This is a genomic window from Rahnella inusitata (assembly GCF_965118895.1).
Taxonomy (GTDB): domain Bacteria; phylum Pseudomonadota; class Gammaproteobacteria; order Enterobacterales; family Enterobacteriaceae; genus Rahnella; species Rahnella inusitata_A.
This window is the reverse complement of record NZ_CBCPJJ010000024.1, coordinates 1-57,671: the sequence shown is the minus strand read 5'-3', so window position 1 is coordinate 57,671 and position 57,671 is coordinate 1. Positions and strand designations below refer to the sequence as shown.

General features: G+C 51.2%; 49 protein-coding genes and 2 pseudogenes (1 of these 51 running past the window's edge). 11 read left to right on the top strand and 40 right to left on the bottom strand.

The genetic code is table 11. The features are described from left to right. The 3 genes in view from ACMHLI_RS20000 to ACMHLI_RS19990 are tightly spaced (at most 24 nt apart) and all read right to left on the bottom strand, a layout consistent with a single transcriptional unit that may run on beyond the window. A protein-coding gene (locus ACMHLI_RS20000) for a DnaJ domain-containing protein (RefSeq protein ID WP_413530986.1) crosses the window boundary here: on the bottom strand, nt 1-2,343 show its 5' portion. Its footprint begins 321 nt before the window's first position; the window shows 2,343 of its 2,664 coding nt (coding positions 1-2,343); it begins with the start codon at nt 2,341-2,343; its stop codon lies beyond the left edge, outside the window. Beyond that, nucleotides 2,340-3,047, bottom strand: coding sequence for a DUF1266 domain-containing protein (locus tag ACMHLI_RS19995; protein WP_413530985.1), 708 nt, complete (start codon nt 3,045-3,047; stop codon nt 2,340-2,342). The genes ACMHLI_RS20000 and ACMHLI_RS19995 overlap by 4 nt, the downstream gene beginning before the upstream one ends. 24 nt (nt 3,048-3,071) lie before the next feature. Then, the gene (locus tag ACMHLI_RS19990; RefSeq protein ID WP_413530984.1) at nt 3,072-5,099 is read right to left on the bottom strand and encodes a hypothetical protein; all 2,028 of its coding nucleotides are present in this window, start codon (nt 5,097-5,099) and stop codon (nt 3,072-3,074) included. A 320-nt stretch (nt 5,100-5,419) separates the two neighbouring features. Between ACMHLI_RS19990 and ACMHLI_RS19985 the strand changes: the two genes are divergently transcribed. After that, nucleotides 5,420-5,737: a putative quinol monooxygenase gene (locus ACMHLI_RS19985; protein ID WP_413530983.1), complete on the top strand. Its 318-nt coding sequence runs from the start codon at nt 5,420-5,422 to the stop codon at nt 5,735-5,737. A 267-nt stretch (nt 5,738-6,004) separates the two neighbouring features. Here ACMHLI_RS19985 and ACMHLI_RS19980 read toward each other — a convergent pair whose 3' ends face one another. The 4 genes from ACMHLI_RS19980 to ACMHLI_RS19965 all read right to left on the bottom strand — a co-directional run bounded on the left by ACMHLI_RS19980 (nt 6,005) and on the right by ACMHLI_RS19965 (nt 9,831). Beyond that, nucleotides 6,005-7,351 carry an ISNCY family transposase gene (locus ACMHLI_RS19980; RefSeq protein ID WP_413531059.1) on the bottom strand — a complete coding sequence of 449 codons (1,347 nt, stop codon included), beginning with the start codon at nt 7,349-7,351 and terminating at the stop codon, nt 6,005-6,007. Between the two features lie 279 nt (nt 7,352-7,630). Continuing rightward, a complete protein-coding gene (locus ACMHLI_RS19975) occupies nt 7,631-8,269 on the bottom strand; it encodes an RpiB/LacA/LacB family sugar-phosphate isomerase (protein WP_056773844.1) in 639 nt (212 codons plus the stop codon). 72 nt (nt 8,270-8,341) lie between these two features. Further along, nucleotides 8,342-9,103: a 2-dehydro-3-deoxy-D-gluconate 5-dehydrogenase KduD gene (kduD, locus tag ACMHLI_RS19970; protein ID WP_413530982.1), complete on the bottom strand. Its 762-nt coding sequence runs from the start codon at nt 9,101-9,103 to the stop codon at nt 8,342-8,344. 371 nt (nt 9,104-9,474) lie between these two features. Then, the gene (locus tag ACMHLI_RS19965) at nt 9,475-9,831 is read right to left on the bottom strand and encodes a helix-turn-helix domain-containing protein (RefSeq protein WP_112164069.1); all 357 of its coding nucleotides are present in this window, start codon (nt 9,829-9,831) and stop codon (nt 9,475-9,477) included. A 441-nt stretch (nt 9,832-10,272) separates the two neighbouring features. On the opposite strand from ACMHLI_RS19965, the gene ACMHLI_RS19960 reads away from it, so the two are divergent. Together ACMHLI_RS19960 and oqxB are read left to right on the top strand one after the other, a co-directional pair. Then, nucleotides 10,273-11,409, top strand: a complete 1,137-nt coding sequence (locus ACMHLI_RS19960; RefSeq protein WP_413531058.1) for an efflux RND transporter periplasmic adaptor subunit — start codon at nt 10,273-10,275, stop codon at nt 11,407-11,409. A 16-nt stretch (nt 11,410-11,425) separates the two neighbouring features. Then, nucleotides 11,426-14,578 (top strand): multidrug efflux RND transporter permease subunit OqxB, encoded by a 3,153-nt coding sequence (gene oqxB / locus ACMHLI_RS19955; RefSeq protein WP_413530981.1) that lies wholly within the window; start codon nt 11,426-11,428, stop codon nt 14,576-14,578. 85 nt (nt 14,579-14,663) lie between these two features. Here the strand turns inward: oqxB and ACMHLI_RS19950 are convergent, their stop codons facing one another. The 4 genes and pseudogenes from ACMHLI_RS19950 to ACMHLI_RS19935 form a co-directional block, all read right to left on the bottom strand. Next, a complete protein-coding gene (locus tag ACMHLI_RS19950) occupies nt 14,664-15,149 on the bottom strand; it encodes an RrF2 family transcriptional regulator (RefSeq protein ID WP_413530980.1) in 486 nt (161 codons plus the stop codon). A gap of 210 nt (nt 15,150-15,359) precedes the next feature. Beyond that, nucleotides 15,360-16,489: pseudogene (gene ompC, locus ACMHLI_RS19945) on the bottom strand (porin OmpC). Between the two features lie 620 nt (nt 16,490-17,109). Further along, the gene (locus ACMHLI_RS19940; RefSeq protein WP_413530979.1) at nt 17,110-17,292 is read right to left on the bottom strand and encodes a hypothetical protein; all 183 of its coding nucleotides are present in this window, start codon (nt 17,290-17,292) and stop codon (nt 17,110-17,112) included. 139 nt (nt 17,293-17,431) lie between these two features. After that, the gene (locus ACMHLI_RS19935) at nt 17,432-17,872 is read right to left on the bottom strand and encodes a hypothetical protein (RefSeq protein WP_413530978.1); all 441 of its coding nucleotides are present in this window, start codon (nt 17,870-17,872) and stop codon (nt 17,432-17,434) included. 213 nt (nt 17,873-18,085) lie between these two features. On the opposite strand from ACMHLI_RS19935, the gene ACMHLI_RS19930 reads away from it, so the two are divergent. Next, on the top strand, nt 18,086-18,865 hold the full coding sequence (locus ACMHLI_RS19930) for a (S)-acetoin forming diacetyl reductase (RefSeq protein ID WP_413530977.1): 780 nt from the start codon (nt 18,086-18,088) through the stop codon (nt 18,863-18,865). 73 nt (nt 18,866-18,938) lie between these two features. Here ACMHLI_RS19930 and ACMHLI_RS19925 read toward each other — a convergent pair whose 3' ends face one another. From ACMHLI_RS19925 to ACMHLI_RS19895, 7 genes are all read right to left on the bottom strand, one after another. After that, nucleotides 18,939-19,544, bottom strand: a complete 606-nt coding sequence (locus ACMHLI_RS19925) for a TetR/AcrR family transcriptional regulator (RefSeq protein ID WP_413530976.1) — start codon at nt 19,542-19,544, stop codon at nt 18,939-18,941. Between the two features lie 132 nt (nt 19,545-19,676). Continuing rightward, the gene (locus ACMHLI_RS19920; protein ID WP_413530975.1) at nt 19,677-20,354 is read right to left on the bottom strand and encodes a type 1 glutamine amidotransferase domain-containing protein; all 678 of its coding nucleotides are present in this window, start codon (nt 20,352-20,354) and stop codon (nt 19,677-19,679) included. 281 nt (nt 20,355-20,635) lie between these two features. Further along, nucleotides 20,636-21,499: a helix-turn-helix domain-containing protein gene (locus tag ACMHLI_RS19915; RefSeq protein ID WP_413530974.1), complete on the bottom strand. Its 864-nt coding sequence runs from the start codon at nt 21,497-21,499 to the stop codon at nt 20,636-20,638. A gap of 34 nt (nt 21,500-21,533) precedes the next feature. Further along, nucleotides 21,534-21,869, bottom strand: coding sequence for an SMR family transporter (locus tag ACMHLI_RS19910; protein WP_056773809.1), 336 nt, complete (start codon nt 21,867-21,869; stop codon nt 21,534-21,536). After that, nucleotides 21,862-22,527: a TetR family transcriptional regulator gene (locus tag ACMHLI_RS19905; protein WP_413530973.1), complete on the bottom strand. Its 666-nt coding sequence runs from the start codon at nt 22,525-22,527 to the stop codon at nt 21,862-21,864. The genes ACMHLI_RS19910 and ACMHLI_RS19905 overlap by 8 nt, the downstream gene beginning before the upstream one ends. Before the next feature lie 120 nt (nt 22,528-22,647). Further along, on the bottom strand, nt 22,648-24,246 hold the full coding sequence (locus ACMHLI_RS19900) for a tannase/feruloyl esterase family alpha/beta hydrolase (protein WP_413530972.1): 1,599 nt from the start codon (nt 24,244-24,246) through the stop codon (nt 22,648-22,650). 451 nt (nt 24,247-24,697) lie between these two features. Beyond that, nucleotides 24,698-25,471, bottom strand: a complete 774-nt coding sequence (locus tag ACMHLI_RS19895) for an SDR family NAD(P)-dependent oxidoreductase (RefSeq protein ID WP_413530971.1) — start codon at nt 25,469-25,471, stop codon at nt 24,698-24,700. Between the two features lie 156 nt (nt 25,472-25,627). Here ACMHLI_RS19895 and ACMHLI_RS19890 point away from each other — a divergent pair, with 156 nt between their 5' ends. Continuing rightward, nucleotides 25,628-26,536 carry a LysR substrate-binding domain-containing protein gene (locus tag ACMHLI_RS19890; RefSeq protein ID WP_413530970.1) on the top strand — a complete coding sequence of 303 codons (909 nt, stop codon included), beginning with the start codon at nt 25,628-25,630 and terminating at the stop codon, nt 26,534-26,536. Nucleotides 26,537-26,730: 194 nt separating this feature from the next. On the opposite strand, the gene ovoA is transcribed toward ACMHLI_RS19890, so the two are convergent. From ovoA to ACMHLI_RS19830, 12 genes are all read right to left on the bottom strand, one after another. Continuing rightward, nucleotides 26,731-28,872, bottom strand: a complete 2,142-nt coding sequence (gene ovoA / locus ACMHLI_RS19885) for a 5-histidylcysteine sulfoxide synthase (RefSeq protein ID WP_413530969.1) — start codon at nt 28,870-28,872, stop codon at nt 26,731-26,733. Between the two features lie 156 nt (nt 28,873-29,028). Continuing rightward, nucleotides 29,029-30,147, bottom strand: coding sequence for a tyrosine-type recombinase/integrase (locus ACMHLI_RS19880; protein ID WP_413530968.1), 1,119 nt, complete (start codon nt 30,145-30,147; stop codon nt 29,029-29,031). Nucleotides 30,148-30,981: 834 nt separating this feature from the next. Then, the gene (fabG, locus tag ACMHLI_RS19875) at nt 30,982-31,716 is read right to left on the bottom strand and encodes a 3-oxoacyl-ACP reductase FabG (RefSeq protein WP_413530967.1); all 735 of its coding nucleotides are present in this window, start codon (nt 31,714-31,716) and stop codon (nt 30,982-30,984) included. A gap of 3 nt (nt 31,717-31,719) precedes the next feature. Continuing rightward, the gene (locus tag ACMHLI_RS19870) at nt 31,720-31,962 is read right to left on the bottom strand and encodes an acyl carrier protein (RefSeq protein ID WP_413530966.1); all 243 of its coding nucleotides are present in this window, start codon (nt 31,960-31,962) and stop codon (nt 31,720-31,722) included. Between the two features lie 15 nt (nt 31,963-31,977). Next, on the bottom strand, nt 31,978-32,745 hold the full coding sequence (locus tag ACMHLI_RS19865) for a MaoC/PaaZ C-terminal domain-containing protein (protein ID WP_413530965.1): 768 nt from the start codon (nt 32,743-32,745) through the stop codon (nt 31,978-31,980). After that, nucleotides 32,742-33,998, bottom strand: coding sequence for a beta-ketoacyl-[acyl-carrier-protein] synthase family protein (locus ACMHLI_RS19860; protein WP_413530964.1), 1,257 nt, complete (start codon nt 33,996-33,998; stop codon nt 32,742-32,744). Before ACMHLI_RS19860 ends, ACMHLI_RS19865 begins: the two co-directional genes overlap by 4 nt. Next, complete coding sequence (locus ACMHLI_RS19855; RefSeq protein WP_413530963.1) at nt 33,998-35,392, bottom strand: TolC family protein; 1,395 nt, start codon at nt 35,390-35,392, stop codon at nt 33,998-34,000. Before ACMHLI_RS19855 ends, ACMHLI_RS19860 begins: the two co-directional genes overlap by 1 nt. Further along, nucleotides 35,389-37,341 (bottom strand): ABC transporter permease, encoded by a 1,953-nt coding sequence (locus ACMHLI_RS19850; RefSeq protein ID WP_413530962.1) that lies wholly within the window; start codon nt 37,339-37,341, stop codon nt 35,389-35,391. Before ACMHLI_RS19850 ends, ACMHLI_RS19855 begins: the two co-directional genes overlap by 4 nt. Continuing rightward, entirely contained in the window at nt 37,334-38,491 is a 1,158-nt protein-coding gene (locus ACMHLI_RS19845) for an efflux RND transporter periplasmic adaptor subunit (RefSeq protein WP_413531057.1), read from the bottom strand. The genes ACMHLI_RS19850 and ACMHLI_RS19845 overlap by 8 nt, the downstream gene beginning before the upstream one ends. Next, the gene (locus ACMHLI_RS19840; protein ID WP_413531056.1) at nt 38,491-40,611 is read right to left on the bottom strand and encodes a peptidase domain-containing ABC transporter; all 2,121 of its coding nucleotides are present in this window, start codon (nt 40,609-40,611) and stop codon (nt 38,491-38,493) included. The genes ACMHLI_RS19845 and ACMHLI_RS19840 overlap by 1 nt, the downstream gene beginning before the upstream one ends. A 13-nt stretch (nt 40,612-40,624) precedes the next feature. Further along, nucleotides 40,625-41,566, bottom strand: coding sequence for an ABC transporter (locus ACMHLI_RS19835; RefSeq protein ID WP_413530961.1), 942 nt, complete (start codon nt 41,564-41,566; stop codon nt 40,625-40,627). A 144-nt stretch (nt 41,567-41,710) separates the two neighbouring features. After that, a complete protein-coding gene (locus tag ACMHLI_RS19830; protein WP_413530960.1) occupies nt 41,711-41,890 on the bottom strand; it encodes a hypothetical protein in 180 nt (59 codons plus the stop codon). Between the two features lie 834 nt (nt 41,891-42,724). Here ACMHLI_RS19830 and ACMHLI_RS19825 point away from each other — a divergent pair. From ACMHLI_RS19825 to ACMHLI_RS19810, 4 genes and pseudogenes are all read left to right on the top strand, one after another. Further along, complete coding sequence (locus tag ACMHLI_RS19825; protein ID WP_413530959.1) at nt 42,725-44,149, top strand: cytochrome ubiquinol oxidase subunit I; 1,425 nt, start codon at nt 42,725-42,727, stop codon at nt 44,147-44,149. Between the two features lie 2 nt (nt 44,150-44,151). Next, the gene (gene cydB, locus ACMHLI_RS19820; protein WP_413530958.1) at nt 44,152-45,159 is read left to right on the top strand and encodes a cytochrome d ubiquinol oxidase subunit II; all 1,008 of its coding nucleotides are present in this window, start codon (nt 44,152-44,154) and stop codon (nt 45,157-45,159) included. An 11-nt stretch (nt 45,160-45,170) separates the two neighbouring features. Then, on the top strand, nt 45,171-45,335 hold the full coding sequence (locus ACMHLI_RS19815; RefSeq protein ID WP_413530957.1) for a DUF2474 domain-containing protein: 165 nt from the start codon (nt 45,171-45,173) through the stop codon (nt 45,333-45,335). A gap of 454 nt (nt 45,336-45,789) precedes the next feature. After that, a pseudogene (locus ACMHLI_RS19810) lies at nt 45,790-46,268 on the top strand (Hcp family type VI secretion system effector). A gap of 24 nt (nt 46,269-46,292) precedes the next feature. Here the strand turns inward: ACMHLI_RS19810 and ACMHLI_RS19805 are convergent. The 10 genes from ACMHLI_RS19805 to ACMHLI_RS19760 form a co-directional block, all read right to left on the bottom strand. Further along, nucleotides 46,293-46,661: a DUF2645 family protein gene (locus tag ACMHLI_RS19805; RefSeq protein ID WP_413530956.1), complete on the bottom strand. Its 369-nt coding sequence runs from the start codon at nt 46,659-46,661 to the stop codon at nt 46,293-46,295. Further along, nucleotides 46,658-47,374, bottom strand: a complete 717-nt coding sequence (locus tag ACMHLI_RS19800) for a hypothetical protein (RefSeq protein WP_413530955.1) — start codon at nt 47,372-47,374, stop codon at nt 46,658-46,660. Before ACMHLI_RS19800 ends, ACMHLI_RS19805 begins: the two co-directional genes overlap by 4 nt. 38 nt (nt 47,375-47,412) lie before the next feature. After that, nucleotides 47,413-47,616 carry a hypothetical protein gene (locus ACMHLI_RS19795; RefSeq protein WP_413530954.1) on the bottom strand — a complete coding sequence of 68 codons (204 nt, stop codon included), beginning with the start codon at nt 47,614-47,616 and terminating at the stop codon, nt 47,413-47,415. Between the two features lie 245 nt (nt 47,617-47,861). Further along, nucleotides 47,862-48,440: a TetR/AcrR family transcriptional regulator gene (locus ACMHLI_RS19790; RefSeq protein WP_413531055.1), complete on the bottom strand. Its 579-nt coding sequence runs from the start codon at nt 48,438-48,440 to the stop codon at nt 47,862-47,864. 47 nt (nt 48,441-48,487) lie between these two features. After that, nucleotides 48,488-49,984 (bottom strand): MFS transporter, encoded by a 1,497-nt coding sequence (locus ACMHLI_RS19785; protein ID WP_413530953.1) that lies wholly within the window; start codon nt 49,982-49,984, stop codon nt 48,488-48,490. 219 nt (nt 49,985-50,203) lie between these two features. Then, on the bottom strand, nt 50,204-51,718 hold the full coding sequence (locus ACMHLI_RS19780; RefSeq protein ID WP_413530952.1) for an ABC transporter substrate-binding protein: 1,515 nt from the start codon (nt 51,716-51,718) through the stop codon (nt 50,204-50,206). Nucleotide 51,719: 1 nt separating this feature from the next. Further along, entirely contained in the window at nt 51,720-52,751 is a 1,032-nt protein-coding gene (locus tag ACMHLI_RS19775) for an ABC transporter ATP-binding protein (RefSeq protein ID WP_413530951.1), read from the bottom strand. Beyond that, entirely contained in the window at nt 52,735-53,721 is a 987-nt protein-coding gene (locus ACMHLI_RS19770; RefSeq protein WP_413530950.1) for an ABC transporter ATP-binding protein, read from the bottom strand. Before ACMHLI_RS19770 ends, ACMHLI_RS19775 begins: the two co-directional genes overlap by 17 nt. Beyond that, complete coding sequence (locus ACMHLI_RS19765; protein WP_413531054.1) at nt 53,718-54,578, bottom strand: ABC transporter permease; 861 nt, start codon at nt 54,576-54,578, stop codon at nt 53,718-53,720. The genes ACMHLI_RS19770 and ACMHLI_RS19765 overlap by 4 nt, the downstream gene beginning before the upstream one ends. A gap of 2 nt (nt 54,579-54,580) precedes the next feature. Then, nucleotides 54,581-55,519: an ABC transporter permease gene (locus tag ACMHLI_RS19760; RefSeq protein ID WP_413530949.1), complete on the bottom strand. Its 939-nt coding sequence runs from the start codon at nt 55,517-55,519 to the stop codon at nt 54,581-54,583. Nucleotides 55,520-55,746: 227 nt separating this feature from the next. Here ACMHLI_RS19760 and ACMHLI_RS19755 point away from each other — a divergent pair, with 227 nt between their 5' ends. Both ACMHLI_RS19755 and ACMHLI_RS19750 read left to right on the top strand, forming a co-directional pair. Beyond that, nucleotides 55,747-56,502: a LuxR family transcriptional regulator gene (locus ACMHLI_RS19755; protein WP_413530948.1), complete on the top strand. Its 756-nt coding sequence runs from the start codon at nt 55,747-55,749 to the stop codon at nt 56,500-56,502. A gap of 89 nt (nt 56,503-56,591) precedes the next feature. Next, nucleotides 56,592-57,494, top strand: a complete 903-nt coding sequence (locus ACMHLI_RS19750; protein ID WP_413530947.1) for a proline iminopeptidase-family hydrolase — start codon at nt 56,592-56,594, stop codon at nt 57,492-57,494. The last annotated feature ends 177 nt before the right edge of the window (nt 57,495-57,671 follow it).

The following is a 57,671-nucleotide window of genomic DNA, read 5'->3' as shown; positions in this document are numbered from 1 at the left end:
TTGCCAGAAATAACTGCGGCGCTGCGGGTACTGCGTGAACTCATTCTGACGGGTGCTGTTGATTTGCAGCATCGTCGCTGCCGCTAATCTCAACGCAATATCTATTTGCGGATCGTCAGCACCGGCCTGAGCGGCGGCACTGAGTCTGGCATCCAGCAAATATTCCGGATTAGTGCTGAGCTGAGTGATCCCCTGAGCGACCGCTGATGCGATGAGAGCCCCGCGGGCAAGATTTTCGTCCGACGGAAATATCGGTAACTGGCGCGCCAGCAATTGCTGTCTGAACGCCATTTCTTCCGGCGAGCTGGCGGTGAGCGCCTCAAGTTCCGCCAGATTGTCCTGTGCGCAACGCGCATTGTAATGCGACAAAAATACCGCGTGGTACAGGGCCTGATAAGGGAAGGGGGATTGTCCCAGCCGTTCCTGCCACTCTGGCTGATAACGGTAGAAATAGTGGGCCGAGCTGGAGGAGCTCTCATCACGCCGGGCAATGTACTCTTCGATACTGACCGGCAGCCGGGTCCAGCAGTTGAAATGCAACGAGTTGTCCAGAACCAGATGGCTTTTTAGCTGGCCAACTTCATCGCCCTGAACCGGGTCAATTTGGGTAAACACCTCATACATCGACCAGAAGGGATGCTGCTCATCCAGCGGAAAATCTTCCAGATTGCTGAGCCGGGAGATGTTGTCGACTTTCAGATCGAGCATTGTTTCCAGCAACATCACCTGACGCAGGGCGTCACGCGGCGACGTCTGACTGTCTTCCGGCAGGGCTATATCCACGTTCTCAATGAGATAGCATAGCCAGCTGGTGTGCGCCGGCAAAACGCTCTCACCATACGCCGGATGTTGTGCAAGTTTGCCCAGGCTGTGAGGGGGAAGCGGCCGCCAGTGCCACAGCCACGCGATGCTCTGCTCCCAGGCGGCACAATCGCTGTCGGCGAACATCTCAGGCAACGGCGTCTCTTCGGCCGCATGCAGCCATGTGATGAACTCCGCCAGCACCGCTGAACCCTGAAGCCACGCCAGACGCTGCGCAGCCTGTCGTTGCAGGCCGCGTAAGATTGTCGCCTGCAACGGTATTGTGGGAAGAGGCTGGTCAAGGATCGCTTGTAATAAGGTTTCATTCCCCATCGTCAGCATGCTGGCCTGCCAGTAAAGGTGCAGGAGGTCATCGGTGCCATCTTCCTGCATAAGATGCGGGAACATGATCTGCGGGCGATACCGGCCCGATTTCCAGCTGATAAAGTCAGCGGCCAGCGGGGAAACGTCGACCTGTGTCGCTTCGGCCCAGCGCATCAGCGTTTGAGGCGACTGTGCCTGCGGCCGGTACGCGTTTTCCTCGTCGCCGGTAGCGCTTTCCACTGGCGGAATATCCGGGCGGTCAAAAGCCTGGATCAGCAGTGGCAGATAATCTGCATCATTCCTGACACACCACGCCAGCAGCCACTGTTCGGCTTCGGCATGCTGATGATTTTCATGCAACCTTAGCCACAGCGGAAACGCACGTTCATCATCGCCCATTATGCTGCAATGACTGGCGCTCAGATAAAGCCACTCCGGATCATCCGGATTGAGTTCGAGCTGTTGCAGGCAGTGGTCACGCAGTTGCGCGTCAGACAATGCCGCTAAATTAAACCAGCGTGCCATCTGGTTCATCAAACGCGGGCATGATGGCCAGAATATCACGCGCGGTTCTTCCAGCAGGTATCGCAACCAGCCGGTCGGTTGTTCCCAGTAAAAATGCCGGACCTGATGGAAATAGCCCAGCGTGTCGTCTTGTGCGGCCAGAGTGAGAGGGGCGAGCGTGGAGAGATCGAAAATATCGCCGCCTTCGGCAAAGTTCAGCAAGTCGTCGGCCCGCTGCGCCATTTCCGTCCCAATTTCTGGTAAACGCATTCGCCATTGCAGGCGGTTAGCCAGCAGGATAAGACAGTCGGCGGAAACAAAATTCACCTGCAAGACAGCTTCCAGCAACGGCCAGCGAAGCTTATCGACAGTGGTGACGGGGTGATCGTCGAGTTGACTGATAAACCGCAGCCAGCGCACCGGCAAATATCGCTCCGCAGGAGAATTGATCAGTGCGCTGAAGGCGTCGAGCAGCCCGGTGGGATCGGTGGCTGGCACTTCTGGCGGCGGAGCCGGTGGCTCAAGTGGCATCAGAGTTACGGGTTCATCCACACCTTTTCGCGCCTGTTCATAGGCCTCACGCAGGCGCTTAAAACCTTCCGGATCATTTTCCGGGTGATACGTGGGCAGCAGATCGCGGTAGGCCTGGCGGATCATCTGCTGATCCTGCGTGGGTGAAATGCCCAATATTTCCCAACAAGGCTGGCTGCTCATAGATCCATCTCCGGCAAGGATGCGGGTTTATCTATCTCATTCATCGCGATGTACCACGGAAGTTGAGATATCGGGCTCTCCGGATGCGTATAGAGCTGGCGCATTAATTCAATGTTGGTGGTACCACCTGCGTCGATGCTAAAAGCATAACGTCGGGCATCGGCTTCGGACGTACTCAGTGACTGCCAGTAGAGTCTTCCGATGATAAAACCAGCGTTATAGCGCTGCCAGCTGGTGTAATAATAACGGGCGCGTACCGCCAGACGGCTGTGCAGCCAGAGGTTTTCTTCCGACGTTATCCAGCCGTTAAGCAGCCCGATACGGCAAAGAAAGCCCATCCTTGCTAAATCCCAGGCGCGGATCCCGCCGTCACCGCACATGACGGCGCTGTCAGACACCAGTGCCAGCAGGACCTGTACGTCAGACGTTTGATGCGCCGCATAATTCTGCCACTCTGTCAGGCTCAGACGGTGCCACAGCCTGAAGTAATGGGCCAGATCCTCCGCATGGCCGTTGTCGATCATTCTTAAAATCATCTCAAACAGCTGCTCACGGGAATCGATGCCCCAGCTCTCGCTCAGGTCAACGCTGGTATCAAACGGATAAAATTTATCGCAGTCGTAGGCGGCACCCGGTCCGGCATTTATTGCCACCATCGGGGCTGAAAGCGCGAGCAACCAGCGGCGTGCAGAATCATCAATCACTGAGAATTTCTCCTGTGGGGTAAATCAGCTTTCATACTGCCATTTGGGTATTACGCAGCCTTTAGGGCCGGGCGCGGTCTGTTTACCGTTCTCATCGAAACGTGTTTCACAGGCTGTAGTCAGTCTGCCGTCTTTCCAGACTCCGCTGCTTTTGACTTTGCCATCAGGGTAATAACAGGTGCTTTCACCCTGACGCAGCGCGCCCTGATAATCTTTGTACTCCTTGCCGTCGACCACTAAACGGCTAAATCCCTTAGCGCGACTAATGCACTTCATCTGATCGTTTGGGTAATAGCTGATTTGGGTATAGCTGTCGTCGGGGCCGATGCGTGTTTCGTCCTGGCGCTGACCATTGGCATACCAGCTGTTATTGGTTTGCTGTCGGTTAAAGAGATAGTCAGCCTCGGTGAGCGGCGTGCCGTCAGGGTTGAAGGTTTGCTGTTTGCCGCAATAGCCGCGACCGCTTAGTGACAGAGGGCAGTAGTTGCGCTCGGTGATTTTGACGCCGGCAGCGGTAAATTCCTGCATCAGCCCGACTTCATAACCATGGTCAAGGGTGGACACCGACTTCGGTTTTCCGTCGGGGAAATTGTAGACATTCAGGCCGTCGAGTTCGCCATTGCGGTAGCCTCGGTCGGCGCGCACAGTGGTGCCATCGTCGTAATATTCGATTTCACGGCCGTCCAGTTTGCCCATCACATAATCAGCCTGATAAACCCTTATTCCGGCAGCATTAAATTTCTGATACAGGCCGTCAGCAAGATTATCTTTGTAATGAATGATTTGCGTCAGTTTACCGTTTTTATCACTCCAGCGCAGTTCACCCTGTTTTACGCCCGCCACCAGTTCGACCTGCTGAGTCTCGCCGTCACCCGTCTTGAGCTTCCACATACCGTTTGCCACGCCTTTCACGAACGGGCCTTCGCCGTTTTCAGTGATCCACATGCCTTCGGGCTGGTCATCGACATAATTGCCTTTCGAGCGCAGAACGCCCGCCAGACGGCGCTCGCTCGGGCCCTGGCGCTGACCATTCTGGTAAGTATCGAAACCGCTCAGCTCGGGTGTTTCGCCATCCATGCCGTCGGTTATCTCCCAGCGGCCTTCGCGCTCATCGTTTTTCATCAAGCCAGTCGACGTTTCTTGCTGATCACTGAGGGTCCACTGGCCTTGCTGATGTCCCGCGATATAGTTGCCGGAGCTGGCAAAGTTCTCGCCGACGGTCACCCATTTCCCGCTGGGAATGCCTTTTTGGAAAAAGCCTTTCACTAAACCATATTGTTTTGAGTAATAGACATAGGGTCCATTCTCGCTGCCGCTGAATTTACTCGGATCGGCTTGCCAGCTGATGGCGGTAACACGAAATTCTGGTTTGTCGCTGTCTTCCTCACGCCGGTAAGTCGCGGTGAGAAATAAGCCCTCTTTTTCGGCAAAGGTTTTTTTATAAGCGTAGACGTTGTCTGCCGGTTGTTTCGCCGCATGGGAAGGCGTGCCATCGTCAAGATACCAGCCGACAACTTTGCCCTGAGTAAAGTCGATATTATCGAAATCGGGATTGCCGAATTCAGGGTATTCCACGCTGTAGTCATAAGGCGGAAGCTGCCCGAGGGCGCGTTTTATCAGCGTTGCATTGAGGTCTTTATTGTTGCGAACCAAATTATCCAGAACCGGTTGTAAACTCAGCACCGGAATATAGCTGCCGTCTTCTTCAATATAACGCCAACTGCGCAGGAAGAATTTGCCGTGACTTTTACTCAACACCAGCGTGACCTGACCTGCCTTATCTACGTCGGCATAAAATACGGATTCTATGGTGGAGTCGGGGAAAGTACCGAGCAGGTGGGGATGGTGATCGACACTTTGGTCTTCTTCGCTACAGAAGCAGTAATAGCCTTTTACTGCCTTATTTTCCTGAATAAAGACCAGAAGGGCGCTGCTGTAACGTGCGCCAGAAATTATCGGATGCGCCAGCGTTTTACCTTCGTAAAACGGAGGGGGCGTGTCGTTGGAAGCCGCCAAAGCGTTGCTTGCCAACGCGCTCAAACTTAACAGCATTATGCCCAATAGTGACTTGATCGCTCTCATTCCCTGACCTGCTCATTTGAAAAAGTGCGCTTAGGTTACATGAAATGTTTCTAACGGTTAATTTTATGTTGAATCAATTCTTTGAGGGTGTAACGAACGCCGCCAGATTTGAAAGATTCAGCCTTTGGTAACAAAGCCCTAAATTCTGACTACTACTGATCGCAGATTGATTCAGTTAATATTTATTCGGTCACATTGGTTGGCACAATGATCAGTTCACAACTACCATGAATAATTCCTACCCGGATTGTATAAATCCAGAATAAACAATTGAGAATCAAAGGTCCCCAATGAGCGAAGTAAAAATTGTTGCCATACTTACCCCCTTGCCTGAATTCATCGAAACTATAAGAGATGCAGCACGGGCAATGGTTTCTCCGACTCATCAGGAAGCAGGATGCCTGCAATATGATCTGCATGAAAGTCATACTGTACCCGATGTGCGTAACCTCGAAAATAAAGGCAAAGTGTCATTCGTCTTTATTGAACGCTGGAAGTCTGAGGAAGATTTGAAAAAACACGTGGCAATGTTCTACCACGATGATTTTCTCGATATCTTGAACGGTAAACTGGAAAGCCTAAACGTTCAGCGTCTGGCTAAACTCTAATAAGTCACACATCGCGGGAGAGTACCGGCTAGGAAACTACGTCAGTATAACGAGAAGCAAAAGTATCACTGGGTGCAATGAGTCCGGTGAAGTACCGGCAGCACCTGGGGATCACATCATAACCAGTCCAACAAAATATCCGCATCTCCAAAAGCGACATTATCAAATGGGACTTACAATTCCTGTCTATCCCAGTTTAAAATGTCACCCTGATTTCCAAAGTTAAAATGTCACTTTTACTGTGATTGAGTCTGAAAGAGCAGGGGGTTATCGTTTGAGGCTGGCTCTGAATTCTGCAGGATTAACCAGTACCGGGTTGATGGCTTTTAGCTGTTCCTGAACCCTTGCCTGAGCGCGTCGTTTAGGCATTTTCTTGCTGCGTTCTCTTTTACCCTCACGTTCCCGTTCGTCCTGAGTTACCTGCGCTAATTTCAATACGGCACCAAGCCGTTTATTGTCCACGATGGCGCCTTGGTCAACGCAGGCCAGCTTGTCATAGACCTGATATGACAACGTTCTGTAGCCGTATTTGAAGGCCAGAGTTCCATCCGGATAGTCGAGAACCATGATTTTTTCACCGGCGATACGTGTGTTTTCTTCAGTGGGGTTAACAAGATAGAGCATCTTATCGTACTGAAATGTCAGTGATTTTGAGAGTGTTCGGTGTTCCTGCCAGGCGAAAATATCATCCAGTTCAGACAGTGATTCACTGACTGCCCGGTGGAGATTTTTAGGGTATTGAGGCGCTTTAGCAAAGCGCTGGTTAAAGTCCTGAATAAAGGTCTCCAGCCAGGCATTTGCTTCTTCAATACCAGTAATGTGCTCGAGCCGCATTTCCTTTATTAGCCGGTCCTGAAGTGTCTGGTTTGCCCGTTCCACGCGGCCTTTAGCCTGAGAACTGTTCGCGCATATGAGGTCAATATTGAGGTCATGAAGAACACGGCCAAACTGAGTGGTACCGGTACGTCGGGTTTCTGCCTGGCTGACACGGAAAACCGCATGTTTGTCACTATAGAACGCGACAGGTTTTCCATGTTTATCAAGATATTCACGCGTGGCCAGCATGTAGTCGAAGGCAGACTCAGTTTCGCAGAAGCGTAGGTGCATCAGCCGGCCAGTAGCATCATCCATGTAAACCAGAAGGCAGCATTTTGATGCACGGCCTTCAAACCAGTCGTGGTGAGAGCCATCAATCTGAACAAGCTCACCAAGGCAATCACGCCGATAACGTGGTTGATAGACCCGGGGTTTACGCCGCGAGTGCGGAACCCAGAGACCATCAGCAGTCATCCATTTTCTGAGCGTTTCCACTGAGACGCGAATATGATGGCGTTCGCTGAGCTTTTCTGCGGCTAATGTAGGTCCAAAGTCGCTGTATTTTTCACGTAGCAGCGCCATGATCCGTAAGCGAAGTGAATCATCCAGTCGATTAGCACCTGATTTTCCTCGTCTGGCGTGAGTCAAACCATCTGCACCAGAAACACGAAAACGGTTCATCAGTCGCTGCACCTGACGCTCAGTCAGCTGTAGTTGAGAGGCGGCATCACGGCGGCGTAAGCGTTTCTCGACAACAGCCTGGATAACCGGAAGTCTGCAAAGTTCTTTTCCTGACATAGTCACCAACATCACTGAAAGTCTCCCTGGAAGATCGGCTGGGTTGCAGATCCAGGGTGACATTATAAACTAGCGGAAAAGTGACATTATCAAATTGCAGCAACACTTCCGGTGCGCATAATCATGATTATGTTAAATGCAATATAGGAGCATGTGCCTACCCACCTCAACACAATCCCCTGACCTCCCTATATCCGCCACTGCCTGAGGGTTAAGTGATTACCAAAAAAAAGCCGCAACCTTGTCGGCTGCGGCTTTTATATTTCGAAGAAAGTAAACTTATGCCAGAATTTCGCGCACGAAGTTTTCGATTTCTTTGTTCTGACCGTTTTCGAAGAAGCATTTCTGGAAACGTTCACCGCTCACGGCGGTTTTCACCAGTTCTTTATCGATAGCACGCAGCGTGTCGAGATAATTTTCTTTCACCACGGCGGCCTTCACCTGATTGAGAATGCCCGCGTTTCGAACCTGAGGTTCTTTACGGTCAGCCGGATAACCCTGGCCTTTGACGCCGGTGAAGGCTTTCTCGAAGATGAAACGCACGTTCAGTTCTGCACCCCAGCCGAAGCCTTTAGCGAACGGCAGAGACAGCGCGTTGCCGTTGTTGATCTGCGCGAACAGGAACGCATCCGCCGGATCGATACAGTAACCACAGTTCACGCCCGGATGGATATTCAGGGACATCAGCGCGCCCTGCCCGGTGCCGCAGCCGGCAACCACAAAATCCACCGCTTTGGAGTTAAGCAGAATGCTGGCCATGATGCCTAGATGGATATAAGTCAGGTGATGGTCCTGCTCGTCGGACATACCGACGTTGTACACCGGATATTCTTTCTCTGAAGCCACGGCGTTCAGCTCTTTCAGGATGATCGCGTTTTTCGCAGCCTGGCTGTTTTCCATCATCAATGCAATTTTCATGGGATTTCCTCTTTGGGCAGCGGCGTAAACCGCTGCTGTCTGTGAATACTATTGGGTAATTTGGGAGGCGGGTTAACGCGCCAGCCAGCCGCCGTCGACGGCAATGGTGTAGCCATTAATGTAGTCGGACGCCGGTGAAGACAGGAACACGACCGGACCCATGACGTCGGACGGCGTACCCCAGCGCCCGGCCGGGATGCGGCTCAGGATCTCTTCACTGCGGGCTTCGTCAGCGCGCAGTTGCTGGGTGTTATTTGTCGCCATGTAACCCGGCGCGATAGCGTTGACGTTGATGCCGTGCTTCGCCCATTCGTTCGCCAGCAGACGGGTGACCCCCATCACGGCGCTTTTCGATGCGGTGTAAGAAGGTACGCGGATCCCGCCCTGATAAGACAGCATAGACGCAATATTGATAATTTTTCCGCCGGTGCCCTGGGCGATAAACTGTTTTGCGACGGCCTGAGACATAAAGAACACCGATTTGATGTTCAGATTCATGACGTCGTCCCAATTCTTTTCACTGAATTCGATGGCGTCTTCGCGACGGATAATCCCGGCGTTGTTCACCAGAATATCCAGATGCCCCATTTCCGCGACGGCGCGTTCCAACAGCGCCGGGATCACTTTCGTATCACTAAGATCGGCGGTCAGGCTCAGAAAACGACGGCCGGTTGCGCCAATGCGTTCGATGGTTTCCGTTGGTTCAACAATGTTGATACCTACAATGTCGCAGCCTGCTTCTGCCAGACCGATCGCCATGCCCTGGCCCAGACCGGTATCGCATCCGGTCACGACCGCGACTTTTCCCTTCAGTGAAAAATTATCCAGAATCATGATGTTTCCTTTTTCCATAAAACGGAGGCGAATGCGCTGTTCCGTCACGTAAGAGTGAGTCGGGTAACGCCCGGCCACGAACTGATGGAAGGAAGTTTAACGAGATTTTTCGTGCAACTCAAGAAATTGAAACATCATTTCAATTTAGATGAACTTTAGTGTCGTTTTTTGTTGGGTTGATCACGTCCTGAACGTTTTTTAACCCAATCGCTGAGGTTGCATTCTGAGTGTGTGGAAGGCAGGTGTGAGTATGCCGGACGGAAATAAACATCCAAATGAGCGGGCGAATGAGGAAAAGGTGTTCCGGAGGGGATTCACTGCCCGGCGGGAGCCGGGCCAGCGGTACTGAAATTCAGCGGACAATTTGTCTCTTAGTGCATCGAACCCTGGCATTCTGTTTCCATGGTCAGGCCACGGCGCCAGTCACCCGGTGTTTGTCCAAACTGACGTTTGAAGCTACGGGTAAAGGATTGCTGCGAGTCAAAGCCCAGCGATATCGCAACGCTGACGATAGGTTCGCGGCTGCTGGCCAGCATATCTGCCGATTTCTTCAGCTTTTTCTCACGAATGAACTCGCCCATCGGTAAACCTGTGTGCTCTTTGAACATCCGTTGCAGATACCAGCGCGAATACCCGGCGCGTTTGGCGACGGTCTTAATATCCAGTCGCTCTTCCAGGTTGTGATCGATCCAGTCAATCAGGTCGTGAATGAAATCCTCGGTTCTCATGGACTCTCTCCTATCTCTTATCAGTTTTCGCCCCCCGAGGGCGTCTTTTTCTAAACTGACTCAGTTTGCGATTAAATGCAAGTTTTACTATTGCATTTAATTCATCGTTACGGGATAGTCACGTTCCCGGAAGTAAACGTTCTGTAAAACAGCACAGAAAGTGTAACAGTATTTCTTGCACTTTAGTAGTCACCTCCTTACAATCCCCCTCGAATCAATTGTATCAAACATTGATACATAATTGTGCTGATGAACGGCACAAGTCCCAAAAAAGTCAGATTAGGCAAAGGACGTTACCCGGAGGACAGACCGGTTGTATTGCCTGACAGCACTTACTCACTGGAAATAAAAATAATGAAAAACCTGCAAAAACCGTTGGTTGTTGCATGCGACCGCCTGCGCGGTACGCCTTTGACGTTGCGTCTTTCAGGGGTTGCGCTGATGGTCGCCCTGCTTGCCGGGTGTGATAACAGCGTGGCGCAAAACGCCGCTCCGCCTGCCCCGCAGGTCAGTGCAGCAGATGTTTTGATCAAACAGATCAGCCAGTGGGATGCGTTTAATGGCCGCGTCGAAGCGGTACAAAGCGTTCAGCTTCGTCCCCGCGTGTCCGGTTATATCGACAAAGTAAATTATCAGGAAGGCCAGGAAGTGAAAAAGGGTCAGGTGCTGTTTACCATTGATGACCGCACTTATCGCGCCGCACAAGAACAGGCACAGGCTGAGCTGGTGCGAGCCCGCAATCAGGCCAACCTCACCCGCAGTGAATCGTCGCGTACTGAAAAACTGATTGGCACGCAGGCGGTTTCCACGGAAATCGCTGAGCAGCGCCGTTCGGCGGCTTCTCAGGCACAGTCCGATGTGCTGGCCGCTCAGGCTCAGCTGGATATGGCGCAGCTGAATCTCGATTTTACCCGCGTCACGTCACCGATTGATGGCCGCGCCAGCCGGGCGATGATCACCACCGGCAATCTGGTTACCGCAGGCGATACCGCCAGCGTGCTGACCACGCTCGTTTCTCTCGATACGGTGTTTGTCTATTTCGATGTGGATGAAGGCACTTTCCTGCGCTATCAGGCGATGGCGCGTGACGGCCAGCGCAGCGATACGCCGCAGTCACGCCTGCCAGTGCATGTCGGTCTGGTGGGTGAAAACGGCTATCCGCATCAGGGCGTGGTCGATTTCACCGATAACCAGCTCAATTCCGGCACCGGCACGATCCGTATGCGTGCCGTGCTCGATAACCGCGACCGTACCTTTACGCCGGGGCTTTTTGCCCGCGTGCAGCTGCCTGGCAGTGCGCAGTTCAACGCCATGCTGGTGGACGATAAAGCCGTACTGACCGATCAGGATCGTAAGTTTGTTTACGTGGTGGATAAAGAGGGCAAAGCGCAACGTCGTGATGTCGAAGTGGGCCGTATGTCCGGCGGTTTACGCATCGTTGAGAAAGGCTTAGAAGCTGGCGATCGCGTGATCATCGACGGCGTTCAGAAAGTCTTTATGCCGGGTATGCCCGTTAACGCCAAAACCGTCAGTATGGCGGCCAACAGCGTGACCCCTACCCCTGCTGCTGTTCAATAAAAGAGAATCCTGACACATGGACTTTTCCCGCTTTTTCATCGACCGGCCGATCTTTGCCGCCGTTTTGTCGATTTTGATTTTAGTCACCGGGGCGATTGCCATTCCCCTGCTGCCGGTCAGCGAATATCCGAACGTGGTGCCGCCAAGCGTACAGGTTCGCGCTGAATATCCGGGTGCTAACCCGAAAGTGATTGCTGAAACCGTGGCGACGCCGCTGGAAGAAGCCATCAACGGCGTCGAAAACATGGTGTATATGAAATCCGTGGCCGGTTCTGACGGCGTGCTCGTTACTACCGTCACCTTCCGTCCGGGTACCGATCCGGATCAGGCACAGGTTCAGGTGCAAAACCGCGTGGCGCAGGCTGAAGCCCGGTTGCCGGAAGATGTGCGGCGTCAGGGGGTCACCACACAGAAACAGTCACCGACGTTAACGCTGGTGGTGCATCTGGTCTCGCCGAACGGCAAGTACGACTCGTTGTATCTGAGTAACTACGCCACGCTGAAAGTGAAAGACGAACTGGCACGTTTGCCGGGCGTCGGGCAAATTCAGATCTTCGGTGCGGGCGAATACGCGATGCGCGTCTGGCTCGATCCGAACAAAGTGGCGGCACGCGGGCTGACGGCAAGTGACGTTGTCACCGCAATGCGTGAGCAAAACGTCCAGGTTTCAGCCGGTCAGCTTGGCGCAGAACCGATGCCGAAAGACAGCGACTATCTGCTGTCCATCAACGCACAGGGACGTCTGAAAAACGAAGAAGAGTTCGGCAACATTATCCTGAAAAGTGGTGATAACGGCGAAATTGTCCGTCTTCGTGATGTCGCGCGTATCGAAATGGGATCAGGCAGTTATGCTCTGCGCTCGCAGCTGAATAATAAAGATGCCGTCGGTATCGGTATCTTCCAGTCGCCGGGGGCGAACGCGATTGATCTGTCAGACGCCGTGCGTGCCAAAATGACCGAACTCTCAACCCGTTTCCCGGAAGGCATGACCTGGCGCGCGCCTTATGACCCGACGGTCTTTGTGCGTGACTCGATAAGCGCCGTAGTCCATACGCTGCTGGAAGCCGTAGTGCTGGTTGTGCTGGTGGTGATTCTGTTCCTGCAAACCTGGCGTGCGTCGATCATTCCGCTGCTGGCGGTGCCGATTTCGGTTATCGGCACGTTCAGTATTCTGTATCTGCTTGGATTCTCACTTAACACGCTCAGCCTGTTCGGACTGGTGCTGGCGATAGGGATCGTGGTCGATGACGCCATCGTCGTGGTGGAAAACGTTGAGCGAAATATCGAGGAAGGCCTAGCCCCGCGGGAGGCTGCGCATCAGGCAATGCGGGAAGTGTCCGGGCCGATCATTGCGATCGCACTGGTGTTGTGTGCGGTATTTGTGCCGATGGCGTTCCTTTCCGGTGTGACCGGGCAGTTCTACAAACAGTTTGCGGTGACTATTGCGATTTCTACCGTGATTTCAGCGATCAACTCCCTGACGCTCTCCCCTGCGCTGGCGGCCTTGCTGCTGAAACCGCACGGTGCGCCGAAGGATATGCCATCGCGTCTGATTGACCGTCTGTTCGGCTGGATCTTCCGCCCGTTCAACCGCTTCTTCAGCGCCAGCTCCCATCGCTATCAAAATGCAGTCTCGAAAGCGCTCGGACGTCGTGGTGCCGTATTTGTCGTCTACATTCTGCTGCTGTGCGGTGCGGCCTTTATGTTTAAAGCGGTGCCGGGCGGCTTTATTCCTACGCAGGACAAGCTGTACCTGATTGCCGGCGTGAAAATGCCGGAAGGTGCTTCGCTGTCGCGCACTGACGCGGTGATCCGCAAAATCAGTGCGCTCGGTCTGAGCACTGACGGCGTGATAGACGCGGTGGCCTTCCCGGGCCTGAACGCGTTGCAGTTCACCAACACGCCAAATACCGGCACGGTGTTCTTCGCGCTGAAACCGCTGGGTGAACGTACCCGCACGGCGGCTGAAATCAATGCTGAAATCAATGCCAAAATTTCGCAGATTCAGGAAGGTTTTGCCTTCTCGATTATGCCGCCGCCGATCCTCGGTTTAGGTCAGGGTTCTGGTTATTCGCTGTATATTCAGGATCGCGCAGGGTTAGGCTACGGAGCATTGCAGACCGCGATTAACACCATGTCCGGTTCCATTATGCAGACGCCGGGGATGGGGTTCCCTATCTCCTCTTATCAGGCCAACGTGCCGCAGCTGGATGCGCACATCGACCGTGATAAGGCCAAGGCGCAGGGCGTGTCGCTGGATGATTTGTTCAGTACGTTGCAGGTATATCTCGGCTCGTCTTACATCAATGACTTCAACCGGTTCGGTCGCACCTGGAAAGTAATGGCGCAGGCCGACGGCCAGTTCCGCGACAGCGTGGAAGATATCGCCAATCTGCGCACCCGTAATGACAAAGGTGAAATGGTGCCGATCGGCAGTATGCTGAACATCACCACGACCTATGGACCGGACCCGGTGATCCGCTACAACGGCTATCCGGCGGCGGATCTGATTGGTGACGCTGACCCGCGCGTGCTGTCTTCGACGCAGGCCATGACCGAGCTGACCGCGATGTCGAAAAATCTGCTGCCAAATGGCATGAATATCGAATGGACGGATCTGAGCTATCAGCAATCGACGCAGGGTAACGCGGCGTTGATCGTGTTCCCGATGTCGGTCTTACTGGCGTTTCTGGTGCTGGCGGCGCTGTATGAGAGTTGGACGCTGCCGCTGGCGGTGATCCTGATTGTACCGATGACAATGCTTTCCGCACTGTTTGGCGTATGGCTGACCGGCGGCGACAACAACGTCTTCGTGCAGGTCGGGCTGGTGGTGCTGATGGGACTGGCCTGTAAGAACGCGATCCTGATTGTCGAGTTTGCCCGCGAACTGGAGATGCAGGGTAAAGGGATTGTGGAGTCTGCGCTTGAAGCCTGTCGCCTGCGTCTGCGCCCTATCGTGATGACCTCAATCGCGTTTATTGCCGGGACAATTCCGCTGATCCTTGGTCACGGTGCGGGCGCGGAAGTGCGCGGCGTAACGGGGATCACCGTATTCTCCGGGATGCTGGGCGTGACGCTGTTCGGGCTGTTCCTGACGCCGGTGTTTTATGTCGCCCTGCGCAAACTGGTGACGCGTAAAAAACCTGCGCTGGAAAGCCAGACTGTCTGATCTGTAAAGAGCAGAAAGCAAAAAGCCGGGAAATTATCCCGGCTTTTTTACGTCTGAGTGTTGTGGAAAGCGATCGTTCAGAAGCTTATTTAGAGCAGAGCGCGTTGTCTGTGTATTCCGCTGCCAGGTCTTTAGTGCACTTATACTTGCCGCCGCGTTCGAACTCGGCCAACGCATCGGCTACGGTGTGACGACCCAACACTTGCAAAGACGCCTCTTCGGCCTCATTCACAATATTTTTGAAATAAGTACAGGCATTGGCGCTAACGACGCAGCGGGCTGGGACATCCGGACGCGCGGCCCACAGACGTTTGTCTTCAATCACGGCGCAGTAAATATCGCGCAGCGTGATGTCTTCCGCCGGGCGGCCCAGGTGAATGGAGCCGGTACGGCCAAGCGTAGAAACGATGATGCCATGCTGAGTCAGCGGCACCATCAGTTTGCGGATGAAGCTGGAGTTGGCTTCCAGACCCGTAGCTAAGATCGCACTGGTGCAGCGCTGTTCAGCCTTTTGGGACTGAGCGATACAAAACACCATCTGCATGGCTGTCGGAAAGCGATAATCTAACATGTCATTGTCCTGAGAAACCAAGTCTTAGGTTAAGCACCGTATCACAGAGGAATAACCCTGTACGTGAGCTGGTCAATAATATAACAAAGACTGTTGCATTATTGAAGGCGGTCACGTGCCTAACGCACATAAAGTCACGATTTGGGCACAAAAAAACCCATCCGAAGATGGGTTTCATGACGTTAATTCTAAGACGTTGGGTCAGAGAAATTAGAACTGGTATACCATGCCTACGCCTACAACATCATCGGTAGAAATGTTGTTGTTTTCGTAGAAGTGATCATCGTTGTCCAGCAGGTTGATTTTATAATCAACGTAGGCAGACATGTTTTTGTTGAAGTTGTAATAAGAACCTACAGAAACATATTTAACCAGATCTTTGTCGTTAGCGTTGCCGCCGTTGCCATTGTTCAGGTCTTTACCTTTAGATTGCAGGTAAGAAACTTCCGGGCGCAGACCGAAGTCAAACTGGTATTGTGCGGTTACTTCAAAGTTCTGGGTTTTATTTGCAGCGTCGCCATTGCCGTAATAAGTCATATTACGGGTTTCAGCATACATGGTGGCCAGATAGACGTGATTTGCATCATATTTCGCGCCAACAGTCCAAACGTCAGCTTTGTCGCCACGGTTATCAACAGACTGGTCATTAGTACGGTCAGATGATGCATACGCAGCACCTGCAGTAATACCCATACCAAAATCATAAGTGGTGGACAGGCCATAACCGTCACCATTCTGATGACGAGTATCGCGGCCATTATTAGTACCTTCACCATAATGTTGAACATCTTCGTTGTTATTATCGCCGTCGTTGGCGCCTTGGTATTGCAGTGCGAAGTTCAGACCTTTCACTTCACCGAAGAAGTCGGAGTTACGGTAGGTTGCAACGCCGTTGGCACGGCCTACCATGAAGTTGTCACAGTAGTGTAAGAATCGCCACCGAATACTGGCAGCATATCAGTCCAGGCTTCAACGTCGTACACTACACCGTAGTTACGCCCGTAATCGAATGAACCGTAGTTGTCGAATTTCAGGCCCGCGAAGCCCAGACGGGTTGCGTTGCCAGCTGTACCATCGTTCTCGGCGTCATTTGCCTGAACGTTATATTCCCACTGGCCGTAACCGGTCAGTTGATCAGAAATTTGGGTTTCACCTTTGAAGCCAACGCGGATATAGGTTTCATCGCCATCATCATGCACGTTGTCTGAAAACTGGTGACGCGCATCCACTTTACCGTACAGGTCAAGTTTGTTGCCGTCTTTATTATAAATCTCTGCAGAGTGTGCCGCACCTGCAACTAATAATGCTGGAACAATAAGGGCCAATGCTTTTAATTTCATGACGTCATTCCTTTATCATTTAATTGAATACTTAAATTTATTATATATACTTTATTAATGAGTCAGTGCTCGCAGTAATACTACCCAACTAGTTCCATTGTTACGTAGGGAAATTATCATGTTTGCTTTTATTATTTATTACTAAATATTTCAATGGTATTTATTAATATTTTCAGTGAATATTATATTTTTAAATATATAAAAAATGTATTTATCTATGGCTTTTATTTTGTGGTAATTTAATTCTCGAATTGTGGCATCATCACTGCAGTTCATTTTTTACCCTTCCTTGGTTTTATTATTTCTATTTACGGGTCGTGATTCCCCTGTCTGCGACCTGACAGATTGCCCCGCCTGACTGCGGGGTTTTTTTTGCATAAAAAAACCCATAACCGGCGAAAGTTATGGGCTCAACAAATGAGAGAGAACTAAGAAATACGACGAGGCCAGAGAGAACATTAAAACACCTGTCCACAACAACCTTCATAGCGGATGCTGAAGCTGCGTTAACCGCAACGGCAACACCCGTTATTCAGGGTACAACGGCTACTCTCAGGAGAAGAGTGTGCTAAACGCACAGTTCATTCCAGTAACTGATGCGCATTAAACGGGTATAACGATCAGCAGCGGCGAAACCACGCGGGATCATTGTTCTCCACATCAATGCCGTAGAGACAGCCCGTCGCCAGAAAGCTTTCCAGCAAACGCGTGGTATCCTGCGTTTTATCTTTAGTATGCGCGCTCACCTTGCGGCGAGTCAGACGTTGCCAGAACGAGCGAGGCTCAGTAGCAGATGCATTCATACGGCCCTCCGGTTAATCACTGTCAGTACATTCGACGATCAGCGCAGAAATCTTCATCTGCTGCTGGAATGGACTCAGTTAACCGTTTCTGCGGCACGAATTGAACCAACCATTTTTGCTTTGCAAAGCGATATATCGACTAAGCCTCGCCGGACCAGATGCCCTGGCAAAATAACTTTGCGCACGCCACGCTGTTTTGATGTCGTGAAGCCGGATCGCCCGCGGTCTGCGCGAGCTGAGCCAGCATGCCGGTGAAACACTGACCGAGCAGGGCTGCGGAAATATCATCACGGAACAGGCCATTCTGCTGGCTGTAGGCCAGATTTTCCGCAATCAGCTGCGAAAGCAACGCTTGGGTTTCGCTGTTGTGAGGTGGCTGGAGGAACGCGTGCTGCGTCAGCATTTCATCTTCGGCAAGGAAATTCAGCAGCTTGCGAAAACTCAGCGCCATGCGATCCAGCACCTGATTTTCGGCCACCTGCGGAGAAATTTGTAACGAGCGTGTCAGCGCAGTAAGCCGCTCGCGAAATAAGATGAGGCTGTCATCGACCATTGTGTTGCCCTTTTTAGCGTAATCCATCCCCTATACTATCCGAGTTAACTGCCGCCATGCTTTCAATCTGTACCTCCCTACTCATTTGAACCGATACAGTTAATGACCGTGGCTAACATTTGCACATGCGGGCTCAGGGGCGTAAACCAGTAAGCAGCTCACGTAACAGTATCGGGAAGGATTTCCCGTACGTTGCGCGCAGCACCTGAAGAAGATACCGAATACATAGAGGATGGTTGTATGTCTAAAAATGGAAAAGTGGCTTTAGTAACAGGTGGCGGTCAGGGGATCGGCCGCGCGATTGCACTGCGTCTTGCGAAAGATGGTTTTGCCGTCGCGGTTGTGGATTTTAATCATGAAACGGCGAAGAACGTCGCTGAAGAGATTAATCACGCCGGTGGCCGCGCAATTGCGCAGCTCGCTGACGTCTCCAACCGTGATCAGGTTTTTGCTGCGGTAGAAGCGGCAACCAAACAGCTGGGCGGTTTTGATGTGATAGTCAATAACGCCGGGATCGCACCAACGACGCTGATTGAAGACATCACGCCTGAGATTGTCGATAAGGTCTATGACATCAACGTGAAAGGTGTGATCTGGGGTATTCAGGCCGCGATCAAAGCGTTTAAATCACAGGGGCACGGCGGCAAAATTATTAATGCCTGTTCTCAGGCCGGGCACGTAGGTAACCCGGAATTGGCGATTTACAGTTCGAGCAAATTTGCCGTTCGCGGACTGACTCAAACCGCAGCGCGTGATTTAGCGCCGCTTGGGATCACCGTGAACGCGTACTGTCCGGGGATTGTGAAAACGCCGATGTGGGAAGAGATTGACCGTCAGGTTTCTGCCGCTGCCGGTAAACCGGTGGGTTACGGTACACAGGAATTTGCGAAAAGTATCACCCTGAAACGCCTCTCCGAACCGGAAGATGTCGCTGGCTGCGTGTCTTACCTCGCAGGCCCGGATTCAGATTATATGACCGGGCAGTCATTGCTGATAGACGGTGGGATGGTATTTAACTAATTAATAAGTAATGAGATTGACTGACGGCAGCACCAGACAGGGTGTTGCCGTTTGCGTGTAAAGAGGCAGAACGTCAGGCTGTGATATGAATGATTTTCTGTGTCATGCGCAAGGCGGAATCAAAGGGTTCGGTAGTCCGTACGATTTTGACCATCACGCTGGCACCTACCCAAAGCTGATAGAGACTTTCAGCAACTCTGGCTGGCTCATCGTCGATAGTCAGTGACCCTTCGGCGATACCCTTTTCTAAAGCATCGGCCAGTCGGGCAATAATTCCCGATGTCCCGGATTTTAACGTTAAGCGCATACTGTCGGAAAGATCGGCGACTTCCGCTCCCAATTTCACGGCCAGGCATTTTCCCTGACAGTCAGAGAATGACTGCGATTCGCGCCATACTTGCCAGTATTTCATCAGTCGCTGCGCCATATTCAGGCCAGGGAGACGAAGTGTGCTGTCGAGTTCAGCCAGATAATCCTCAAAATAGCGTGCCAGAATATCCGCACCAAAGGCTTCCTTCGAACCGAAGTAATGATAAAAAGATCCTTTAGGCACACCCGCGTCCTTGAGGATTTCATTCAGTCCAACCGCAGAGAAACCTTTGGCCGCCATGATGCGCTGGCCGGTAGCCAAAATATGGTCGCGGATGTCGTTGTTGTGGAGTTGCGTTGCTATAGCCATTGAGTTGATTCACCTGATACAAGACCAGTCGTATAGTAACGAATTCGTGAAACCCTTTCATGTAAAGAATGCCGAAGAGTACCAACCCCCGCGGTGATCGGAAAATGGTCACCACGAGAGTTGTTGCCACGATTAAGCCAGCTGTTTGATCAGTTGTTCCGCCGTTGCCGCCGAAGATGTCGGGTTTTGGCCTGTGATCAGCAAACCGTCGGTGACCACATAAGAACCCCAGTCTGCCCCTTTGGAATAAATTCCGCCTTTGGCAATAAGCTCATCTTCAACCAGGAAAGGTACAACGTCAGTCAGGCCAACCGCTTCTTCTTCAGTGTTAGTGAAACCAGTGACTTTTTTGCCTTCTACCAGCGGTTTCCCTTCTGGTGTTTTCACATGTCGCAACACGCCCGGAGCATGACAAACCAGCGCTACGTGTTTGTTTGCCGCAAGGAAGGCTTCGATCAGCGCGATTGAATCCTTATCTTCAGCCAGATCCCACAGAGGGCCATGGCCGCCCGGATAGAACACTGCGTCGAAGTCTGACTGAGAAATACTGTCGAGGCGAACCGTTGCGGCAAGTTGTGCCATGGCGTCAGTATCGGCTTCGAAACGGTGAGTCTGTTCGGTCTGGAAATCAGGCTCATTACTTTTTGGATCCAACGGCGGGTTGCCGCCTTTCGGGGAGGCCAGCGTGATTTGTGCTCCGGCATCTTTAAACGCGTAAAACGGTGCAGCCAGTTCTTCCAGCCAGAACCCGGTTTTACGGCCAGTGTTGCCCAGTTGATCGTGTGAGGTCAGAACCATAAGAATTTTCATTTTACATCTCCGCGTGATGGATAGTTAACTTGTATTAGACCAGTCGTCTAATAATGGATCAAAAAAAACGATAATTTTTTTGCTTATGCGATGGGCTGCAGCAGGCATGTCGTTAAGTTAACAGTGATTAGACCGGTCGTCTAGTGACTTTTTTAATATAAATTAATTTTCTTTAAGATGGAGATCTGTTCCCATTGATCCCAGCAGTCATAATCGGTGTGTCCAGCCCCTGCTCTTCCCGCTGTTCACACCCTGAGTTAACCGGTTTTGATGGCGTCGTATTACGACGCGAGCGGAATGTAGTATTCGCAGGTGACGCCGTTCAGCGCAGATTCACGAGAATACTTTTCAAGGTCCGGCTGCATGATAAATTCCAAACCCAGTGTCGGCAGAAATACCGAATACATGTAGAGAATGAAATCGTTCAGACGACTGAGATCATAAGGATAATTGATCTTGAGATAACGGCTGGCGGGGACAAAGATGTCGTGACTGTCGCTGATCCCAACCTGATGCGCAACCGTATAATCCATCTGCAAGGCATTCGCCACTTCATCGTTTGTATCCGGACGACAGTCAGACAGCCCCCACACCGGCGCGAGTAGCGATTCCGGCGTGGTCAGATAACGCAGCAGTTCGGCACGGTGAACATGATTTTTACTGTTAAACAGCGCTTCAATCGGATACGTGTGCGTTGTTGTCTGGCCTTCAAATGCCATCTCGGGCAATTCAACAATTTCAAATTCCGGCTGCGGGAACTCATCCACCGTTAATGGCGCCGTGATGCCGTTCATTGTCCATGACGCATTACGGCGGTACATCCCCGGCGTTTCGGCAAAGTTCTTTTTGAATGAACGGGTAAACGTCTGCTGCGAATCATAGGAATAATAAAGTGAGATATCGAGGATCGGCATATTCGTCAGGCGCAATGCGATCGCGGCCATTGTCAGACGGCGGTCCCGGATGTATTTTCCCAGCGCATGACCCGTTTTACTTTTAAATAATCGTTGAAGATACCACGGAGAATAGCCGGTTTTTTTTGAGGCCTTTTCCATGGTCAGACGATCACTTAAGTTGACTTCGATCCAATAGAGTAACTCTTTGATCAAGTCGTCATGAAAATCTGGTTTCTGTTCGCTCTGCAAGATGAACTCCTGGTGCTGCTTTAATGTCACGCCTTCAGTGCGCGACAGATTTTGAAAACACGTTCACAACGATGACGCCGGCGATAATCAACCCCAGGCCAATCACCGCGGGCGTATCGAGTTTTTGCCCGTAACCAAACCAGCCAATCGCCGAAACGAGTACGATCCCAACGCCTGACCAGATCGCATACGCGATGCCTGTTGGCAGAGTTTTTAGCGTCAGGGACAGTAAAAAGATGGCGATGGTGTACCCCAGCAGCGTGACGACGCTTGGCCATAAACGGGTAAATCCTTCAGAACTTTTCAGGCTGCTGGTGGCGATGACTTCAGCCACAATGGCCAGTCCGAGAATCAGGTAGGTTTTAAACATTGACGGTTTCCTTGGGGTAAAGCTCGTTTTGAATCGCGCGTTTGAGATTGTATTCGGCGCAACTGACCGTGAGATTTAGCGTCTCAAGCCGCGACATGGCGTCCATGCTGCTGCTCAATCCAATGAGCCGCCATGAAATATGTTCAGGAGGTTCCCCCGCGATAAACTCACCGTTCGAACGGCCGTCCTCAATGGCATCAGAGACCAGCGCATGCCAGTCAGACACAGACAGCGCGAACGCGGTTTTCATCAGCGGTTCCTGTTCGGTCAGCAACATGGCCTCATGCCAGAGCGGAATGGCCATCGTCGATTGTTCATCTTGCGGATCGATCAGTAGCAGGTTCAGGCGTTCCCGTGCGGTTAGCCGCAGGCTTTTCTGCAGAAGCTGAGCTGTGAGGGTTTTCATCACATGGACATAAGCCTGCGCGCGCAATTCGGCGGCACTGGAAAAGTGGTGATGAACCTGTCCCGTTGCGACGCCGGCTTCCTGAGCCACGCGGCGAACTGTCGTGGCAGCGAGCCCTTCGCGGCGGGCGATTTGTGCCGCGGCCTCCAGCAATGAAGCACGACGATCTTTTTTACACAGATAGGCCAAAGAAAAATCCGATATGGAGAACTCACAGCGGACGATAATGCCAAGAGTTGAACGGATGTTCAAGTTTTTTGAGAACGTTCATTCACCTATGAATTTATACAGGTAAACAGAGGGAATGTAGTTGCAATTCACATGAAAAAGGTACCCGTCAGAACCGGCGGGTAACCTGACGAGCAAAATAAATTACTGCGTTACGCATTCGAAACTACTCGCCACGCGCGTATCACCCTGCCCTTTATATTTCGGGAACAGAGGATAATCGCACAGCGGCATTTCGCGCCCGGCGGTAGCTTTATTGGTGTCGATCATGACTTGCTGACCGGGGTCGATGCCGTGATCCACCCACTTGTCCAGCGTCCCGAGGGAATCCCAGCTCAGACGGAATGGCCCGCTGTAGTGCGTAAATCCGGGTGCCAGATAAAAACGCGCAAACTGGCGCAGCGCTTTTTCACCAAACTGTGTCTTAAGTCTGTCGTAATACGCGACGGTATTTCCCGGTGGCACGGCCATGTCAGCTGTACCGTGCAACATGAGCAGTTTGCCGCCATGCTGCACAAAAGCGCGAATATCCGCATCGTTGTTATCAACCTGAGCCGCCAGTTCCTGCAATCGCGCATTGTGCGCAGCCGGGTCGAAGGTCAGGGAATCGTAATCCGGCGAGCGCATCACTTCATACCGTACCGCCTGGTCGCCCATCATGTACGGAAAAGAGATGATCAGATTGGATGCTTCTGGATTGGGTTTATCGGCCCCGGAACCCAATACGCTGACTATCGAGGCAGCGTCGGCGCCCTGTAAAATTGGCCAGGGTGCGAAGCGGTCGCCGGTCGGCAGATTCACGCCCAGCGCCACCGGTTTGCTGAGCATCTGCACCAGCGACATTTGCTTATCTGAAAGGCACCCTGCGCCGTCATCTTTCCCATCCTTGCAACGCAGATGGGCGAGTTTAAAGGTCGCGTCGCAGGCTTTGACATTCGCCACGATGCCGTCGCTCAGGCCATCAAGTTTGTCGCATGCGCCCATCACGGCGTTGGCGATGAGTGCAGATTTCGCCGGAGAAATCCACGCGCCCGGTGTGTTGTAAACTGCCTGCCCGATGTGGATCCCTGCCATATGTAACTCGACGACGTTGTACACCGGATGGATGGCAATTGCGCCATCGTAGTCCAGCGGAAAACGTTGAATGGCGGCGAGCGCCTCGTGGCCCCCCTGCGAGTTACCCTGAAAATACAAGCGCGAAGGTTTGCGGCCGTAAGCTTGCTGAATCAGCGCGACGGCAACGTCATGGGTTTTCTTGATCTGCGCCCCGGCGAAGTTTTCCCAGGCTTCATCATTGAGCGAAAAGGAGGCATCGGAGACGCCGCCCTGATGGCCGGAGTCGCTGCCGAAAGTGGCGTAGCCCTGCTTCAATGCGCCGGGCGTTGCCGCAGGAGCCAGCCTTGCGGTGTCTACGCCTTTGATTGCGCCGTCAAAACCGCCCCCGCCGAGCTGCAACGCTTTGCCATTCCAGAGGAGCGGTAAATACAATTGAAATTGAATATCGGGGGCTTTCAGATCGACAGGTTTGATCTGACCTTCCAGCTTACAGTGCGGTTCGTTGGGCTGACCGGCCATTGCCACGGCGGTTATCACCGCGCCGCGCGTCGGCAATCCAATGCTGGCGGCATCAACGCGCGCAGTTTTAAGACCGACGCACTGCGCCTGCGTGAAAGCTTTTGGGGAGGCGGCGTTAGCGGCACAACAAATCAGCAGTAAGAAGCAGGTAAAAAGAGGAGCTTTCATCAGACAGCGTTCATTTCATCGAAGTTAATGCGGCAGTTTGTCACTAAACGTGGTGTGAAAAAAGGCCTGTATCTCTACTGGGTTTGGCGACAATGAATGATCAGAACGTCCATACCTTTTATTTAGTTACAACATTCTAAATGTTGCATTGAATAAAAAAACCGAGAACAACTTAACTTATGTGAATCGTTTCGTCTTTCAGTGGGCCACATTGAAAACGGAAAACATCCTACGCCAAGCCTGTTTTTTGTACAGCCTGCTATTCACTGTGCGTAATGCGCAGTATTTACCCTGTCCCAGTTTGAGGTTTGTTCTCCAGACATAATCCCCGCTCAGGTTGATATGTTCCCATCCCAGCGGGGACGATGGGTAATCAGTTACTCATTAATCGGGATATATTTCCCTCTCAAAGAAACTTTCCGGCAGCCTGTTACCGCTACCGGCATCAATATTAGTTACGACCAGCCATCACGCCGCCATCAATATCCCAAATCGCACCCGTCACCCAACTGGTTTTATCGGACAGCAGGAAAGCCACTGTTTCAGCAATATCACGCGGCGTGCCCACACGGTTAATTGGATGGAAACTGTTGAAGCTGTCCATGACGCCATGGACTTCTTCTTTCGGGATAAAGCCTTCGTAAATAGGTGTCTGCACTACCGCTGGCGATACCGCATTCACACGAATTCCGTTGCCGCCAAGCTCAATGGCCATGTTTTTGGTCAGTGCGTGCAGCCCGGCTTTCGCCATGGAATAAGCGGATGATGGTGTGGCACCAATCGCTTGTTGTGCCCACATTGAACCGATATTCACGATAGAACCTTTGATTCCCGAAGCCAGCATGTTTTTCACCACATCGCGGGTGATAAAGAACGTCGCGCGGTTGATACTCATATACATGTCGTAATCCGCTTCTTCATGCTCGCCAAAAGGTTTGGGGAAGAATACACCGGCCGCATTCACCAACAGGTCGATATCACGGTGTTCGGCATTCACTACGTCTATCACATGTTTCATACCATCGGTCGTCATCAAATCAGCGATGATGGTGGAAACCTGGCCCAGAGGTGCCAGCGCTTCACGTGCTTCTTCCGCTTTCTCCTGGCGATTACCTACCAACACCACGCTGCCACCTTGCTCCAGAACCACACGAGCTGTTTCCAGACCCATACCGCTTGTGCCGCCAACAACCAGAAGTTTTTTACCTGCGAATACGTTGCTCATGCTTATCTCCAGAATAAATTCTTTGTGAGTTGATACAGGGAAGAAGCTTGTCTCCCTGTCGATGAGCAAAGAATGCCAGTCCCGCTCGACGACCACGAACCATAAGAACTACACTTATGAGATAGATAAACTATCTCGTTAACTTAAAGAGGCTCGATGCGTATCCTGAACAGGCTGAAATGGTTGCAGGCTTTTGAGGCCACCGCCCGGCACGGCAGCTTTACGGGTGCTGCGAATGAACTTGGTGTGACGCCTGCGGCGGTAGGTCAACTCGTGCGGGCTTTAGAAGAATGGGTTGGGCATCCACTTTTGACACGTATCCGCTCGGGCAATGAACGCCTGACGCTGATTAACGAAGCGCAGGACGCACTCGACGACATTACGGTTGGCCTGGATAAACTCGAAAGCGGGCTAAAAAAACTACGTGGTAGGAAAGCGCGATCGGTGTTGGTTGTCACTGCATCGCAAGTATTGGTGATGAACTGGCTGATGCCGCGTCTTCATAAGTTTTCAGAACATAATGAGTTGATAGACGTGCGCCTGGACGTGGCGGACCGGCTTATCGATCTCAGCCATGGGGAAGCCGATATTGGTATTCGCTGCGGAACTGGTCATTGGAAAGGCTTAGTGGCCGACTGGATGATGGATGAGGAAGTGGTGATGATTTGCAGTCCTTCCGCATTGCCCGCCAATGAGCCTGCGAATGCGCAATGGTTGTTTGAGCAAAAACTGATTCAGGACGATACCCCGCACCCCGGCGCTAACTTCCCATCATGGGAAAGCGTGTTGCAAAAAGTGGGGCTCGAAAGCGTGCAGCAAACGCGTCTTCACATCAACTCCACCGCCACGGTGATTCAGGCGGCACTAAGTGGTCGGGGAGTTGTGCTAGTGCGCAAAGCCCTGGTGCAGCAGGATCTGAATATTGGCCGTCTGGTGCAGTTGTTCCCGGAAAACCGCTGGCCCATTAGCTGGTCATATTATGTGGTGAGTTCGAGCTCGTCACTGAAGCGGCCGGAAGTGAAAGCGTTTCATGACTGGATGTTGAGTGATGTACGAGTTAAATAGCTCTCTTTGCCCTCACACCATTCTTAACCTTCAACGAAATGGATCATCATCACATCCGTCGTATAAAAAACAGACTTAGCGTGGGATATTTTCCGTTTTCCAAGCGGCCTCCTTTCAAGGCAAAAGAGGCCAAAAAAAACGGCCACATTTGCGGCCGTTTCACCATTCGGTTACTGCATTGGTTGTTAAAGGATTTAGCGCTTACGCCAGAGTGTCAGTTCTGCAACAGTATGCTGGAATTTACGGGCAGTCTCCCTGATGACAAACGGCACGTTCTGAGGGCTCTGTACTTCTTCAAATTCGGCGGCCAGTAAACGTCGCAATGCCTGATGTGTGGTCACCGCTTCGCCATTTTCACGGAATCCACCAAGCCAGTTTTGCTTCGGCGTGTACTCTTCCTGCCAGGTATAAGGCGATGACAGCATCAGTAAACCGCCAGAACGAATCATTGGCGAAATATCTTTCAGGAAGCTCGCTGGTTCCCGCAAGCGATCCAGCAAGTTAGCGGCCAAAACCAGATCGTATAATTCGGCCTGAGGTTTGAGATTACAGGCATCGCCCTGTACGAAACTCACCCGTCCTGTTTGCTCCTGGGTGATATTTGCATCAGCCAGCACAGCCTGACAATAATCCACCAGCTCGCCCTCTTCCGGGATCACATACCGGCAGGCTTCACCTCGCGCCAGTGCCAGAGCCACATCGATAAAGCGGGCGGAATAATCCATCCCGACGACCGTATCGAAATGTCGTGCCAGTTCAAAACTGGCACGACCGGTAGCGCAGCCAATATCCAGCGCTCTACCCCTCGCAGAAACATGTTTTACCGCGATATCAACCAGCTGTGTCGCATAGTTTGGTACATCAAAATGGCGTGGGCCGTACTGAAAATCGAGATACTGCGCGACCAGTCCGTCGGTTTCATACGGATTCACCGTCTGAGTCTCCTGATGGCTGGACACCACATAGCGGAAACCGGCGTGCTGGAAGAAGTGACGGCGGAAAGCATAACGCGCAGATTTCAGCGCTTCATTACCGGTCGAAATCCAGCTACCGCCTTTGATCATCGAGTGTTTACCATCGAAGGTCGGCGTTGAGAAATCATCATATAAAGGATGAACGCGGAAACCGTTATAACCACCGATTGGCGTGGATGACCACTGCCATACGTTCCCCACCACATCGTAAAAATCGCCCTGCGCAAAATGATCCACCGGGCACGAAGACGCCCAGTATTCCAGATTGATATTACCCGGCGCCTTTTCCCAGTCAGGTTGATCCCCCGGTACCTGTTGACGCAGAATCATCCATTCGGCCTCTGTCGGCAACTGCACAGATTCACCGGTTTGTGCCGCTTTCCAGCGACAGAACGCCGCGGCTTCCAGCTGGTTCACTTCCGCTGGCCAGTCCCAGGGCATCGGCACTTCTTCTGTCATCAGGCGAAGTTTAAGTTGCTCAGGCTCGCGCAGCGAACCGACCCAAAATGTCGGCATTTCTGCCTGAGTAAAATCACGCCAGCCTGCCCCTTCGTCATCCCACCATTGTGTATCCTGATACCCCCCGGCAAGCAGAAAAGTATAAAACTCAGCATTACTCACCAACATCTTGCTGGCGCTAAATCCTTGAATTTTATGCTCAGATGAGCCGTATTCATTATCCCAGCCATAAGTATCATCGAGCTTGCCGAGTGTGACAACGTCACCTTTTACTGACACCATCTGGTTCTCAGGCACAGTTCTACGGTCAGACCTTGCGTCTTTGCACACTGGCCAATGTGGCTGAGTTTTTACCCATTCCACCGGTAACTGGCGGATCAGCACGCTGGAGGTTTCCAGATGGATACGCTCATGTTCGATGCCCATCAGAATCACCCACGCCGGACTGTTCCAGTCGATCGGCAAACTGAGCGGCATGGAATCAATAATGCCTAATACTTCCTCGCGCACCCTTTTACGGTATTCACGCAAGTTCGCCACGGACGGCCAGTTATAGTTTTGATCGTCGAGATCGTCCCAGCTCATTTCATCCACGCCAATCGCCAGCATCGATTCAATTTGTGAATCGATTCGCTGCGGCAATTGCCCCGCGGCCATCAGTTTATTAATGAAGAACGTGGCGGTGTGGCCAAAATAGAAAATCAGCGGATGACGCAGGGAAATCGCTTTGTTGTAATACGCCCTTTCATCAGCCAGACAGTCAAACAGGCTTTCATATAATTCCCAGGTCTGAATAAAGTATTTACGAATTTCATGACGTTTTTGCTCCGCCGTTCCGGTGCTCAGGAGGAGTGTTTTGGTCGCTTCTGGCAGCCCGATAGCGTGCGGTTGTTGTGGATGCATCGTTTATTCCTCAGTCTTCTGGCATTGCCAAATCAATCTACAAGTGTAGCAGCTCAGATCCGCTTTCCTGTTACGACGCATCTTTGCTGTGTGTTAGTTATTATTCTTTGACATTCTTACAACATAGTGAAAAAAACGTTATGACGCTAAAAGCAGTTAATTTTCCATATACAGCAGCGATATTTCAGGAATCTGCAAAATTTCGCCTTCATACTTATGCCGTAATGATAAGTAATCAGGCGCATTAATGATGCCCTCAATATTGTCAGAAAATGCGTCGAGCGCTTGTTTCATCTGCGGTAAATAGTCATGGGTATCATAAACGCGGTCGATTCCCTCCAACGAATGATTCATGATTTTACGGGCTACGTCGTTGGAGACATCCAATGCGGCAAGTTTTGAACGGGCGGTCCGGCGAAGATCCCGGGTGGTAAAGGGCGCGATACCCAGCCCGCGTTCAGCGCGCAGCATCCTGCGAATCACCTGAGTAATGGCCCCGCGAGATAACGGTTTTTGATTATCTTTCGGCGACGGAACCAGCCATGGCGTCTCTTTCGGGCTGGCGTCGATTAGCCTGTCGATGCAAATCCGCATCAATGGCGTCAGCGGCAAACTGTGATCGCGGGCAGATTTGTTGCGCGTGCCCTGCCGCCAGACATTAATCCGTAAATGAAACTCATCTTTACGCGCGCGGACGACTTCATCGGGGCGACGCGCAGTAATTAAACAAAGCCGCAGGGCCCAGCGACATTGCTCTGAAATATCCCACAGGTCTAATCCATGCCAGAAAATCCAGATTTCAGCGTCGGTTAATGTGCGTTCACGCGGCGGTGTATTTCGCCCGCCGACATCACGACGTTTCATCGCCCCGAGCGGCGAGTGCGGCAGATAGCCCTGAGTTTCCGCCCAGCTGAAAAATTGCTTACACAGCGCAAACACCCTTTTCGCCTCAGAAATTTTCCCGTCGGCCAGCAGTACGTTGAATAAACGGTTGAGCCGTAGCCGGGTGATTTTATTCAGCGGAACGTCCCCTATCACCGGCAGCACATGTTTCATGATCGAGGAGACGGCGATTTCCGGGCGACGGCGGGTCAGGACTAATGAAAGCCGGATCCACACTTTGATCACCTGTGCGACTGTCGCATTTCCTTCTTCATCGAAGTCATCCAGTTTTGCCAGCGGCGTGGCTTTGATTTGCTGAAGATAGGCCAGCACATGACGCCCCACATTTTCAGCGGCGAAATTGGTTTCGGTTGCAGATACAGCGTCATTCATCGGCAATATTTCACAGAAAAAAACAGGGCCGGCAGTTATAACAAGCCTGAAGTTCTTAGGCAAAAGATTTGTGACTCCAGACCTATTAAGTCTGGAGTCACAGTGGCAACGAAGTTTGAAAAATAAGGGGCTTAGCACAGGTCTTTTTACAGGCATTACTATGAAGGAGGACAGTGCGCAGCTTCATCCGAAAAAACAGGCGAGAAGGTGGGTCGATGCGGTTAAGTTCTTTCGTTAAATCATAAATCAAAAAATTTCAATTCAGACCGGGTGGTTCAGAACTGGCCGAAGTAATGATTATTGCGCGCTACGCCGTTCGGTAATCCAATCCTGCACTTCGATGGCAAAAGCAGATCGTGACATTGCCTTCGCAGCCGCAGATCCTCTGGCAAAATTTGTCTGATTCTATGCCGGTTATGGCGCTCCCGCATTTAGGGAGCACTGTTTTCATCTTAAATGACGGTCTTTGGGGTTTAAGTGTCATTGATGTAAAAAATCACGCTAAGGATATAATCCATTGTTTAAATTATAAATATAAGTGTTCTTACTGTAGTGGCACAGGGTATTGCAGATGGCGTTATTGAGGTTCCGAAGGAACATTAACGAACAAGAGTAGCAGGCGGGGAATTTCGGTGATTCCGGCTTCCCCCCATAAATGCGTGTTTTCATATAAAAGGATCAGCGCATGACCCTTTTTGGAATTTAAAATATACTCGCATACGAAATGACTAAAAAATGTACTTAGCGTACGTGTCCGTACGGATGGGTTTCAGACCCCAAGAACAGGCAATTACACAATTTTAATTGCAGTCTCAGCCCGCCTGAAGGAGAGCTTCAGGCCGAAATTCCTCCATCGATCACTAACTGCTGACCCGTCATATAACTGCTCGCTTCGCTGAGCAAAAAAGCCGTTGCCTTAGCAATCTCAATTGAACGCCCTAAGCGGCGAAGAGGGATCGCGTTTTTTAACGCTTTTTGCTCTGTTTCAGACATCATCGTAGTCATCTCCGTTTCAATCAATCCGGGTAACACGCAGTTTACCCTAATATTAAAACGGGCGACTTCGCGGGCTAATGATCGGGCCATTCCGACCATTCCGGCTTTTGTTGCTGAATAGGCAACCTGTCCTATATTCCCCTTCAGTGCAGAGAGCGAAGACATCATGACAATACTCCCTTCCCCCTGCCCCAGCATGGCGGGCAGCAATTGCTGATTCCAGTAAAATACCGAATTCAGATTGGTATCGATTACCGCTTGCCAGTCCTCAATCTCCTGCTTGAAATGCAATGCATCACGTGTAATACCTGCATTATGGACGATACCGAAAGGTGCGCCGCATTCTGCTAACAGCGTCTGTGCAAGATGTTTCACTTCCGCTGGTACGCTACCATCGCAACGATATCCACTGACTCTCCCGGTAAGATCACTGCATTCGGACTCCAGTAATTCGGCATGCTTCTGCTGAGTTTTCCAAGTAAAAACCACATCGTATTCCTGTGCAAGCTGCCGGACTACTGCCGCACCAATTCCACGGCTGCCCCCTGTCACTAAAATCCATTTCTTTTGCATCTTTTATGCTCTTTGCTCTTCCAGTGTCTGGCACATTTCACCGAGTGTCAGGTTGGGATTATTCACGAACATTTCCGCGCTTAACGTGAGATCAAATTCACGTTTAACCAGCACCATCAGTTCCACGTAGTCCAGGCTATCAAGTTTTAACTGATAGAGAGGCATGTCAGGTGTCAGCATGCCATCAGGCAGATCTTTTGCATCGCAAAGCATTTCACACACAATCGGGTAAACGTTGTTAGTCATAATCAGTTCCTGTTATCAAGGTTTAGCCATCGGTAATAATTTCAGTGTGATGGCGGTTGTTATCGGTGAATGAATAGCGTCGTAATGCCCCTGCATGGCAATCCGTACCACGAGTCCGTGTGCAAAATCGCCCATAATAAGCAGAGGTAACATGCGGTATTGGAAATTGTTTGCACCCGGGGCAGGCAAGAGATAGTGCCCGCTAAAAAAAATTTCATGATGCGTCTGAACCACAGGCGTTGCTCTGAAAATATCAGCGAGCGTCGTAGCATTAAGGTCGGGTAATTTACCCTTTATCGCCGGGAGTATTTCCGGCGATTGAACAATCAGGCGGAACAATACCGCATCAAGAAACGACCATTCATAGATGTTTTTTATGAACGGATACTCCTGTCGCATTTTCAAAATATCATCAGGTGTGAGATGCCCATCAGCGGACTCTGGTTGAACGATTGGAGGCGCGATCTGTTCCAGTTTCCCGGAGAAGCAGCATAAACCTGTTGCACTTTCAATCAGTTGACTTTGATTTTGGGTTTTAGCTATCTGATAGTGCGTATGGCATTTCACCGGATGCCGCAGACGGGCAATAAAACGATAATAAGCCTCAGTTCCCTGTGAGAAGTCCTGATGGTCTTTGATATCCAGTAAAGCACGCATCCCATGTACAGTCAGACCTCCCAGCCCCATCGCTTGCGCTTTTTTTAGATCAAAATGGATGGGATTGTAGTCACCGGAAAACGTGGCCCATTGAGAAGCATCCTGCTGGGTGTATATCAGCGTCACAGATCACCCCGGCTAATGATCAAAGCCGCGTTCGCTCCACCAAAACCAAAGCTCAGGTTCAGAGTATGAAATACGGATTTCTCACGATGACCTTCGGCAATAAAGTCCAGATCGCATAAAGGATCAGGCACCCGTAAATGACAGGTTGAAGGAAGCCGTTGATGCTGTATGGTTTGCAGGCAAATGATGGTTTCAAAGCTCCCGGCCGCCGCAATGAGATGGCCCGAATAGCCTTTCGTACTTGATACCGGAATAGAATAAGCGTCATCGCCCAACGCCATTTTGATCGACTCTGTTTCATTACGATCATTCAGCTGAGTGGACGTGCCATGCGCATTAATGTAATCAATATCCTGAGCGCGTAAATTTGCCTGTGTTAATGCCGTCTGAATCGTTTTTATACGTGCCAGTTTATCTTCAGCCGGTGCAGTGAAATCTACCGCGTCAGAAAAGTTACCATAGCCGCTTATTTCCCCTAATATCACTGCGCCCCGGCTCAGCGCAGATTCCCGCTCCTCAAGACACACAACGGCCGCGCCCTCAGATAGCACAAACCCATTACGTTCCCGACTGAACGGACAGCTAGCCTTGATGGGATCGTGTTCTTCACGTGTTAGCGCTTTTAAGACATCAATATTCCAGATAGCCGTATCACTGCGTAATGATTCCGCCCCACCGGCCAAAATCATCTCAGCCCTTCCGCTTTGGATGGCCTCAAAAGCATCACCAATGGCCATGGTACCTGTGGCACAAGCCGCAACGGGCGTGTTCTGGTAACCACGTAGCCCCCAAAATTGGCTGCATGCCGCAGTGGCCACATTGTGCATCGAGAAAAAGCAGCCAAAAGGCGAACCTACCCCTGAAGATTTATACTGATCATGGAAAGCCAGCGTCTCATCCAGCCCACCCCACCCAGTTCCGACAATGGCTCCGCACCGGAGAGGATCATAAAATTCATTGGCAGCTTTATCGCCAAAAGCCATCTCCATCGCTTCACGGGCGGCAATCATTGCCAGATGTGCAAAGCGGGGCAAGCGACGACGAATGACAGCTGGCAAAAATGTCACATCCAGAGGCTGATCAACCAAGCCATAAAAACGCGACTTGATCCCCGCTGAATGTTTTTCAATGAACCGGTAACCGTTCCTGTCATCCATTATTGCCTGCCAGCTCTCTTGTGCCGTCATGCCGAGCGGGGTAACTGCACCGTAACCAGTAATGACGACTCTCCGTGGCGATTGTTTCTTATTCATCAGGTAAATTCCTTTGCTGAAGGCAATTCCGGGATGGCTTCTCCCCCCATAGCCAGCCAGAGTTGCATCGTAGAATTGAGGTAATTGTATTGAATATCAGATAACTGGTTTTCAACGGTCAGGAGGTTGTTCTGAGCATCAAGCCAGGTTTGTATGGATACCGCTCCGGCGAGATACTGACTTTTTGCCAGCGCTAATCGATGCTGACTTAACGTCAGAGAGAGCAACGCATTTTCCCGCTGCTGCGTCCATTTCTGCCGCTGTGTGAGTGATTTTTCGACATCAGACAGCGCGATATACACCGTCTTCTGGAAGAGGGAAGCCGCGACTTTTACATCTAGTTTTGAACGTGCAATCGTCAGTTGCACTGTATTCCATTGCACAAAGGGCAAAGCGACACTGCTACCCACAGCCCGCATAGGATCGGCAAACCATTGGCTAAATACACTGCTCCCTACACTTAACGCAGCGCTTAACGAGAGTGTCGGATAAAAGTTCAACGCCGCGACATCCGAACCGGCAAGGGCGGCACGCAGATCTCGTTCGGCGGACTGCACATCAGGCCTGTGAGCAATGACCTCAACGGGCAGATCAGCCTTCAGTGTAATGGATTGTGTTAAATCGAGGGCGTCGCGTTCCGGTAACCGCATTGAAGGTGGCCTGTTGAACAAAATCGCGAGAGCATTCCTTGCCTCTTCACGCTGCTGAACCAAGTCCTTCAGACTATTTTCTTGATCCAACACCGACTGGGTGGCCTGTAGCACATCCAGTTGGCTAACTGCGCCAGCGGCGAATCGTGACTTTGTGATCGCCTCCGTCTCTTTAGCCAGCCCCAGACTACGGTCTGAATTAACCACCTTTTGGTTAAACCCGGCTATCTGCCAGTAGTACTGAGCCGTATTGCCGATGAGGATCAACGCCGTGTTCTGTCGATCCAATTCGGATGCCTCGGCCTGCCAGGCTGACTGTTCACGCGTGCGTGCCAGCTTTCCCCACAGATCAACCTCATAACTTAAATTAACCGAAGAACTGTAGTTTTCACTTGATTCCGTATTGCGCCGGATATTCTTGTTATTGTTCGTACTGCCCAAGACGCTGACATCGGGCGTCAGGTTAGTATCTGAAAGGTGGCTGTCCAGCCACGCCTGTTGCAGGCGAAACCCCGCGATGGCTAAATCGTTGTTACGGATAAGAACATCGTCAATCGCCTGTGACAGTTGTGGATCACTAAAGACTGTCCACCAGTGATGGGAATGCACAAACCAGTCGGAGCCTGATTCCTGCGTACTCCACTGCGTCGGGATTGTTAACTCTGGACGCTTATAGTCTGTTTTCATCAGCGAACCACAGCCCGTTAACGCCAGAGCCACCAAGGTAACATGCAGGATCTTCATTCTCTCGCCAGAGCCTCTGTCGGATTTAAGTGAGCGGCATTACGCGCAGGGAAAAAGCCAAATCCAAGTCCCATCAGGGCAGAGAAACAGCAAGAGAACAAAATGGGTAACAACGTGAACAGCAACGTAAATCTGTTGGTGAACAGGGCGAATGCACTCCCTGCCAGGATTGCCAGCAAAATGCCAATCATGGAACCCAACAGGCAAATGACCACTGACTCCACAAGGAACTGCCGCAAAATATCTTGCTCACGCGCTCCTACTGCTAAACGGATGCCAATTTCGTGCGTGCGTTCCGTGACAGAAACCAACATGATATTCATCACGCCTATGCCACCGACGATCAGCGAAATACCGGCGATGGTGGCCACTAAAAGAGTCAAAGAGTCCGAGGTTTTCTTTACCGCGCTCACCATCGTGTCATCCGTCTGGATGAAAAAATCTCGACGACCGTGTGCTATATCGAGTAAGTGCTCAACCTGTTGTTGAGCAGAGTTCAATGCCAGCCCGTCTTTTACCTGTAATTCAATCAAGTTAAGCGCAACCTGCCCCTCCAGGCGGTCTTGCAACGTGGTGTAGGGTATCCAGCCCTGGAGCCCCCCCCTCGAGGCTTGCACGCCGTTCACATCCATTACGCCAATCACGACAAAAGGCACGCCACTTAACTGAACCATTTCCCCGACAGGGTGACTGTTATCGGGAAATAAACTCTTCGCGGTTTGGCTGTCGACCACAAGCCCAGTAGACCGTTCTGCCAAATCATCAGGGGTAAAATGCCTGCCCATTACTAAGGCCATGCGGTGAATCGCAAAATAGTCCTGGTCAACTCCATGCAACTCGAGAAAAACATTCTGATCGTTTGCTAACGCACTGACCGACGTGTTCACTACAGGTGAGACATTTTGGGTGAAGGTCTGATGTTGCAACAGGTCGACATCACGTGCAGAAAGGCTAAAAGCAAAATCAGGACGGAGATCGCTCCAGCTCAGTCCGGGGTGTATTGAGAGTGATTTCACGCCAAGGTCGCTGATATCGTGCAAAATTTTCTGCTTAGCGCCATTACCCACCGCCATCGAAACAATGACGGACACTACGCCGATAATCATACCGAGCATTGAAAGCAGAGTGCGAACACGATGTCCGTGCAATGCCTGCCAGGCCATGGAGATCGAATCTTGAAGACTTTGCAACCGCTGAGGCCGTCCGGTTGTGGTGGCAACGTGTAAATGAGGTAAAGATTGCCTTACGCAATTTACGGGGTTGGCTACTCGATCACCGACGATTTGCCCCTCTTTTATCTCGATGATACGTTCTGCCTGGCTGGCGATAAGGGGATCATGTGTGACGAGAATGATGGTCTGCCCGGCCTGATGAAGGCTATGCAGTATCGTCATCAGTTCTTTTCCTCTTTCGGCATCCAGGGCACCGGTGGGTTCATCGGCGAGGATAATATCAGCGCCGTTCATCAATGCCCGGGCAATACTGACACGCTGTTGCTGCCCCCCGGATAACTGTGAAGGTCTATGGAGCATTTTTTCGGCAAGCCCAAGGCGAGTCAGTAAATTGCTGGATCGTTCACGTTGCTCATCCTTCGTCATGCTGGTGTAACGTGCAGGCACCGCGACATTATCCTGTGCGCTGAGGTAAGGCATAAGATGATAACGCTGGAAAATAAAACCTATGTGTTGGCTTCGCAGTGCTGCAAGCTGATTGCTGCACGCTTTAGTCGTCTCAACGCCGGCGACATGAATCTCCCCGCTGCTAGGTTGATCCAGGCAACCCAGCAGATTCATCAGCGATGATTTTCCCGAGCCTGAAGGACCAACAATGGCCACCATTTCTCCGCGCTTTATCTCCAGCGAAATATTTTTCAGTACATGCACCGGCATATCGCCAGAAATAAATGTCCGATTCACATTCACCAGTCGGAACGCTGCCTGACTAGTCATTGTTAGTACTCTCAACAGCGACTGATGGGAGCTGAACAGACTGCCCCTCCATAAGACCGGATTTCACTTCAGCAAAGAGGTTATCACGCGTACCAATTTCAATTTTACGGGAAACACGCTGATTGCCTTCGATGAGTGTGACGAGATAACGCCCTTGCGCGTCCCTTTCCTGCAGTGCGGAAAGGGGAATTCGCAGCACGTCCTTCGCTTCTTTCACCACAATGGAAACTTGCGCAGTCATGGAGGTTTTTAGCAAATGCTCAGCGTTTGGCACCTCGAATACCCCGCTATAATAAATCGCGGTGGCTTGCTGCGAATTGTTGGACGTCTCTGCGTTACTACTCAGTACGCTATCTGGCGCATTTTGAATCTCGCCCATCACGCTGTTATAGAGGTGTTCGGGTTGGGCCAGAACATAAAACCACAGAGGTTGACCTGATTTGACTTTGAGGATATCGGCTTCTGAAATACGCGTCTGAATGCGCATCACACTTAGATCAGCCAGCACCATAATTGTTGGCGCCATTTGAGAGGAGACGATAGTCTGTCCTTCCTGAGTGACGATGCCTAATACTTCGCCATCCATTGGCGAGAGCAGCCTCGTATAACCCACATTGGCTCTGGCCGTTTCCACCGCCATTTCGGCCTGAACTATCTGGGCCTTATTCATTTTTATCTGTTCTGTTTGCGAATCATACTGAGACTGCACTAGTTCAAAATCGCTGTTTATACCGGAACCTTCCTTTAACATAACTTTCTGGCGACGTAACGCGAGCCGATATTGTTTAAGCAAAACCTGTGATGATTGTAATTGCGCGCGCGCGCTGGCAAGTTCCGCCTCTGATTTGCGCAATTCATTTTGTTGTAACACCGGATCGATTTCTGCGAGCAGTTGGCCTGTCTTAACTTTGTCACCCTGATGCACATAGAGCTTTTTTAATTGACCATTAACCTGTGCGCCAATGTTGACCTGCCGGACAGGTTTCAGTGTCCCGGTGGTAATCACCGTCGCCAGGATATTTCCACGGGTTATCTTTTCAACCTCCCCGGTAGGAATAGCACGAGGTTGCGAGTTAAAAATAAAATAAGCGCTCCCAAGTGCCACGAACAACATGACCACACCGCAAATAACGGCCCTTTTGGATTTCATCACGGGCACAGTTCCGCAGGCGTAGAGGTATGACTGATCAGCCCGCCCTGTTCAATACGACAAACCCGGTCAAACAAAGGCAAAATCGTTTTACTGTGGGTCACGACGATCAGCGTTTTATCTTCGTTCCGGCAATGGGTTATCAGGGCCTGAGCAACAATCAACGCTGTTTCGTCATCGAGATTCGCAGTTGGCTCATCCAGAATCATTACCGGTCTGCGGCTGTACATCGCCCGAGCGAGCAATAAGCGCTGACGTTGTCCCAGCGAAAGGCCGGTGTAACTTTCACGGATCTTCGCCATTATCCCGCCAGGGAGTTTGTCTACGATGCCTGCCATATCTAATGCCTGAAGTAATCCGGACATATACTCCAGTTGGCTTCTGTCTACATTCGGCTCAAAAAGGTTGATATTTTCTGCAACCGAAGCATTAAAAAGAATATCCTCCTGGCTGAGTAAATAAAAAAGCGAACTGGCCGCCGCCGCAGTGGCTGAGGAACCATCAATCTTGATCTCTCCAGATTCAGGTACGAGTGCCCCTGAAATAACCTTTATTAAGGTACTTTTACCCGCGCCTGAACTGCCTGTGATGGCCAGCATTTGTCCTTTCGACATACAGAGTGAAACATTATCTAACGCTGTATTCACGCTGTCGTAGCGGAAAGAAATATTGCTGTAATTCAGCGAATGTCCGAATGTTGTGATCACTCGACTGGCTTCTGGCTCGCTAACATGTTCGGTTATGGAGGGAAAAATATCTTCTGCACGATTATCAATAACCTGAAGCTGGTTTTTCTGAATAATGGAGTAGAAAATCTTTGTAATATAAGAAGAGAATATCTGGCGAACAAAACTATAAGCAAAAAAATCCCCCAGAGAAAGCCTGCCATCTTTAAGTAATGGCAACGCCAGCAACATAAAGAAGACCATTTCCAGGCTGCCTACCAGTTGGTAAATGCTGTTCTTCACTTGCTCATATATGCTCTTATCACGTAAACAGCTAAATAGAGACCTGGTGAACCTGGCAAATCCTTTTTTACGCAACTCCACCAGCCCTGAGGATTTAATCGTGCTAAAACCCTGGATTGTCTCCAGAATAAATTCATTCTGCTCTGCGGTCCTGACTTGTACCATTTGCGTATAAAAACGGTCACGATAAATCGCCCAGATACTCACTAGCCCCATGGCCGTTACGCCTGCAAAAGAGACTAATGCCAGCGTCATATTCATATAAACCAGAACGCTAAACGCCAGCAAGCCCACGACCCAATCCGTTCTTAATCCATTATCCAGCTCTATTTTTCGCCCGGCAGCGGCTTCCCATGCGGTAAAACGACTAAATATATCTCCCGGTGCGCGACGCTCAAAAAAGCGCAGTGGATTGCTTAACAGGCGGGAAAAACCCGAAGTGCTATTCAAAAAGGAAAATTGCTTGATAAATCGCTCAGTCACCCAGCGGACAAATAATGCAAGCATCGTAGAAATCACAAAGACGAGTAAAAACAGCCCGTAAGGAAACTCGTTTTGCCCTACCGAGGTGTACGCCTTATTTATTGCCTGACTTACCATCATCGGCATAATAAAAAGCGTTAAGGAGATTAAAAACGCCAACATCATCAAGGTATAAATACCTTTGATCTTGGCTGTTTGACGTAAACTCATGCAGGATAGAAATGAGCTTCTTCCTGATGTGCTTTTACCTTTAGCCTGATGACTTGTGTATTCTTCATCAATAACTAAAGCATAGCCGCTAATATCGCGCTTCAGTGCATCAAACGTCAAAAATTGCTGACCAGTGCCTGGGTTCATAACACAAACATGGCACCCTTTACGGTAGGATAATATTACATAATGCCCGGCACCATAATGTAAAATGCAAGGTAAAGGAAGTGCACTGAGTTCGTCAAATTCAAATAACACGGGATATGTTGGAATGTCTAACCCCGTCAGGATATCACCCAATTTATCCAGAGACATACCATGTGCAGAAATAGGGTATTCTTCACGTAATTTAGCCAATGAAGTTTCAACCCCCTGAGATTCTGCCAACATGGCAACGCAAGCAAGCCCACACTCATTGATTTCGCTTTGGAATACCATTTTCGGTATAGAGTTATTCATATCCAATTTATACTTAATCATTAATAAAATATAAAGAATGAAGGTGCCATAACAACCAGTCTTGCGGATGTTCCCTGATGGCATTTTCGATCAGACCCGGTAACGTCGTGAGTGTTTCTTTTTTGTCCATTGGATGATCAATGTAGATCTTTATTCCATTGTCGTAGTAGAGATAAAAGAAAACCACTTGCGCCGAGATTATTTTAGCCAGCCGGTAAACACCACTATGTAAACCCGCAGGCCTTCCAAACATTCTGCATTTTATTTTGGCTGAAAAACTGGCGCCGGTTTTATAAGTATAATCTGGTACAATATCCGGAAAAATAATAATATTCGTATTGTGTTCAGCCGCATTTAAACAGGCTGACATAATATTCTCCCCAATGCCTTCATTGCTGTCGTGTATCGAACAGTAAGTCAAATTTACCCCACCACGACGCCGATCTTCGTTTCGATAAGTTGCTGCATTCGAGGAAACAATAACGGTGCCATTACCTGGATACGCCTTTCCTGCCACAATGCCAGAAAGAATATCTGACACCATATGCATCGGAGCCAATACAACAGGTGATCCAGCATCATGTAAAGGTTTTACTGCAGCACTCAGTTGGGCTGCGCAGTCGTCCAGCTGGGTCATGACCTTCTTATTCTGGCCAAATGTTGCGGCGTAATCTAACGCCTCACGTCGCTGAGCCAACCAGATGAAATTAATCTTCCTATCTGCGCCCAACAGACAACGAATGTTTTCATTCGCTACCCTGGCGCATTTTTTCTTATGTTTACCCGCCAGATTTAAAACACGTTTTAAATGCAAAAAAGTAAAGATGACTTTTAAATCAACATTGCTAAATTGAAATGCTTTACGCAGCGCTGCGGTAATTTTACTCACACATCTGAGAACATCATCAAAAAAAAACTTTAATGTAATATAAAAACTGACAACAATATATCGCATCACCACTCCAACGCTTTAATTATAATTTATACGGCCAGTTATGTTTATTGAGGGGTATTGATATTGCTTACAGTACGAACAGCCTAGTGAAAACTCACTCCATTACTCACCAGGCTGTTAAACTACCTGAACAGATTTATAACATTAATGACCACAGTATCTTTTTTCAGTGAGGCCCAGGTCAGTAGTTTTCGTCACATTGCCATGTTTATCCAATTCTTGATAATACGCATGACATGTGCCCACTACTGATTGCCATCTGTAATCCATACGGGAATCGCCGCCAACGATTTTCTTCGCTGCAGTAACATCCAACTTAATCATAATAATTTCCTTTTATATTTATTAATCACCTCAATTAAGGCAAGAAAAGAATAATCCCGAATGTATATAAATGTCAATTCACCATTACTAAATTATTAATTTAGTAATGGTGAAGTTAATTTTATTTATGGCTTAGGATTTTTATTTTCAAATTTACATGTTAAATTTTCATATTTATAGACTGATGTTGCTTTATAGATTTCCGTCGAACATTTAAATATTATCAATATGATCTACAAAGCTTTTTTTATAATTATTTACCGTCGCTGCCTTGTGGCTCATTTCAGCGGGCACGATGTTAATTCTCTCTTTGAGATAATGCGGTCCGTAGCGAATATGTAAACAAATACTACCGAAATTACTTTCTGGTTGCATTTTTCGCCCAAATCGATGACATAAATTTACATTGCATTAATAGCAGATTGCGCTGAGCGCATTCGATTTTTAACCTTTTGGTAACACCCTTGGCACACAACAAGTCATTACCAGAAGCAGGGTAATTACATCTGTAAAACATCCAAACTAATTGATCCAGATCAACGCAACATTATTTCCACGCTATTTTTGAGGTTACTTGCGCTTTCCTCAACTCCTGCCCAATTTAGTTTCTGCCGCCTTTCTTCCCCTCTGTTTGGAAAGTGTTTCAGGGACTGATTTCCCTGCGTAACCGTCCCTGTTATTGCCTTTGCAGGCTGTGGTTAAATCGCCCTCTCGCAAAACCCCGTTATACGTTTCCTTTCATTCAAGACTTCACCTGCGAATGTCAGACATCGCCGGTTCCCGTGCCGGTGCCTGTGTTTGAAGGGATACCCTGACGCACAAAAAGAGGTTGTTATGTTTGGTCTTGATGCACTAGAACTGGCCAGAATCCAGTTTGCATTCACCGTCTCTTTCCACATCATTTTTCCCGCCATCACCATCGGGCTGGCCAGTTTTCTGGCGGTGCTCGAAGGGATGTGGCTGAAAACGAAGAAAGAGGCTTACCGCGACCTTTACCATTTCTGGTCGAAAATTTTTGCCGTGAACTTCGGTATGGGCGTGGTCTCCGGCCTGGTGATGGCCTACCAGTTCGGCACCAACTGGAGCATGTTCTCATCGTTTGCCGGGAGCATTACCGGCCCGCTGCTGACCTATGAAGTACTTACCGCGTTCTTCCTTGAAGCAGGTTTCCTCGGCGTGATGCTATTCGGCTGGAACCGTGTCGGCCCCGGTCTGCACTTTTTCTCCACCTGTATGGTGGCGCTCGGCACGCTGATGTCGACATTCTGGATCCTTGCCTCCAACAGCTGGATGCAGACGCCGCAGGGCTATGAGATTGTGAACAATCTGGTGGTGCCGGTGAGCTGGATGAAGATCATCTTTAACCCGTCGTTCCCGTTCCGCCTGATGCACATGACCACGGCAGCCTTCCTCGCTTCCGCGTTCTTCGTCGGGTCTGCGGCAGCATGGCACCTGCTGCGCGGTCGCGATACGCCCGCTATCCGCACTATGTTGTCGATGGCGATGTGGATGGCGCTGATCGTCTCCCCAATCCAGGCCTTTTTGGGCGACGCCCACGGCCTGAACACCCTGAAATATCAGCCCGCGAAAATCGCAGCCATTGAAGGTCACTGGGAGAATAAAGATGATAAACCGACGCCGCTGGTGCTGATCGGTTACCCGGACATGAACCGCGAAGAAACGCGTTATGCGGTGGAAATCCCTTATCTTGGCAGCCTGATCCTGACGCACAGCCTGACGCATCAGATCCCGGCGCTGAAATCCTTCCCGAAAGAAGACCGTCCGAACTCCTCGGTGATTTTCTACACCTTCCGCATCATGGCTGGTCTGGGCATGCTGATGATTTTGCTCGGCGTGCTGAGCCTTGTCCTGCGTCGCGGCGGCAAGATGTACACCTCAAAAGCGTTCCTGCGCTTTGCCTTTCTGATGGGGCCGTCCGGTCTGCTGGCGTTGCTGGCGGGATGGATCACAACGGAAATGGGGCGTCAGCCGTGGGTGGTTTATGGCCTGCTGCGCACTAAGGACGCGGTTTCGAACCATAACGTGTTGCAGATGAGCGTCAGCCTGATCCTGTTCATCGTGATCTACTGCTCGGTCTTCGGCGTGGGTTACGGCTACATGATGCGTCTGATCCGCAAAGGTCCGCAGGCGCACGAAGGTGAAAGCGTCGATCACGGCGGTCCCGGCCAGCACCGGACGCCTGCGCGTCCGCTGTCTGCCATCAAAGAATCACTGTCCGACGACACTAAGGGAGCTTGATAATGGGTATCGATTTACCGCTGATCTGGTTTTTGATCATCATCTTTGGGGTGATGATGTACGTGGTGATGGACGGGTTCGATCTGGGTATCGGGCTGCTGTTCCCGCTGGTGAAAAAAGAGCACGACCGCGACGTGATGATGAACACCGTCGCGCCGGTGTGGGACGGCAACGAAACCTGGCTGGTGCTTGGCGGCGCGGCGCTGTATGGCGCATTCCCACTGGCCTACTCGGTTATTCTGGATGCGCTCACCATCCCGCTGACGCTGATGCTGTTCGGGCTGATCTTTCGTGGCGTGGCGTTCGAGTTCCGCTTCAAAGCCAGCCCGGCGAAGCGCCATGTGTGGGATAAATCCTTCATCGGTGGTTCCGTGCTGGCGACGTTCTGTCAGGGCGTGGTGCTGGGCGCGGTGATCAACGGCATTCCGGTAGTAAACCGCACCTACGCCGGTGGCGCGCTGGACTGGCTAACCCCGTTCACGTTGTTCTGCGGCGTTGCGCTGGTGGTGGCTTACGCCCTGCTCGGCTGCACCTGGCTTATCATGAAAACCGAAGGCGAGTTACAGGACGCGATGCATAAATTCGCCAAACCGCTGCTGGTGCTGTTTCTGCTGGTGACGGCGGCGGTCAGCCTGTGGACGCCGATTTCGCACAGCGATATCGCGACCCGCTGGTTCACCCGCCCTAATCTGTACTGGTTCCTGCCGGTGCCGGTACTGGTGGTGCTGGTCTCTGCGTGGATGTATCGCGCCATCAGCCAAAAAGCACACCACGCGCCGTTCCTGCTGACGCTGGCGCTGGTGTTCCTCGGCTACACCGGACTTGGGATCAGTATCTGGCCAAACATTATTCCGCCGTCCATCTCCATCTGGGAAGCTGCTTCACCGCCGCAAAGTCAGGGCTTCATTCTGGTCGGCGCGCTGTTCATCATCCCGATCATTTTGGTGTACACCTTCTGGAGCTATTACGTGTTCCGCGGAAAAGTCACGCCGGATCAGGGCTATCACTGAGGGCACGCATTATGAATCTGATTCAGAAAATGGATGACAAGGTCATCACCAAAGCGCCTTTCTGGAAACGCGTCAGCTGGATGGCGATTATCTGGGGCGGCAGCGTTCTGGGGTTGTTTGTCGTGGCGACGGTGTTTCATGTGCTGATGTATATGGCGGGAATGCGGGAGCATTGAGTTACAAGGAGGCCGCCGCAATGGCGGCCTTTTAAAATGCAACGTCAAGGTCTTGGGCATAGGCAGGCCCGTATCAGCAGATACCGACTACTCATTCGATGATGTTTTATGCGTAGCTGATGGCTATATATGTCGCACGTTTAGTGAGGCGTTTAAGATGTTATTGAAAGGCTAATAATACAAACAATATTGTTGGCTTTTTAACTCCATTTTGTGAAGAGAGCTAATATTTAGATTATAAATAGAAAATTAACAATCCATTTAGAAAGTATCACTTAACAATGTTATTAAAACTATTCAGACACACAGACACAGATCACATATAGATAAAATAGATCTCGATTGTATCGTCATTTAATACAAGCAATGACATACTGAAAATGATCACATTTTAAAAATTACCATGGAATTTAAATGAAACTTGCTTAATAAAAATTTCGAAAAGGATTTACATATGGCTAATATGATTTATGTATCTATCACTGGGAAAAATCAGGGCTTAATCTCTGCCGGATGTTCTACCTTCGATTCAATTGGTAACAGATACCAATCAGGGCATAAAGATCAAATCATGGTTCATTCATTTGAACACACGATATCCAGAGATCTTAAAGTCAAGCATGGCCCGATATCATTTATAAAACCTCTTGATAAGTCATCACCTCTGATTGGCGTGCCATTTCGAATGATGAAGAATTGGATATTAAGATTGATGTTTACAGGACATCAACGCCGGGTGCTAATCAACTTTACTATACGATAAAGTTGATGAAAGCTTACATCAGTAGAGTAAGTGTTATTTGCCCTCATTCCATTGACCATACGACTAACCAACCTGAAGAAATGGTCTCAATAAAATACAGAAGCATTACGTGGGAACATCACTCTGCCGGAACCTCAGGATATAGCATTTGGGAAGAGCGAGTGTATTGAATATCGACAACCAGCGCATAGAATTTATGAGCTGGTTGTATAAACATAAAAACCCAGGCAATTTCTGTATTTTATTATAAAATTCCAAATCCATATTGAATAGAATAATATTAACATCACATTGATACTTTTTATTTTGAATTTTTTCTTTATACAATAAAAAACAACAGGTACAATTGCGACTTGCGTAACTATCGCTGAAATACCTCTAAAATCATCTGATACGAAAACCCTAAGAACATCACAAACATTTTTTATGTCTTCACCATTTATCGCAGATTGATATTCTGGAATGCTACCTATGACTGAAAAAAACATAATAAATAGTATATAAATAATTATCAATATGTTAAGTAAATTTCTGAGATGGTTTTTACCGACTTTTGTGTTCATTCCTGCATCCCCAAAGCTTTTAAAATAATGCCCTTTCTCCTCAAAATAGTCCGTCCGTAAGATGAAAACTCTCTTACTTCAGGTGTGGCACTTTCATTTATTGATGCCAGGAAATCCTCTTTTTGTCTCTCAGTACCCCTATTATATCTTGAACCGGCAAGTATCATTTGTTCATCCGTGAGAATGCTGGTGTTGACTGCCATAGGGTTATCAAACAAAATCAGTTTTTTTAAATGCTTAGCCACAACACTAATATTAAAATTGTCATTCATAAGGCAATTTGCCAATTGCAATTGCTGGGTCGTTGTTAAGGTCTTAGGGTCAAGCCCCAGAGTTTCTGCAGCTGCCCGAAGTTGAATAGCTAAACTTCCGACAGAGGTTGCATTCGATTTTTTATTACCATCTCTTTTTATGAAATCAATCAGCTGATAGCTTTGAAGAACTCCATGTGCTTTTATTTTTTCTGGCGTACCGCCTGCTTCATTAAAAGCTACTCCAGCCAAAAGCAAAATCGGCACGTCCTCTAATTGTGCATAATGTATTAACAGTTCTTTATTGAATTCGAGGTAAGCTACCTTGTAGGCCATTGACCTCGGTTCGCCAGTAAGAATTAACTCATCGTTATCTGGAAGCAAGTACCATAGTCCGGCGTCCCAAAAGTTCCATTTTGGAAATTCTGAACTTGTGTTAGTGCTACAAAAAGCATTACGCATTAATCACTCCTTACGTGCAGAGTTTCACTCAATATATTTTAATGTGAGGTGACTGGAAATTCCAATTTTAATGATAATATGCGCCCATCAGAAACCCTCATGTTAATCTCATCACCGCCGGACTCCTGAAATAAAGACAGACATGCAACCATTATTACGGCAAGTTTATCCTCAGCACGAAGCTTTGCGTTCCTTCCTAAAGTATTATTAATCTCTTCAAGTAATTGATCATGCTCATTCATAATTCATCCTGATTAATTCATGCAATCTTAACCTTCACATTACAACATAAAGGCACTATGCGATAAGTAAATTATTCAATAGAATTTGAAAATAATATTCAGAGCTACAATAAGCTATTTATATAAATAATAGATGTAACTATTGAGAATCGAAGTGATTGGGCTTTTATTACATCAGACTTCTCATCTGTTCGTTTAAGTTCTGACCGACCTGGGGATCAGGCCGATCACGTTGAAAAAGCTTCCTACTTCTCCAGCACCAGTCCCACAAAATCCAGAATATCGTCCATGGCTTCCTGACGGGCTTCGGCGGAGGGCATAACGATCAGCTGATCGGAATACCCATTCATGATAGCGGAGAGCTGGCGGGTAACGCGTCCGGCATTAGTGGAGCGGAAAACGCCGGTTTGAATGCCCGCGCTGATGATTTCGGCCAGAAGTTCCAGCCACTTTTGAACCATCATTCGCGCCAGCCCGGCATAAGCCTCATTGTGCGCGGCGAGCTGCCATAACGAACCGTAGAGCTGCCAGATGTCGCCCTGCGTGTCCGGCAAATAATTGCGCACCAGCGTATGGAGTTTTTCCTGTGGATGCAGCAGGGCAATCTCTTCGGTGAACTGCTTCAGTTCCGCCAGCATCACCACCGACAACGCCTCAATGCACAAGGCCTGCCAGTCGCTGAAATAGTGATAAATATGGCTGCGGGAAATGCCGACGTGCTCGGTCAGTTCCCGCGTGGTGACTTTCTCAATCCCCTTTTCGATAAAGAGACTGATCGCGCCGTCCAGAATTTTGGCTCTCAGCGAGTCCGGGTTTTCTTTCATCATCTTTCCTGTGCTGGCCTTGAGCAACCGCTCTGGCCAGCATTTTATCAGGAAGGTTGGCGCGTGCCCAATGACTTACGCAATACCATTTTCAACACCACTACGCTTGCGATCACCAGCACCGCCGCGCAAATCAGCACCGCCATAAAGGCATGGTCAAACGCCGTTCTCGCCAGTTCGGTAATCAGCGAGGCGTGTTCCGGGCTGAGACTGCCCGCAATACGCAGCGCTTCGTCAAGACTGTCATACGCACCATCACCGGTGACCAGTTCCGCTGGCAGCGACAAACTGCGGCTATAGACCGCCGTCATCAGGCCGCCCAATAAAGTCACGCCCAGTACGCCGCCCATCTCCCACGAGACGTCTTCGATTGCCGCGACCATGCCCGCTTTCTCTTCCGGTGCGTTGAGCATAATCGACGTCGAGGCCGCAGTGATCGCCCCGCCGAGGCCAAAACCTAATACCGCGAGGCTGATAAGTTGCATCGCCGTGCCGGTCTGGTGAAACAGCGCATAACTCACAATCCCCAGCGCCGCGAGAGCAAATCCGCCCACCATCATCGCGCGGGCGCCGTAGCGCGGCAGCAACATACCGGCCAGCGGCGAGGCCAGTGCGGAGGCTACCGGGATCGGCAGAATAAACATCGCCGCCATGATCGGCTGTAAGCCGAGCACTAGCTGCAGGCGCTGCGTCAGCACCAGTTCGATACCGACCATCGCGATCATCGAGGTGATCGCCACGCCTACGCCGCAGGCAAACGCGCGATTGCGGAACAGTGAAAAATCGATCATCGGCTGCGCTGAACGCGCCTGGCGGCGGGCAAATAACCAGAGGAAGAATACGCCCGCAGCGGCAGCGCTGAAGATAACTGTCCATGACGAGTTAATCTGGCTAAGCTCTTTCAGCGCATAAATCACGCCGACCAGTCCGGCCATGACCATCGCCGATCCGACGAAATCGCACGGCCGCTGTTTGTTACCCTCGCCGCGAGGGATCAGCAGGAATGCCAGTGGGAAGACAGCCAGCACCACCGGCACGTTAATCAGGAACACCGACCCCCACCAGAAATATTCCAGCAGAACACCGCCGACCACCGGCCCGAGCGCGGCGGCACCGGAGGCAACTGCCGCCCAGATGCCGATGGCCAGCGCCCTTTCGCGTTCATTGGAAAACACCTGGCGCACAATCGCCAGCGTCGCGGGCATCATCATCGCCGCTCCGACTGCAAGGAATACGCGTGAAGCGATCAGTATTTCGGCGGAAGGTGAAAATGCCGCGCACAGAGAAGCCAGTGCAAACACCGGCAGCCCGCACATAAACAGTTTTTTGTGGCCGAGCCGGTCGCTCAGCATACCCGCACCGGGCAGCAAACCCGCGACGACCAGCGGATAGGCATTAACTATCCATAATTTTTCCGAAGACGATGCCCCCAATGCCAGCGTGAGGCGCGGCAATGCGGTGTATAACACCGTCATATCGACGACGATCAGGAAAAGCGTACTGGTGACGACAGCCAGTGTCAGCCAGCGGTTATTGAAAAACATAAAAGCCTCAGAAGTTTTTGAGCACTTGCTCAAGCGCGAAAGGTACTTGAGCGCACGCTCAAAAGCAAGGCGAGACTGGTCGTTGGTTGAGGAATGATTTAACCCGCGAGGCGGGATAACACAGGTTTTACAGGCATGAAAAAGCCCGCTCGGAAGCGGGCAAGGGGGGTGTACAGTCTGACTTTATGTAACGGCTTATTTTCCCTGGTGTGGCAAAAACTACTCTTTCACCGTTTCCTCTAACGTGAAACGGCCTAACGGATTCTGATGGAAGTTCTTGATATTTTTACGGGTCACATTACGGTACGGGCTGTAATACAGATCAATCCAGTTCACGTCGGCTTTGGCCATTTTCTGCAAATCGATATACATCTGTTCGCGCCTGGCCGGATCCATTTCGATACGGGCGGCGGCGACCAGCGCTTTCACTTTTTCGTTATGGTAGTGCGTCATGTAGTTATTGTTGGAATCGTGGCCGAGCGTGAAAGTGGTTTTTTGATCGGGGTCGAGAATGTCGTTGGTCCAGTACATCACTGAAATGTCGTAGTCTCCCGCCACCAGCATGTCCCAGCTCTGGCTCGGATCCACTTTTTGCAGATTGGCGGTGATCCCCGCTTTTGCCAGCTGTTGCTGTAAAAGAACGGCGATTTGCTCATCCACTTCATCCCCGGCGTTTACCAGATATTTCAGCGTCAGGTTTTTCACCCCAGCCGCCGCCAGCAGCGCTTTGGCTTTTTCCGGATCATAAGGACGTTGCAGGTTCGCGGCGTAATGATACAGCGCGCCATCCGGTATGTAGGAGTTAGCAACTTTGCCGTAGCCAAAGGTCACGGTATCAATAATCGATTTCTTATCAATGGCGAAATCCAGCGCCTGACGCACTTCCACTTTAGCGAGATCGCCGTGGGCGTGATTGATCAACAAATGGTCTTCGCGGGTGGAGGTATCCAGCACGACGTCAAGTTTGGGGTCTTTTTGCAGCGATGAAATGCGCGAGAACGGAATCGACAGCGCCGCATCGATTTCTCCGGCCTGTACTTTCAGCATACGGGAATTGTCATCCGGCAGCGTCAGCCATTCTACCCCGTCCAGTTTCACCTTCGCTGCATCCCAGTAATACGGGTTTTTAACCAGCTCAACTTTCTCACCACGCGTCCACTCTTTCACGCTGAATGCGCCAGAGCCGACAGGGTGCTCGGCGAAATCGTCCGCGCCCTGTTTGGTCAGCGCCTGTTGTGAAATCACCGAGGCGTTCGGCAGCGCCAGCTGGGATAAAAATGCCGCCGACGGGGTCTTAAGGGTGATTACCAGCGTGTGCGGATCGGCGGCTTTAAGCGTTTCGATAATGCTGTAGGAGTCTTTCCACATAGATCCCACATCGTCACGGATGCGCGTCAGGCTGAATACGGCATCTGAAGCTGTCACCGGCGTGCCGTCGGAGAATTTTGCTTCGCGCATTTTCAGCGTATAGGTTTTGCCGTCCGGCGAAATTGTCCAGCTTTCCGCCAGACCCGGCAACAGTTTGGTGCCGGTGTTATCGACCCGCAACAGCGGATCGAAGACGTTGGAGAACACCCAGTTATCGGCGTTTTGCGCAGATTTAATGGGGTCAAACGTGGTGCTGTCCTCGCGACGACCGATGGTTAATACCCCCGCGGCCTGCGCCATTTCGCTGACCAGGCTCAACGCCAGCAGCACCCCGGCGGCTACAACGTTAAAATGCTTTTGCTTCATGTCACATTCCTTCAGTCATCGGATAAATCCTGTCGCGGCTGTGGCCATCAAGCACACAGGCGAAGGCATGGTCGGCAATATGCCGGGTTTCGGGTACCGCGCCCTGCCGGCATGCGGGAAGCGCATGGGCACAGCGTGGATGAAAAGCGCAGCCTGCGGGTAACGAGACCGGGCTGGGCGGCTCACCCTGCAACGGATGCTCTGGCAGAGGCCGGTCGGGGTCGATTTCAGGGATGGCCGCCACCAGCGCGGCGGTATACGGATGGCGCGGCGCGTTAAACACCGTCTGCGTCGGGCCGCTTTCGACAATGCGCCCCAGATACATCACGGCCACGCGGTCGCACAGACGGCGGACAATCGCCAGATCATGGGCGATAAACAGGATCGCGAGCCCCATGCGCTCGCGCAGATCCAGCAATAAATTAATGATTTGCGCCTGAATCGAGACATCCAGCGCCGCGACGCACTCATCGGCGACGATCAGTCGTGGTTCCATAGCCAGCGCGCGGGCAATTCCGGCACGCTGGCATTGCCCGCCGCTCAGCGCCTGTGGCCGTTTTACGGCATGTTCCGGGCTAAGGCCGACCAGCGTCAGCAGCTCGCTGACCCGGGCGGGAATGTCGGCTTTTGTCACTTTGTGATGCACGCGCAAGACTTCGCTGATACTTTCCCCCAGCGTCTGGCGAGGATTGAGCGAAGCGTACGGATCCTGAAAAATCATTGCCGTTTGCTGTCGCAGACGGGCGATGTCCGGCTTCATGCCGTCGGTGATCAGCTGTCCGCGAAACCGCACGCGGCCTGCGCTGGCAGTTTCCAGATGCAGCATCGCCCTGCCGAGCGTACTTTTACCGCTGCCGGATTCCCCCACCAGCCCCAGCGTTTCGCCCGCGTTGATGTACAGCGATACACCGTTGACCGCCTGCACGTAGCGTTTTTTCAGGCCAAAACCGCCCGAGACCGGAAACGCCACCGACAGCGTTTCGACTTCCAGCAACGGGTAAGGCTGCGGGCTATTTTCAGATGGAAGACTCATTTTCCCTCCCGTTCAGCGGATGGTGGCAGGCAGCCACGTGGCTATGTGTCAGCGTGGCGGTTTGCATTGCAGGTTGCATCCGCTGGCACTGCGCCGTGGCGTTTGCGCAGCGCGGATGGAAACGACAGCCGGTTGGAAAGCGTGCCGCGACAGGCGGCTGACCGGGCAGCGTGATAAGCCTTCCACTCCCCCCCTCGCTGACCGGCTGGCAGTCAATTAAACCGCGCGTATAGGGATGTCTCGCCTGCGCGAGCACCGGGCGTTTATCGCCGGTTTCGCACAGCCGCCCGCCGTACATCACAGAGATTCGGTCACAGGTTTGCGCCACCACGCCAAGATCGTGCGTAATCAGAATGATGGCGATACCAAGACGGTCGCGCAGATCGCGGAGCAGCCGTAAAATCTGCATCTGCACGGTGACGTCCAGCGCTGTGGTTGGCTCATCGGCGATGAGCATTTTCGGTTCGCAGGCCAGCGCAACGGCAATCATCGCGCGCTGGCGCATTCCGCCGGAAAACTCATGGGGATAGTTATCCACCCGACGCAAAGGATCGGGAATACCCACCTGCCGGAGTAAGTCCACCGCCTGCAGATGTGCCTCGCGGCGGCTTGCGGCAAAATGCAGACGACGGCTTTCGCCGATTTGCTGGCCGATGGTCATCACGGGATTGAGATGGCTGGCGGGATTCTGGAAAATCATGCCGATTTCCCTTCCGCGAATCGCCGTCATTCGCTTGTCGTTGAGGGTCAGTAAATCCGTGCCGTTAAACAAGATCTCACCGCCACTGATGCTCAGCCCTTCGCCCGGCAGCAGCCGCATCATGGCGCGACAGCTCAGGGTTTTACCCGAGCCGCTCTCGCCGACCAGCCCGAGAATATCCCCTGCGCTTAACGTCAGGGAAAGCTGATCCACCAGCGCGATGCCCTGCCGGTCTTCAATGGTTAAACCGCGCACCTGTAACAGCGTCATGGGCGCTCTCCCAGTTTGTCGCCGAGACCGTCGGCCAGCAGGCTGAAACTCATCGCCAGCACCACAATCGCCAGGCCGGGAAACGTGGTGATCCACCACGCGGTAGTGATAAAGCTTTGTCCCTCGGCGACCATCACGCCCCATTCAGCTACCGGCGGCTGAACGCCCAGCCCGAGATAACTTACCGACGCACCGCTGAGCAAAACCAGCACACAGTCGGACATCGAAAACACCAGAGAACTGGTCAGGGCATTGGGTAATAGATGCAAAAGCAAAATACGCGTATGGCTGTAGCCCAGGCTGCGCGCCGCAAGAATGAAATCGCGGTGTTTAAGAGTCAGCACCTGCGAGCGAACCAGACGGGCATACGACACCCAGCCGACCATCGCCATCGCGATGTAAAAACTGCCCAGACCCGGCCCGAGAATGGCGATAATCGACAGCATCAGCACCAGAAACGGAAATGCCAGCACCACATCAATCACCCGCATAAAGAAGGTATCGACCGCGCCGCCGAGATAACCGGAGAATGCGCCGATGAGCGTGCCAAAGATGAACGGAAAAATGACGCCAATCAGGCAGATTTGCAGATCCACCCGCGCGCCCCACATCACCCGCGAGAGAATGTCGCGCCCAAAATTATCAGTGCCAAAAGGATGTGCCAGATTAGGCGGCAGCAGCGTCGCGGTGGCGTCCTGCGTAATCGGGTCGTAAGGCGCAATCCACGGGCTGAGCAGGGCCACCAAAACCCACACCAGCAACATACAGATCCCCAGTCGCAACGCCTGCTGACGCGGGAACCAGCGCAGATGAAAGGCCGGCAGACGCTGCGCAGGGGCTTTATCGGTGAGGCTCATTTTCATAGTTTCACCCTCGGATCCAGCGCGACCGTTACCAGATCCGCAATCAGATTCACGCCCACCGTCGCCAGCGCAAACACCAGCACCACGCCCTGCACCACCATGTAATCCCGGCTAATGATCGCTTTGACCAGCAGTTGCCCCATGCCGGGAAGGGCAAAGACGCTTTCGATCACCACCGTGCTGCCAATCAGCCATCCAATATTTACCGCCAGCAGATTGACGGTCGGCACCAGAGAATTGGGCATCACATGTCGCCAGAAAATGCGGTTTTCGTTTTGCCCGCGCGCCCGGGCGGCGGTGAGATAATCATTTTGTAACTCCATCAGCAGACTGGCGCGCAGATTACGCGTCAGCACCGCCGAGAGCGCCAGCGCCACCGTCAGACACGGCAAAAACAGATGGTGCAGACGCTCCCCCGCATCGCTGCCGTACCCCGAGACCGGAAACCAGCCGAGCGACAGGCTGAACAGTAAAATCATCATGATAGCCAGCCAGAACGCGGGCAGGCCAAGGCCGACAGTGGATATCAGGCGGATCATCTGATCCGCCAATCGTCCGCGATGTCGGGCGGCGGTGGCGGCCAGCGGCACGGTAAACAGCATCGCCAGCAGCACGCTGCCGAGCACCAGATACAGCGTGGGTTCGATGCGCGTCATGATCAGTTTCAGCGTATCAACACGGTAAATCAGCGATTTACCCATTTCCCCGTGCATCAGGTTGCGCAAAAAATAGAGATATTGCTGCCACATCGGTTCATCCAGCCCGTACTGCGCCCGGATGCGGGCAATGGCTTGCGGCGAACTGCGCACACCGAGCATGATCCGTGCCGGATCGCCGGGTATGGCGCGCACCATGATAAATGTGAGAATACTGATCCCCAGCAACACCGGCAGCAGTTGCAGCGGTCGCCAGAGCACAAATCGATAACGGTGCATGGCAATCCTCTAAATGGCAGTTTCTGGTGCAATGTGAGCGTCTGTTTGCCATTGGCTCTACGTTAGCCCCGACCTAACCTCGCCGGTAGTTAGCAAAAATACTAGGTTTGCACCCGCCGTGATGTGGCACTGCGATTGCATGACTTTTATTTAACAAATGAAGTTGATCAAAAACGGTGCCCGATCAGCCAATTCATGCAGCAAAGCAGCCAGACGAGGATAAATTCATGAAACTCGCAGTGAACGACGGTGCGCAACTGATGCGGGAAACCACGGTGGAAGGCGCATTCAGTCAGCTTTTCGCGCAGACATCGCGTCTGGGCTTCGATGCCCTGATCTACGATTACACGCCGGTTCCACGGTCGCTGGAAGGAGAGTTGATCACCCCATCGTTGTTGCACATGTGCAACGTGCCGGGGGATATGCAGCGGCTGTGGCTGGAGAGCGGGTATTATCAGGTAGATCCGGTGCAGCATTACGCGCTTGAGAGCTGCGCGCCGTTCGTCTGGTCATATCAGCGGCCTGACAATACCTCGCTGCACAACCGTCTGAGCGATCTGAATAAACCGGTCACCCATTATATGTGCGATAACAATATGCCGAGCGGTGCGACCGTTCCGCTGCATCTGCCGGACGGCGGGTTTGTCACCGTTACCGGTATTCATAGCGGCGCAGGACACGAGCTGGATATTCACGACGCGCTGGCCGAGCTGAGCCTGCTGGCGATGACTTTTCAGGAGTGCGTATCGCCGCTTTTTGACAGCAGCGTTCTGACCTGTCAGCACGTGCGTTTAAGCAAACGTGAGCGCGAATGTCTGGCCTGGGCGGCACAAGGGCTGACCGCCAAAGAAATTGCCCGCAAACTATGCCGTTCGGTTGCCACAGTGACGCTGCATCTCAACACCGCCACCCGTAAACTCGGTGCCAGTAATCGCGTGCAGGCGGTGGTTCGCGCGATGCATTACCGTTTGCTCGACAGCTGAGCCTTCCCGTTTTCTATCTTTTTTACTAGCTGTGTCGCGCCGTCGCGATGTTTACCCTGAAAAGATTATTCACCGACAGGGGAAACAGCATGATTAACGTCACTGAGGGCTATGCGAAATTTCAGGAATACCAGACCTGGTACCGCGTTTGCGGCGATTTGCACAACGGCGTCACGCCGCTGGTGGTCGCGCACGGCGGGCCGGGTTGCACACACGATTACGTCGATGCCTTCCGTGATATCGCCCTGACCGGTCGCGCCGTCATTCATTACGATCAGATTGGCAATGGCCGCTCGACGCACCTTCCCGACAAACCGGCAGAGTTTTGGCAACCTGCGCTGTTTCTGGCCGAGCTGGATAATTTGCTGCGCCATCTCGGCATCGAAAAGGATTACGCACTGCTTGGACAATCCTGGGGAGGAATGCTGGGTGCCGAACATGCGGTGACGCGACCTGCTGGCCTGAAAGCGCTGATCATCGCCAATTCCCCCGCCTCGATGGCGCTCTGGCTACAGGCCGCCGCCCGACTGCGCAGCGAGCTGCCCGCCGACGTACAGCAAACCCTGCTGGCGCATGAAACCGCCGGAACCCTCGACAGCGACGACTACAAAGCAGCATCGCAGGTGTTCTATCAGCGCCACGTCTGCCGGTTAGACCCGTGGCCGGAAGACGTCCTGCGCACCTTCGCCGCGATGGACGCCGATCCGACCGTCTATCACGCCATGAACGGCCCGACCGAGTTTCACGTAATCGGCAGCATGAAAGACTGGACGGTTATCGACCGCCTTCCTGCCATCACTGTGCCGGTGCTGCTGATTTCCGGCCGCTACGACGAAGCCGCTCCGGAAGTTGTACAGCCTTTTTACGATCTGATCCCAAAGGTGGAATGGGTGATTTTCGAGAATTCCAGTCACATGCCGCATGTGGAAGAGCGGGAGAAATGCATGAAATGCGTGGGGGAATTTTTGGCCACTGCGGGAAGTCGTTGCTGACTCAGTGAGGATGCCGCTATCTCACCATTTTTAAAGAGGAAACTGGGCTATTTTGCTCCTCCCCCTGCGATGAACTGAACCCCGAATGTTGGACTTTTTAAACCTTCATTCGGAGTTCATATGAAATACAATTTTCAAATCAAACTTATGGCCGTCAAGCATTACCTTGATGGTCTC

Coding starts and splice junctions, on each gene's coding strand:
- ACMHLI_RS19990 (WP_413530984.1), bottom strand. CDS start 5,099: ATGCTGTTAAGTTTGAGCGCGTTGGCAAGCAACGCTTTGGCGGCTTCC.
- ACMHLI_RS19985 (WP_413530983.1), top strand. CDS start 5,420: ATGAGCGAAGTAAAAATTGTTGCCATACTTACCCCCTTGCCTGAATTC.
- ACMHLI_RS19980 (WP_413531059.1), bottom strand. CDS start 7,351: ATGTCAGGAAAAGAACTTTGCAGACTTCCGGTTATCCAGGCTGTTGTC.
- ACMHLI_RS19975 (WP_056773844.1), bottom strand. CDS start 8,269: ATGAAAATTGCATTGATGATGGAAAACAGCCAGGCTGCGAAAAACGCG.
- kduD (WP_413530982.1), bottom strand. CDS start 9,103: ATGATTCTGGATAATTTTTCACTGAAGGGAAAAGTCGCGGTCGTGACC.
- ACMHLI_RS19965 (WP_112164069.1), bottom strand. CDS start 9,831: ATGAGAACCGAGGATTTCATTCACGACCTGATTGACTGGATCGATCAC.
- ACMHLI_RS19960 (WP_413531058.1), top strand. CDS start 10,273: ATGGTCGCCCTGCTTGCCGGGTGTGATAACAGCGTGGCGCAAAACGCC.
- oqxB (WP_413530981.1), top strand. CDS start 11,426: ATGGACTTTTCCCGCTTTTTCATCGACCGGCCGATCTTTGCCGCCGTT.
- ACMHLI_RS19950 (WP_413530980.1), bottom strand. CDS start 15,149: ATGTTAGATTATCGCTTTCCGACAGCCATGCAGATGGTGTTTTGTATC.
- ACMHLI_RS19940 (WP_413530979.1), bottom strand. CDS start 17,292: ATGAATGCATCTGCTACTGAGCCTCGCTCGTTCTGGCAACGTCTGACT.
- ACMHLI_RS19935 (WP_413530978.1), bottom strand. CDS start 17,872: ATGGATTACGCTAAAAAGGGCAACACAATGGTCGATGACAGCCTCATC.
- ACMHLI_RS19930 (WP_413530977.1), top strand. CDS start 18,086: ATGTCTAAAAATGGAAAAGTGGCTTTAGTAACAGGTGGCGGTCAGGGG.
- ACMHLI_RS19925 (WP_413530976.1), bottom strand. CDS start 19,544: ATGGCTATAGCAACGCAACTCCACAACAACGACATCCGCGACCATATT.
- ACMHLI_RS19920 (WP_413530975.1), bottom strand. CDS start 20,354: ATGAAAATTCTTATGGTTCTGACCTCACACGATCAACTGGGCAACACT.
- ACMHLI_RS19910 (WP_056773809.1), bottom strand. CDS start 21,869: ATGTTTAAAACCTACCTGATTCTCGGACTGGCCATTGTGGCTGAAGTC.
- ACMHLI_RS19900 (WP_413530972.1), bottom strand. CDS start 24,246: ATGAAAGCTCCTCTTTTTACCTGCTTCTTACTGCTGATTTGTTGTGCC.
- ACMHLI_RS19895 (WP_413530971.1), bottom strand. CDS start 25,471: ATGAGCAACGTATTCGCAGGTAAAAAACTTCTGGTTGTTGGCGGCACA.
- ACMHLI_RS19890 (WP_413530970.1), top strand. CDS start 25,628: ATGCGTATCCTGAACAGGCTGAAATGGTTGCAGGCTTTTGAGGCCACC.
- ovoA (WP_413530969.1), bottom strand. CDS start 28,872: ATGCATCCACAACAACCGCACGCTATCGGGCTGCCAGAAGCGACCAAA.
- ACMHLI_RS19880 (WP_413530968.1), bottom strand. CDS start 30,147: ATGAATGACGCTGTATCTGCAACCGAAACCAATTTCGCCGCTGAAAAT.
- fabG (WP_413530967.1), bottom strand. CDS start 31,716: ATGCAAAAGAAATGGATTTTAGTGACAGGGGGCAGCCGTGGAATTGGT.
- ACMHLI_RS19870 (WP_413530966.1), bottom strand. CDS start 31,962: ATGACTAACAACGTTTACCCGATTGTGTGTGAAATGCTTTGCGATGCA.
- ACMHLI_RS19860 (WP_413530964.1), bottom strand. CDS start 33,998: ATGAATAAGAAACAATCGCCACGGAGAGTCGTCATTACTGGTTACGGT.
- ACMHLI_RS19855 (WP_413530963.1), bottom strand. CDS start 35,392: ATGAAGATCCTGCATGTTACCTTGGTGGCTCTGGCGTTAACGGGCTGT.
- ACMHLI_RS19850 (WP_413530962.1), bottom strand. CDS start 37,341: ATGACTAGTCAGGCAGCGTTCCGACTGGTGAATGTGAATCGGACATTT.
- ACMHLI_RS19845 (WP_413531057.1), bottom strand. CDS start 38,491: ATGAAATCCAAAAGGGCCGTTATTTGCGGTGTGGTCATGTTGTTCGTG.
- ACMHLI_RS19840 (WP_413531056.1), bottom strand. CDS start 40,611: ATGAATAACTCTATACCGAAAATGGTATTCCAAAGCGAAATCAATGAG.
- ACMHLI_RS19835 (WP_413530961.1), bottom strand. CDS start 41,566: ATGCGATATATTGTTGTCAGTTTTTATATTACATTAAAGTTTTTTTTT.
- ACMHLI_RS19830 (WP_413530960.1), bottom strand. CDS start 41,890: ATGATTAAGTTGGATGTTACTGCAGCGAAGAAAATCGTTGGCGGCGAT.
- ACMHLI_RS19825 (WP_413530959.1), top strand. CDS start 42,725: ATGTTTGGTCTTGATGCACTAGAACTGGCCAGAATCCAGTTTGCATTC.
- cydB (WP_413530958.1), top strand. CDS start 44,152: ATGGGTATCGATTTACCGCTGATCTGGTTTTTGATCATCATCTTTGGG.
- ACMHLI_RS19815 (WP_413530957.1), top strand. CDS start 45,171: ATGAATCTGATTCAGAAAATGGATGACAAGGTCATCACCAAAGCGCCT.
- ACMHLI_RS19805 (WP_413530956.1), bottom strand. CDS start 46,661: ATGAACACAAAAGTCGGTAAAAACCATCTCAGAAATTTACTTAACATA.
- ACMHLI_RS19800 (WP_413530955.1), bottom strand. CDS start 47,374: ATGCGTAATGCTTTTTGTAGCACTAACACAAGTTCAGAATTTCCAAAA.
- ACMHLI_RS19795 (WP_413530954.1), bottom strand. CDS start 47,616: ATGAATGAGCATGATCAATTACTTGAAGAGATTAATAATACTTTAGGA.
- ACMHLI_RS19790 (WP_413531055.1), bottom strand. CDS start 48,440: ATGAAAGAAAACCCGGACTCGCTGAGAGCCAAAATTCTGGACGGCGCG.
- ACMHLI_RS19785 (WP_413530953.1), bottom strand. CDS start 49,984: ATGTTTTTCAATAACCGCTGGCTGACACTGGCTGTCGTCACCAGTACG.
- ACMHLI_RS19780 (WP_413530952.1), bottom strand. CDS start 51,718: ATGAAGCAAAAGCATTTTAACGTTGTAGCCGCCGGGGTGCTGCTGGCG.
- ACMHLI_RS19775 (WP_413530951.1), bottom strand. CDS start 52,751: ATGAGTCTTCCATCTGAAAATAGCCCGCAGCCTTACCCGTTGCTGGAA.
- ACMHLI_RS19770 (WP_413530950.1), bottom strand. CDS start 53,721: ATGACGCTGTTACAGGTGCGCGGTTTAACCATTGAAGACCGGCAGGGC.
- ACMHLI_RS19765 (WP_413531054.1), bottom strand. CDS start 54,578: ATGAGCCTCACCGATAAAGCCCCTGCGCAGCGTCTGCCGGCCTTTCAT.
- ACMHLI_RS19760 (WP_413530949.1), bottom strand. CDS start 55,519: ATGCACCGTTATCGATTTGTGCTCTGGCGACCGCTGCAACTGCTGCCG.
- ACMHLI_RS19755 (WP_413530948.1), top strand. CDS start 55,747: ATGAAACTCGCAGTGAACGACGGTGCGCAACTGATGCGGGAAACCACG.
- ACMHLI_RS19750 (WP_413530947.1), top strand. CDS start 56,592: ATGATTAACGTCACTGAGGGCTATGCGAAATTTCAGGAATACCAGACC.